The 57,671-nt window shown below is 63.6% G+C and carries 53 protein-coding genes (1 of these 53 only partly in view); 35 read left to right on the top strand and 18 right to left on the bottom strand.

The features are described from left to right. Positions 1 to 229, bottom strand: the beginning of a protein-coding gene (locus tag ORS3428_RS11665) for a LysR family transcriptional regulator (RefSeq protein ID WP_071097667.1). 662 nt of this gene lie to the left of the window's left edge; the window shows 229 of its 891 coding nt (coding positions 1-229); the start codon lies at positions 227 to 229; the stop codon falls past the left edge of the window. 204 nt (positions 230 to 433) lie between these two features. Here ORS3428_RS11665 and ORS3428_RS11660 point away from each other — a divergent pair, with 204 nt between their 5' ends. Continuing rightward, positions 434 to 1,369: a DMT family transporter gene (locus tag ORS3428_RS11660; protein WP_071097665.1), complete on the top strand. Its 936-nt coding sequence runs from the start codon at positions 434 to 436 to the stop codon at positions 1,367 to 1,369. A gap of 26 nt (positions 1,370 to 1,395) precedes the next feature. Then, complete coding sequence (locus ORS3428_RS11655; RefSeq protein WP_071097723.1) at positions 1,396 to 2,118, top strand: haloacid dehalogenase type II; 723 nt, start codon at positions 1,396 to 1,398, stop codon at positions 2,116 to 2,118. 184 nt (positions 2,119 to 2,302) lie between these two features. Here ORS3428_RS11655 and ORS3428_RS11650 read toward each other — a convergent pair whose 3' ends face one another. Next, positions 2,303 to 3,055, bottom strand: a complete 753-nt coding sequence (locus ORS3428_RS11650; RefSeq protein ID WP_071097663.1) for a Crp/Fnr family transcriptional regulator — start codon at positions 3,053 to 3,055, stop codon at positions 2,303 to 2,305. Between the two features lie 232 nt (positions 3,056 to 3,287). Between ORS3428_RS11650 and ORS3428_RS11645 the strand changes: the two genes are divergently transcribed. The 7 genes from ORS3428_RS11645 (at position 3,288) to ORS3428_RS11615 (ending at position 11,623) form a co-directional block, all read left to right on the top strand. Further along, entirely contained in the window at positions 3,288 to 4,640 is a 1,353-nt protein-coding gene (locus tag ORS3428_RS11645; RefSeq protein ID WP_071097661.1) for a substrate-binding protein, read from the top strand. Positions 4,641 to 4,833: 193 nt separating this feature from the next. Continuing rightward, positions 4,834 to 5,709 (top strand): branched-chain amino acid ABC transporter permease, encoded by an 876-nt coding sequence (locus ORS3428_RS11640; RefSeq protein ID WP_071097659.1) that lies wholly within the window; start codon positions 4,834 to 4,836, stop codon positions 5,707 to 5,709. Between the two features lie 12 nt (positions 5,710 to 5,721). Next, positions 5,722 to 7,557 (top strand): branched-chain amino acid ABC transporter ATP-binding protein/permease, encoded by a 1,836-nt coding sequence (locus ORS3428_RS11635; RefSeq protein WP_071097657.1) that lies wholly within the window; start codon positions 5,722 to 5,724, stop codon positions 7,555 to 7,557. Next, positions 7,554 to 8,252 (top strand): ABC transporter ATP-binding protein, encoded by a 699-nt coding sequence (locus tag ORS3428_RS11630; protein WP_071097654.1) that lies wholly within the window; start codon positions 7,554 to 7,556, stop codon positions 8,250 to 8,252. The genes ORS3428_RS11635 and ORS3428_RS11630 overlap by 4 nt, the downstream gene beginning before the upstream one ends. Positions 8,253 to 8,470: 218 nt before the next feature. Continuing rightward, positions 8,471 to 8,908 (top strand): YybH family protein, encoded by a 438-nt coding sequence (locus ORS3428_RS11625; RefSeq protein WP_244507930.1) that lies wholly within the window; start codon positions 8,471 to 8,473, stop codon positions 8,906 to 8,908. A 389-nt stretch (positions 8,909 to 9,297) separates the two neighbouring features. Continuing rightward, positions 9,298 to 10,857, top strand: a complete 1,560-nt coding sequence (locus ORS3428_RS11620) for a polysaccharide biosynthesis/export family protein (RefSeq protein WP_131802882.1) — start codon at positions 9,298 to 9,300, stop codon at positions 10,855 to 10,857. Positions 10,858 to 10,897: 40 nt separating this feature from the next. Next, the gene (locus ORS3428_RS11615; RefSeq protein ID WP_071097650.1) at positions 10,898 to 11,623 is read left to right on the top strand and encodes a hypothetical protein; all 726 of its coding nucleotides are present in this window, start codon (positions 10,898 to 10,900) and stop codon (positions 11,621 to 11,623) included. 75 nt (positions 11,624 to 11,698) lie between these two features. Here ORS3428_RS11615 and ORS3428_RS11610 read toward each other — a convergent pair whose 3' ends face one another. Next, on the bottom strand, positions 11,699 to 15,730 hold the full coding sequence (locus ORS3428_RS11610) for a BTAD domain-containing putative transcriptional regulator (protein ID WP_172833680.1): 4,032 nt from the start codon (positions 15,728 to 15,730) through the stop codon (positions 11,699 to 11,701). Here ORS3428_RS11610 and ORS3428_RS11605 point away from each other — a divergent pair. From ORS3428_RS11605 to ORS3428_RS11575, 7 genes are all read left to right on the top strand, one after another. Next, positions 15,711 to 16,769, top strand: coding sequence for a class I SAM-dependent methyltransferase (locus ORS3428_RS11605; RefSeq protein WP_071097645.1), 1,059 nt, complete (start codon positions 15,711 to 15,713; stop codon positions 16,767 to 16,769). The genes ORS3428_RS11610 and ORS3428_RS11605 overlap by 20 nt on opposite strands. A 47-nt stretch (positions 16,770 to 16,816) precedes the next feature. After that, complete coding sequence (locus tag ORS3428_RS11600; protein ID WP_071097643.1) at positions 16,817 to 17,260, top strand: nuclear transport factor 2 family protein; 444 nt, start codon at positions 16,817 to 16,819, stop codon at positions 17,258 to 17,260. Positions 17,261 to 17,364: 104 nt separating this feature from the next. Continuing rightward, positions 17,365 to 18,252: a class I SAM-dependent methyltransferase gene (locus ORS3428_RS11595; protein ID WP_201788307.1), complete on the top strand. Its 888-nt coding sequence runs from the start codon at positions 17,365 to 17,367 to the stop codon at positions 18,250 to 18,252. A gap of 178 nt (positions 18,253 to 18,430) precedes the next feature. After that, positions 18,431 to 19,267, top strand: coding sequence for an ABC transporter permease (locus ORS3428_RS11590; RefSeq protein WP_244507929.1), 837 nt, complete (start codon positions 18,431 to 18,433; stop codon positions 19,265 to 19,267). Further along, on the top strand, positions 19,264 to 20,106 hold the full coding sequence (locus tag ORS3428_RS11585) for an ABC transporter permease (protein ID WP_083355095.1): 843 nt from the start codon (positions 19,264 to 19,266) through the stop codon (positions 20,104 to 20,106). The genes ORS3428_RS11590 and ORS3428_RS11585 overlap by 4 nt, the downstream gene beginning before the upstream one ends. Next, on the top strand, positions 20,103 to 21,245 hold the full coding sequence (locus tag ORS3428_RS11580; protein ID WP_083355094.1) for an extracellular solute-binding protein: 1,143 nt from the start codon (positions 20,103 to 20,105) through the stop codon (positions 21,243 to 21,245). Before ORS3428_RS11585 ends, ORS3428_RS11580 begins: the two co-directional genes overlap by 4 nt. Beyond that, positions 21,238 to 22,416, top strand: coding sequence for an ABC transporter ATP-binding protein (locus ORS3428_RS11575; protein WP_071097638.1), 1,179 nt, complete (start codon positions 21,238 to 21,240; stop codon positions 22,414 to 22,416). The genes ORS3428_RS11580 and ORS3428_RS11575 overlap by 8 nt, the downstream gene beginning before the upstream one ends. Before the next feature lie 32 nt (positions 22,417 to 22,448). Here the strand turns inward: ORS3428_RS11575 and ORS3428_RS11570 are convergent, their stop codons facing one another. Then, a complete protein-coding gene (locus ORS3428_RS11570) occupies positions 22,449 to 23,426 on the bottom strand; it encodes a GlxA family transcriptional regulator (RefSeq protein WP_071097635.1) in 978 nt (325 codons plus the stop codon). Between the two features lie 208 nt (positions 23,427 to 23,634). Between ORS3428_RS11570 and ORS3428_RS11565 the strand changes: the two genes are divergently transcribed. Then, positions 23,635 to 24,321, top strand: coding sequence for a GntR family transcriptional regulator (locus tag ORS3428_RS11565; protein WP_071097632.1), 687 nt, complete (start codon positions 23,635 to 23,637; stop codon positions 24,319 to 24,321). Positions 24,322 to 24,528: 207 nt separating this feature from the next. Here ORS3428_RS11565 and ORS3428_RS11560 read toward each other — a convergent pair whose 3' ends face one another. Both ORS3428_RS11560 and ORS3428_RS11555 read right to left on the bottom strand, forming a co-directional pair. Next, a complete protein-coding gene (locus tag ORS3428_RS11560; RefSeq protein WP_071097630.1) occupies positions 24,529 to 26,181 on the bottom strand; it encodes an ABC transporter substrate-binding protein in 1,653 nt (550 codons plus the stop codon). A gap of 158 nt (positions 26,182 to 26,339) precedes the next feature. Then, the gene (locus ORS3428_RS11555; protein ID WP_071097712.1) at positions 26,340 to 28,337 is read right to left on the bottom strand and encodes an oxidoreductase; all 1,998 of its coding nucleotides are present in this window, start codon (positions 28,335 to 28,337) and stop codon (positions 26,340 to 26,342) included. A 127-nt stretch (positions 28,338 to 28,464) separates the two neighbouring features. Between ORS3428_RS11555 and ORS3428_RS11550 the strand changes: the two genes are divergently transcribed. The 9 genes from ORS3428_RS11550 to ORS3428_RS11510 all read left to right on the top strand — a co-directional run bounded on the left by ORS3428_RS11550 (position 28,465) and on the right by ORS3428_RS11510 (position 38,439). Next, positions 28,465 to 29,466 carry a GlxA family transcriptional regulator gene (locus ORS3428_RS11550; protein WP_071097628.1) on the top strand — a complete coding sequence of 334 codons (1,002 nt, stop codon included), beginning with the start codon at positions 28,465 to 28,467 and terminating at the stop codon, positions 29,464 to 29,466. A gap of 376 nt (positions 29,467 to 29,842) precedes the next feature. Next, entirely contained in the window at positions 29,843 to 30,754 is a 912-nt protein-coding gene (locus ORS3428_RS11545; protein WP_071097626.1) for a dihydrodipicolinate synthase family protein, read from the top strand. Next, positions 30,747 to 32,264 (top strand): aldehyde dehydrogenase, encoded by a 1,518-nt coding sequence (locus ORS3428_RS11540; protein ID WP_071097623.1) that lies wholly within the window; start codon positions 30,747 to 30,749, stop codon positions 32,262 to 32,264. The genes ORS3428_RS11545 and ORS3428_RS11540 overlap by 8 nt, the downstream gene beginning before the upstream one ends. Continuing rightward, positions 32,261 to 33,592, top strand: a complete 1,332-nt coding sequence (locus ORS3428_RS11535; protein ID WP_071097622.1) for an NAD(P)/FAD-dependent oxidoreductase — start codon at positions 32,261 to 32,263, stop codon at positions 33,590 to 33,592. Before ORS3428_RS11540 ends, ORS3428_RS11535 begins: the two co-directional genes overlap by 4 nt. Before the next feature lie 83 nt (positions 33,593 to 33,675). Further along, entirely contained in the window at positions 33,676 to 34,527 is an 852-nt protein-coding gene (locus tag ORS3428_RS11530) for a glycine betaine ABC transporter substrate-binding protein (protein ID WP_071097620.1), read from the top strand. Between the two features lie 82 nt (positions 34,528 to 34,609). Next, the gene (locus tag ORS3428_RS11525) at positions 34,610 to 35,701 is read left to right on the top strand and encodes a quaternary amine ABC transporter ATP-binding protein (RefSeq protein ID WP_071097618.1); all 1,092 of its coding nucleotides are present in this window, start codon (positions 34,610 to 34,612) and stop codon (positions 35,699 to 35,701) included. Positions 35,702 to 35,716: 15 nt separating this feature from the next. Next, positions 35,717 to 36,565, top strand: coding sequence for an ABC transporter permease (locus tag ORS3428_RS11520; RefSeq protein WP_071097616.1), 849 nt, complete (start codon positions 35,717 to 35,719; stop codon positions 36,563 to 36,565). Continuing rightward, positions 36,562 to 37,422: an ABC transporter permease gene (locus tag ORS3428_RS11515; protein WP_071097613.1), complete on the top strand. Its 861-nt coding sequence runs from the start codon at positions 36,562 to 36,564 to the stop codon at positions 37,420 to 37,422. The genes ORS3428_RS11520 and ORS3428_RS11515 overlap by 4 nt, the downstream gene beginning before the upstream one ends. Positions 37,423 to 37,440: 18 nt before the next feature. Then, the gene (locus tag ORS3428_RS11510) at positions 37,441 to 38,439 is read left to right on the top strand and encodes a 4-hydroxyproline epimerase (RefSeq protein ID WP_071097611.1); all 999 of its coding nucleotides are present in this window, start codon (positions 37,441 to 37,443) and stop codon (positions 38,437 to 38,439) included. Positions 38,440 to 38,530: 91 nt separating this feature from the next. On the opposite strand, the gene ORS3428_RS33280 is transcribed toward ORS3428_RS11510, so the two are convergent. Beyond that, entirely contained in the window at positions 38,531 to 38,671 is a 141-nt protein-coding gene (locus ORS3428_RS33280; RefSeq protein ID WP_157895956.1) for a hypothetical protein, read from the bottom strand. 85 nt (positions 38,672 to 38,756) lie between these two features. On the opposite strand from ORS3428_RS33280, the gene ORS3428_RS11505 reads away from it, so the two are divergent. The 3 genes from ORS3428_RS11505 (at position 38,757) to ORS3428_RS11495 (ending at position 41,476) form a co-directional block, all read left to right on the top strand. After that, positions 38,757 to 39,098, top strand: a complete 342-nt coding sequence (locus ORS3428_RS11505) for a hypothetical protein (RefSeq protein WP_071097609.1) — start codon at positions 38,757 to 38,759, stop codon at positions 39,096 to 39,098. 614 nt (positions 39,099 to 39,712) lie between these two features. Continuing rightward, positions 39,713 to 40,861, top strand: coding sequence for an amidohydrolase (locus ORS3428_RS11500; RefSeq protein WP_071097607.1), 1,149 nt, complete (start codon positions 39,713 to 39,715; stop codon positions 40,859 to 40,861). A 45-nt stretch (positions 40,862 to 40,906) separates the two neighbouring features. Next, positions 40,907 to 41,476: a DNA-3-methyladenine glycosylase gene (locus ORS3428_RS11495; RefSeq protein ID WP_071097604.1), complete on the top strand. Its 570-nt coding sequence runs from the start codon at positions 40,907 to 40,909 to the stop codon at positions 41,474 to 41,476. A 23-nt stretch (positions 41,477 to 41,499) separates the two neighbouring features. Here the strand turns inward: ORS3428_RS11495 and ORS3428_RS11490 are convergent, their stop codons facing one another. Together ORS3428_RS11490 and ORS3428_RS33000 are read right to left on the bottom strand one after the other, a co-directional pair. Next, complete coding sequence (locus ORS3428_RS11490) at positions 41,500 to 42,978, bottom strand: winged helix-turn-helix domain-containing protein (RefSeq protein ID WP_157895955.1); 1,479 nt, start codon at positions 42,976 to 42,978, stop codon at positions 41,500 to 41,502. Then, a complete protein-coding gene (locus ORS3428_RS33000; RefSeq protein ID WP_131802881.1) occupies positions 42,953 to 43,249 on the bottom strand; it encodes a hypothetical protein in 297 nt (98 codons plus the stop codon). The genes ORS3428_RS11490 and ORS3428_RS33000 overlap by 26 nt, the downstream gene beginning before the upstream one ends. A 255-nt stretch (positions 43,250 to 43,504) precedes the next feature. Here ORS3428_RS33000 and ORS3428_RS11480 point away from each other — a divergent pair, with 255 nt between their 5' ends. Beyond that, a complete protein-coding gene (locus ORS3428_RS11480) occupies positions 43,505 to 43,864 on the top strand; it encodes a hypothetical protein (RefSeq protein ID WP_071097598.1) in 360 nt (119 codons plus the stop codon). A 41-nt stretch (positions 43,865 to 43,905) separates the two neighbouring features. Here the strand turns inward: ORS3428_RS11480 and ORS3428_RS11475 are convergent, their stop codons facing one another. From ORS3428_RS11475 to ORS3428_RS11455, 5 genes are all read right to left on the bottom strand, one after another. Next, complete coding sequence (locus tag ORS3428_RS11475) at positions 43,906 to 44,454, bottom strand: cupin (RefSeq protein ID WP_071097596.1); 549 nt, start codon at positions 44,452 to 44,454, stop codon at positions 43,906 to 43,908. Positions 44,455 to 44,501: 47 nt separating this feature from the next. Next, positions 44,502 to 44,711, bottom strand: coding sequence for a hypothetical protein (locus tag ORS3428_RS11470; protein ID WP_071097594.1), 210 nt, complete (start codon positions 44,709 to 44,711; stop codon positions 44,502 to 44,504). 75 nt (positions 44,712 to 44,786) lie between these two features. Then, positions 44,787 to 46,001: an arabinose transporter gene (locus tag ORS3428_RS11465; RefSeq protein ID WP_071097591.1), complete on the bottom strand. Its 1,215-nt coding sequence runs from the start codon at positions 45,999 to 46,001 to the stop codon at positions 44,787 to 44,789. Positions 46,002 to 46,007: 6 nt separating this feature from the next. After that, on the bottom strand, positions 46,008 to 47,024 hold the full coding sequence (locus ORS3428_RS11460) for a zinc-dependent alcohol dehydrogenase family protein (protein WP_071097589.1): 1,017 nt from the start codon (positions 47,022 to 47,024) through the stop codon (positions 46,008 to 46,010). A gap of 25 nt (positions 47,025 to 47,049) precedes the next feature. Then, on the bottom strand, positions 47,050 to 47,445 hold the full coding sequence (locus tag ORS3428_RS11455; RefSeq protein WP_071097587.1) for a (R)-mandelonitrile lyase: 396 nt from the start codon (positions 47,443 to 47,445) through the stop codon (positions 47,050 to 47,052). Between the two features lie 261 nt (positions 47,446 to 47,706). On the opposite strand from ORS3428_RS11455, the gene ORS3428_RS11450 reads away from it, so the two are divergent. Further along, on the top strand, positions 47,707 to 48,600 hold the full coding sequence (locus ORS3428_RS11450) for a LysR family transcriptional regulator (protein ID WP_071097585.1): 894 nt from the start codon (positions 47,707 to 47,709) through the stop codon (positions 48,598 to 48,600). A 97-nt stretch (positions 48,601 to 48,697) separates the two neighbouring features. Here ORS3428_RS11450 and ORS3428_RS11445 read toward each other — a convergent pair whose 3' ends face one another. Continuing rightward, positions 48,698 to 49,624, bottom strand: coding sequence for a LysR substrate-binding domain-containing protein (locus ORS3428_RS11445; protein ID WP_071097583.1), 927 nt, complete (start codon positions 49,622 to 49,624; stop codon positions 48,698 to 48,700). 121 nt (positions 49,625 to 49,745) lie between these two features. Between ORS3428_RS11445 and ORS3428_RS11440 the strand changes: the two genes are divergently transcribed. Together ORS3428_RS11440 and ORS3428_RS11430 are read left to right on the top strand one after the other, a co-directional pair. Beyond that, positions 49,746 to 50,633, top strand: a complete 888-nt coding sequence (locus ORS3428_RS11440; RefSeq protein ID WP_071097581.1) for a pirin family protein — start codon at positions 49,746 to 49,748, stop codon at positions 50,631 to 50,633. A 258-nt stretch (positions 50,634 to 50,891) separates the two neighbouring features. Further along, a complete protein-coding gene (locus ORS3428_RS11430; protein WP_071097576.1) occupies positions 50,892 to 51,524 on the top strand; it encodes a hydrolase in 633 nt (210 codons plus the stop codon). Between the two features lie 674 nt (positions 51,525 to 52,198). Here ORS3428_RS11430 and ORS3428_RS11420 read toward each other — a convergent pair. After that, positions 52,199 to 52,660, bottom strand: a complete 462-nt coding sequence (locus tag ORS3428_RS11420; protein WP_071097710.1) for a phasin — start codon at positions 52,658 to 52,660, stop codon at positions 52,199 to 52,201. A gap of 334 nt (positions 52,661 to 52,994) precedes the next feature. Here ORS3428_RS11420 and ORS3428_RS11415 point away from each other — a divergent pair, with 334 nt between their 5' ends. Continuing rightward, on the top strand, positions 52,995 to 54,533 hold the full coding sequence (locus tag ORS3428_RS11415; protein WP_071097572.1) for a CYTH and CHAD domain-containing protein: 1,539 nt from the start codon (positions 52,995 to 52,997) through the stop codon (positions 54,531 to 54,533). Between the two features lie 107 nt (positions 54,534 to 54,640). Here the strand turns inward: ORS3428_RS11415 and ORS3428_RS11410 are convergent, their stop codons facing one another. Beyond that, the gene (locus ORS3428_RS11410; protein ID WP_244507928.1) at positions 54,641 to 56,503 is read right to left on the bottom strand and encodes a putative bifunctional diguanylate cyclase/phosphodiesterase; all 1,863 of its coding nucleotides are present in this window, start codon (positions 56,501 to 56,503) and stop codon (positions 54,641 to 54,643) included. Between the two features lie 411 nt (positions 56,504 to 56,914). After that, positions 56,915 to 57,088: a hypothetical protein gene (locus tag ORS3428_RS33275; RefSeq protein ID WP_157895954.1), complete on the bottom strand. Its 174-nt coding sequence runs from the start codon at positions 57,086 to 57,088 to the stop codon at positions 56,915 to 56,917. Positions 57,089 to 57,377: 289 nt separating this feature from the next. Here ORS3428_RS33275 and ORS3428_RS33645 point away from each other — a divergent pair, with 289 nt between their 5' ends. Beyond that, positions 57,378 to 57,560, top strand: coding sequence for a hypothetical protein (locus tag ORS3428_RS33645; protein ID WP_201788306.1), 183 nt, complete (start codon positions 57,378 to 57,380; stop codon positions 57,558 to 57,560). The last annotated feature ends 111 nt before the right edge of the window (positions 57,561 to 57,671 follow it).

Raw genomic sequence — 57,671 nt, 5'->3', positions numbered from 1 at the left:
GCGCGTAACTCAGKAGATCGTGCCCGGCCGTGGTGAACATMGGCGCATTGGCTTTCCGGCTGAAGATTTCGCAGTCGAGGCTCGCTTCCAATCTCCTCATCTTGTGGCTGACAGCCGATTGCGACAAGCCGAGTGCCTCGGCCGCCCGCGTGACACCACCATGCTTCTCGATCGCGACCAACGCCCGCAAGGCATCGACATCCAGGCGGCGGCTCATAACTCCAGCCATGACAGTCCTCGTTCGGTGCGAAAGCTACGCGCCAACTTCTGACGCAGAAGCCGCTTTCAGACAAAGCAATATGCCATATTTCATGGCACATTCATGAGCACATCGAAATTTGTCATGTGCAACTGCGTGTGCGTGTCGCCATAAGTCTCGACCAACATTGCCTGTGATCGCTTGCGGAGCACGGGCGCTCGGAAAAGACAGCCCATGGCGCCCCTGCAGAACAAGACGCATCCCCTCGTCTGGCCGATCATGGCGACAGCCCTGGTTCTCAGTTGGAGTTCCGGCTTCGTCGGCATCCGCTACGCCAGCGAGAACGCAGATGTCATGCTGGTCCTGTTCTGGCGAAACTTGATGTCCGGCCTGTTGCTCATGCCGTTTGYGCTCCTGATCGGGCCGCGCATCAGCCCACACGCCTTGCTTCAGCAGATGGTGTTCGGCGTCGCGATGATGTTCCTCTATCTGGGCGGCTTCGCGCTTGCCATCGGCCAGCGTGTGCCGACCGGCCTCGTCGCGCTCATTTCCGATCTTGTCCCTCTCGCCATCGCAGCTTTGTCGCAGCCGATTCTGGGCCACCGATTGAGCGGGAGACAATGGATCGGAACGGCTCTCGGCGTGACGGGTGTGCTTATCGTCTCGCTGGACAGCCTGAGCCTCGGGACGGCCCCGGCCTGGGCATATGTCCTGACTGTCGCTTCCATGATGGTTCTGGCGCTGGCAACGGTGGTGCAGAAGCGGATGGGGACGATCAACATGCCCATCCATCAGAGTCTCTGCATTCAATGCCTGACGGCCGCGATCCCTTTCGCCGCCTGTGCTGGATGGAATGGCGGACTGATGCCGCCTCTCGATAGCCGTTTCGCCTTCGGCATAGCCTGGCTGGTGCTGTTTTCGACCTTCTTCTGCTACAGCACCTATTATGCGAGCCTGCGTCTTTACGCAGCCGCACAGGTCAGCAGCGTGATCTATCTCAGCCCGCAGGTGACGATGCTCTGGGGCTGGTGGATGTTCGGCGAGACGCTCTYGAAGGCGATGTTCCTCGGCCTTGCGGTGACGCTATTCGGGGTCTGGCTCACCTCGTCGCGGAGCAAAGCATCGAAGCACGAGGCAGGTTTAGGCTCAGTCGAGCAGCCTATCGGGTAATCATGGACATCAAGGAGGTGAACCCCATGAAGCTGACAGATTTCAAGGCCCTGACCTTCGACTGCTACGGCACGCTGATCGACTGGGAATCCGGCATGATCGACGGCCTGAAGCCGCTGACCGAGCGGACTGGTCGTCATTTGAGCCGCAACGAGATTCTGGAGGCGCACGCCCGGCACGAATCCAGTCAGCAGAAATGGACCCCGGAAAAACGCTACCGCGACCTTCTGGCGATCGTCTACAAGCGGCTTGCCGAGGAATGGGGTGTCATCGTCACTCCAGAGGAATGCATCGCCTATGGCGAAAGCGTGAAGAACTGGCCTGCCTTTGCCGACTCCGCGAAGTCCTTGCAGTATCTCAAGCAGCACTACAAGCTGATCATCCTCTCCAACGTCGACAACGAGAGCTTCTCGTTCAGCAATAAGAAGCTCGGGGTGGATTTCGATGCGATCTACACGGCGGAAGATATCGGCTCCTACAAGCCTTCCGACCGGAACTTCGACTATATGCTCGAAAAGCTCGGGACGATCGGCGTCGAGAAGCGGCAGATCCTGCACACGGCCGAAAGCATGTTCCATGACCATGTTCCCGCCAACCGCTGCGGTCTGGCATCGTGCTGGATCTATCGTCGCCACGCCGATCAGGGCTTCGGCGCCACCATGCACCCCGGCGACATGCCGAAGGTGGATTTCCGCTTCGACAGCATGGCCGAGCTCGTGAAAGCCCACAGCGAAGAATTGCGTGCCTGATACCTGAACCGAACAGCTTTATCCCGCGCCGGCCGAGGCCTTCATCAACACCGGCGACCGGACCTTCTTCGAGTATCTCGCGCGACCGATGATGGATTCGTTCGCGTGGGCGTTTACGGAGCGGCAGGCACGCGCGGCAGGCCTCGAGATGCCCGTTGCGCGACGCGTTCGATGGCCGGTGCGGTCAGGCTTCCGTGGTCATTGCCGGCGCTCCGGCCCTGGGGATCGGGGCGAGAGYCATCGGCTCGTACTGAGCCAGTCTTCGCAGTCCCGCGAGGTCTGTCAAATCGATGAGGCGCGAGTTGCTGGTGATGAGCTGTTCGGCGCGCAGCTGCTGCATTACGCGATTGAGATGGGGCACGCTCAACCCGAGCGCGTCGGCCATGACTTCCTGCGAAAATGGCAAGTCGAAACTCGCCTCGTCCGCGCGTCCAACCTCCARAAGACGCGAGTGGATTTCGAGCAAAAGATGCGCCAGCCTTTCAATCGGCGTGCGCCGGCCCAGATTGACGATGTGTTCCGAGTAGGTCGCCGCCTCTTCGGCGGCGAGCCAGCTTAAAACCAAACCGAATTGCGGCTGCTCGTAGCAAAGACGAATGTAAGAATCGAACGGGCAGACAGCGTAAGTCAGTTCGCTCACGGCAACGACCGCAGAGCCCGATCGATCGAAAAAGCTGACGGGGATTCCAATGACGTCGCCCGGCAGGATGAGCTTGAGGATTTGCCGCTTGCCGCTTCGAAGCAACCTGTAGCGGATCGCATAACCGTCTTTGACGAAACACAGGTTTCGGAACTCCGAGCCGCGAACAATGAGTTCCTCCCGCTTCCGGAAGGAAAGATCGCGCTCGAAGATGGACGCAAGGCTCGCGATTTCGGCCGCATTCARCTTCATTGCGCGCGTCAGTCGCGTCACGATCGGGTGGCCGGTCAGCGGCATGCCAGGGTCCCAAGCTTCATGATCTGCGGCGAAACTTTCCTAGGATTATTAATCTGGATCAATGAACAAAATCATCAAACGAAAGTTGTATTGACGGGCCCGCCTGGGCCGCCGCGAATGCCCAAAAAAGCAGGCGTGTTCTTCACAGTCTTGCGTGAAAAAAAGCGAGTTCGGGATCTGGGGACAACAGCGAGAGCCGTCAGACGGCTCCAGGTCTAAGGAGGAACAACTGATGCCATTCGACGATGAAAACGCCGCCAATATATCGCGCCGCACCGTACTGCACGCCGGCGCCGCTTTGCTTGGCGGTGCCGTTCTGCCCTATTCCAATTTTGCGGCCTTCGCGGCCGACGACAAGCCCGCAATCGGCACATGGMCGGTCGGATCGCAGGGCGGCACCGTCTATATCGGGGCCGCGGTGCCGCTCACGGGCACCTATGCCGCGCAGGGCGCTGACGAATTGAAAGGCTGGCAGCTCGCGGTCGAGCACATCAACAACGGCCACGAGCTGATGAAGGCGATGGCGCCGAAGGTCGACAAAGGGTTGCTCGGCAAGAAGGTGGAGCTGTTGTCCGCCGACAGCGCGGCCAAGCCGAACCAGGCCGTCGAGGTCGAGCAGAATTTCATCAACCAGAACAAGATCATCCTGATGACCGGTTCGACTTCGTCGGCGGTCGCGGTCGCCCTCAACAAGTTCGCGCAGCGCGAAAAGATCCTCTACGTCGCGGGGATTTCCGGCTCGAACGACACCACCGGCAAGGACTGCGTCCGCTACGGCTTCCGCCAGGACTTCTATGGCCAGACCGCCGCCAACGCGATCGGCCCGATCCTGCTGAAGACCTACGGCAAGGGAAAGAAAGCGGCGTTCATGACGCCGGATTACACCTACGGCCACACCGTCACCAAGTCGGTGAACGATTACCTGACCTCGCAGGGCGGATGGGAGATGGTGACCAACCAGATCTCGCCGCTGGGCACCCAGGATTTCAGCCAGTATCTGACGAACATCGCCAACTCGGGCGCCGAATTCATCGTCAACGTCAACTGGGGCCGCGACGCGGTGCTGTCGATCCAGCAGGCCAAGCAGTTCGGCCTGACCCCGACCATGAAGATGGTGGTGCCCTACCAGATCCCCTTCCTTGCCAAGGAAGTGGGGCCTGAGCTGACGGCGGGCGTTTTCGCCGCCACCGATTTCTGGTGGACCCTGGAGGACAAGTATCCGCTCGCCAAGCAGTTCGTGGATGCGTTCCAGAAAAAGTTCAACTACCGGCCGGAATGGGGCGCCGAAAACTCCTATGTCAGCCTGGCGCACTGGGCGCGCATGGTTTCCGAGGCCGGCAGCTTCTACCCGCCGGACGTCATCAAGCAGTACGAGAAGGGCGAGACCATCCCTTCGCTGGTCGGCGATGTCCGCTATCGGCCGGAAGATCATCAGTGCGTGCGGCCCGTCGTGCTTGTCCAGGGCAAGGACCCCAAGGACATGAAGAGCGACGACGACTACTGGAATGTGGTCGAGGTGGTCGACGGCGCGCCGCTGATGCAGAAGCCCGACGCGTTCGGCTGCAACCTTGGCGGCTACACCTGATACCTTCCAGCGCCCTCCTTCGCCGCCGCGGGCGGAGGAGGCGTTCGCATTCGGACCGGCCCCGGCAGGTCGCGCAGACGGGTTCGCCCTCCGGCATCGAACACCGGGATGCCGATTGTTCGCGACTTGTCCGCCAGGCCCTTGGCGGCGCGAAGCGCGGGGACATATGCTTCATGATTAAGGTGGGCGCAGCGTGATCAACTGGGCAAATTTCATCTCGCAGTGCTTCAACGGGCTCGTGCTCGGCGCGCTCCTGGCGCTGATCTCCTCCGGGCTGACGATCATCTACGGCACGCTCGGCGTCCTCAACCTCGCCCACGGCGCGATGTTCATGCTCGGGGGCTATGCCGGCTGGTTCACCTACACCTATACCGGGTCGTTCCTGGCCGCGGTGGTGGCCGGATCGCTGTTCGTGATGATCGTCGGAGTGGTGGTCGAGCGGCTGATCATCCGCCATTTCTACACGCGCCCGCATGAGGACCAGCTCCTCGTCACGTTCGGGCTCGGCATCGTCTTCGTCGAGACGGTCCGCTTCTTCTTCGGCAGCCTCTCGCGCACGATACCGCCGCCCCCGCCGCTGGTCGGCATCACCCATCTGGGCTTCATGGTCTATCCTACCTACCGCCTGGCCCTGCTYGGCATCGTCGCCGTCGCGCTGCTGGCGCTCTACTTCGTGCTCTATCGCACCCGCATCGGAATGATCGTTCGAGCGGGCATCGAGGATTCCGTGATGGTCGATTCGCTCGGGATCGACGTCTACAGGGTCTTCATGCTCGTCTTCGGCATCGGCGCGATGGCGGCGGGGTTCGCAGGCATCGTCAACGCACCCGTGGTGTCGATCGCGCCCGATGTCGGCGAGGCCATACTTGTCCAGACCTTCGTCGTCGTGGTGATCGGCGGGGTCGGCTCCTTTCCCGGCGCGATCATCGGCGGTCTCATCGCCGGCGAGATCATCAGCATCACCTCGATGTTCAATCCCGGTTACTCCTACGTCATGCTGTTCGTGGCGATGACGCTGGTGCTGGTGCTTCGCCCCCGTGGYCTGCTCGGCACGGCAGGGCGCGAGTAGACGCGGTCGGCCATGCGCATCAAACGTCCCTTCCTCGTCGAGCTTCTGACGGCAGTGGCGCTGATACTGGCGCCGTTCGTGCTGCCCCATCTCGGCTTCTCGCCCAGCACCATCAACCGCATCCTCATCTGGGGCCTGTACGGTATCGGCTTCGATATCCTGTTCGGCTATACGGGATTGCTGTCCTTTGGCCAGTCGGCCTTCTACGGCACCGGCGGCATGTTCGCCGCCTACCTCCTGACCGAAGCCGGCTTTCCCTACGTCATGGCGGCAATTGTCATCGGCGCGGTCGTGGCGGGTGCCGTCGGCTATGTGATCGGCCTCATCGCGCTGCGGCGCACCGGCATCTATTTTGCCATGATCACGGTGGCGATCGCCGAAGTGTTCTTCTTCGTCGAATTCAATCCGCTGTCGGCATTCACGGGCGGYGAGAACGGCCTGCCCGGGGTGCCCACCCCGGTCTTCAATCTCGGCTTCAAGGTGTTCGAGTTCAACACCGACTGGACGATGTATACCTTCCTGGCGTTCTGGTATTTCGTGGGCATTGTCATCGCGCTGCGCATCGTGCACTCGCCCGTCGGCGCGATCCTTTCGGCGATCCGCGACAATCCGCTGCGCGCCGCGGCGCTCGGCCATAACATCCACGGCTACAAGCTCACGGCCTTCGTGGTGGCGGCGATCTATGCCGGGTTCGCCGGCGGCCTGCTGGGCGTCATGCAGGGCTTCATGCCGCCGGACGCCTTCATGTTCGACACATCCGGCCAGGTCGTCATGCAGACGGCGATCGGCGGCACCGGCACTTTGTACGGGCCGCTGGTGGGCGCGACGGTGTGGCTCTACCTCAGCGACTTTTTCCAGAACACATTGCATCTCGGCGCGACCTGGAAGCTGGTGCTCGGCGTCGTCTTCGTGCTCCTGGTGTGCTYCCTGCGGCGCGGCATCGTCGGGGCGATCGTCGACCTCTATGGGCTGGCAGCAGGCCGCAAGAGCATCGAGCCAGCCGAGGCCTCGATCGAGAGCGCGCCCTTCAACGCGGCCGGCATCGAGCCCATGCCGCCGCGCCGGCGCGGCGGCACGCCGGCGTCCGGGCCGATCCTGCAGGCGCGGGGCCTCACCAAGCGCTATGGCGGCATCGTCGCCAACAGCGACATCGACTTTGCTGTCGATCACGGCGAAAGGCGGGGCATTATCGGGCCGAACGGCGCGGGCAAGACCACCTTCTTCAAGATGCTCACCTGCGAGATCAAGCCGACCTCCGGCCAGATCATGTTCGAGGGCCGCGACATCACAGGCATGGGCGTGTCCGACGTGTGCCAGCTCGGGCTGACCAAGAGCTACCAGATCAACCAGTTGTTCGACCGCCTGACGGTCAGGCGGAACCTGACGATCGCCGCCCTGGGCGAGACGCGCGGCAAGTTCAGGCTCGATCTGTTCAAGAGCCTGCACGGCGTTCCCGGTCTCGACGAGCAGGTCGAGCGGACGGCGGCGCTGGTGAACCTCACGGCGCGTCTCGACACGCCGGTTTCGGAACTGGCCTATGGCGAGAAGCGGCGGCTGGAAATCGGTCTGGCGCTGGCGACGTCGCCGAGCCTGCTCCTGCTCGACGAGCCGCTTGCCGGCATGAGCCCGCGCGAGCGCGTCGAGACGGTGGCGCTGCTCAAGTCTATCGCGCGCGGACGCACGATGATCATCATCGACCACGACATGGATTCGCTGTTCGAGCTGGTCGGGAAGGTGACGGTGCTGCAGGAGGGCAAAGTGCTGGTCGAAGGCACGCCCAGCGAGATCAAGACCAATGCGAAGGTGCAGGAGGCCTATCTCGGCGGCGTGAATGGAGAGATGGCATGAGCCTGCTCGAAGTCAGCGGACTGAACAGCTATTACGGCGACAGCCACATCCTGTTCGACGTCGGATTGAGGGTCGAGAAGAATGAGGTCGTGGCGCTGCTCGGGCGCAACGGGGCGGGCAAGTCGACCACGCTGAAGAGCCTGATGGGCGTGGTGACCCCGCGGACCGGTTCGGCCAAGCTCGACGGGGTGGAACTGGTCGGCAAGAAGGCGCACAGCATCGCCCGGCAAGGCATGCAGCTCGTGCATGAGAACCGGCGCATCTTCGGCAGCCTGAACGTCGAGGAAAACATCGTTCTGGCAGGATTGACCGCCGACAACCGGTGGCCGCTGGAGCGCATCTACTCCATGTTCCCGCCGCTGAGGGCGCGGCRCACAAGCCGCGGCACGGACCTGTCAGGCGGCGAGCAGCAGATGCTGGCCATTGCCCGTGCGCTGGTGCGCGATCCGAAGATCATTCTGCTCGATGAACCCTTCGAAGGGCTTGCCCCTGTCATCGTGCGCGACCTGGTGCGCGCCTGCCGCGAACTGACCGAGGCAGGGCAGACGATAGTGCTGGTGGAGCAGAACCTCGCCGCGACGCTCGCGTTGGCCAGCCGCGTCTATATCATCAACAACGGCCATATCGTCCACGAAGGGTCGGCCGCGGAACTCAAGGCAAAGCCGGGAATGCTGCAGCACTATCTCGGCGTTTAAGTGGTGAAAGCCTAACGCTTGGTACCCGACGTAGGGCAGCTCAGGGTGGAGAGCTGCCATCTACCGAGCAGTCTCAAAACGCTGTCGCGAACTTTGTCTCGCGCCGTGCTACACTGCGGCGCAGTTGGGGAAAATGCTTCACCGCTGCGGACAGGACAAAATGTTGACCTGAGAGAGTCGCCAGTCCGGATCAGAAACAAAACGACAGGGAGGATGATGTGTCACTCGACGCCAATGACTTCGATCAAGCAGTTGAAAAATACCACCTGGCGCTGGGTGAATTCATGAAAGGAAACCCCGCGCCTGCGGGGGACCTCTACTCCAAGGGAGACGATGTAACGCTGGGCAATCCCTTTGGCCCTTTCGCGCATGGATGGAAGCAGGTCGTTGAGACGATGGAGAAAGCGGCATCGTATTACAGGGACGGCGACGCTGCCGGCTTCGAGAACATAGCGAAGCGTGTGACGCCTGAGCTGGCATACCTCGTCGAAGTAGAGCGGCTCAGGTCCAAGGTTGGCGGTCGGAGCGATGTCACGCCTTTGGCGTTACGCGTGACGACCGTCTTTCGCCCAGAAGATGGTCTCTGGAAGATTGTGCATCGTCATGCCGATCCGATTACGACGACTCAGCCGGCAGATTCGGTACTCCGCCGATAGACGCGGTTGTGATCTGGGGAAGCGGTTCGATCTGCTGCGGCAGCCGTCCTGGGCTGCCATTCAGCGCGGGGTACCAAGCGTCAGGCTTTCACCACTGGGTCCAGTGCGTAGCCCGGCCGATGATGGATTCGTTCGCGCCGGCGTTCACGAAGCGGTAGCAACCGACGGCAGGCCGCCGGCTGTCGAGCCGTTCCTGCGGACCGGCAGGTCGGGGCCTCTCGGTCGGAAGTAAGGTAAAGGAGGTAGTCCCTAAGCCTTTTTCGGTGGTTGGCCTGCCGGGAGTGTCTTTCTATCCTTCGTCTTTTTGGTGCGGCATCAGCCGCGCGCGGCGTGCAGCACTGATTTGGAATACAGTAGCGGCGAGGGTCGCGCGGCCGGTGGGTTCAGTGATGAATCATATCGAGAGCACCGAGACAACATTCCTCCACCGTGTCTTCATCCTCATTGCACGATGGCTTTTGCGTCCACTTTGTGGACTGCGCGGCGGAGGCGGCCTGCTGTGCCTTGTTTCGTTATCCGCCGTCTTGCTGCTCGGATCTCCGGCAAAGGGCCAGTCGACTGCTGACGACAAGCTTGCCCCGAGAGACACGATCGAACTGCGCGTTTGGCACTGGACCGCGCTGCGCGACGGCGTTGTGGAGGGGCTGCAACTCAACCGAACCTTCAGCATCGACTCGACGGGCGAACTCGAACTTCCGAATATCGGCCGCATTGCCGCGGCAGGTCTGCGACCTGACGAGCTGGCGAAGCTGATTGCCGATCGCCTGCAAGCCAGGAGCGGCCTGRCCGAGCGGCCGGATACGATCGTCCAGCGCATACCGGAGCCGGCCRCCGAAACGACAGGTTCCGTTGAACCCACAGGCACTCAACCGGCGCCCGACCTGTCGGCCATTGCCGCGGCCAACGGCAGTTCGTCATCCGCAGCTTCGGAACGCAGCGATATCGAGAAGGGACCGGGGGCGGCACAACCGAACTGGCCCGAGATCCAAATATCCGGAGAGCCGGCGCAGAGGGTACCCGAGGCAGCCGACCAGGCTGCGCAAGCATCGCCCGGGGAGAATGAGCAGGCCTTGCGCCGCGAATTGGCGGCATTGCGATCGGCGCTAAATGTTATGCAGCGCAACGCAAGCGGGGCAAGCGCGCGGGCACGCGCAGAGGCTGACAGCGCGGCCAAGCAGGGACAAGCGCTGAAAGAGCAACGGCGAGTGGCTGAGGCGCTGGCGCGCGATCTCGAGGCGGCGCGGCGGGATATCGATGGCTTCAAGGCCAAAGCCGTTCAATGGGACGGCGAGAAGGCAGCGCTGCTTGGAGCGCAGCGCTCCATGGCAGCCTCTCAGGCTGACACCAAGCGAGCGCTTGATGCGGAGCGGCGCAAGGTTGAGGCTCTGGAACACGAACTCACCACCTCCCGCCAAACCATCGACGCTCTCAAGACAGGCGCAAATCAGGCTGCAGCCGAGCGGGCGAATGCCATCAAGGACCGGCAGGCCGCCGAGGCCGCGTTGAAGCAGGCGGGCGAAGCCCTCAGGCAGGAACGCGAACGAGCAGATTCCGCCGTGCGTGATCTCGACAATGTGCGCAAGGAGCGCGACGCTTCAAGGCAGTTCTCCRCAGAGTTGAGTGCGGCGGCGTTGGAGCAGCGTGAAAGGGCCACCGGTCTCGCCCGCAGCCTCACTGCCGCGCGTGAGACGGCGGACACCATCAAGGCTCATCGCCAACGACGCAGCGTGAGCATGAAACGCGCGGCGAAAGCACGTATCCCCGCAAGTGCGGTTGCAAGCGCGGCAGAGCGCCCGCGGGTCCAAGCTTTGCGCAAGGCTGGATTGCCGGACAAACTGAGATCCAAGGTCCAAATTCTGCCGCACCCCGATCAGACGGCGACCGAGATCATAGTTCTTCCCGCCGAATTGCTCCCAACGCACCCACCTGAGCTCGACCCAAGCGAATGAAGGGGGTGAGCCAAAGCTCAGCCGCAGCAGGAGTTCGGCAATGAAGAAATTCGCCGCAGCCGCTTTGACGATCGCGATCGCAACCGGGCCTGCCTCGGCTGTTGACGTAGGCGTGGGCGGCCAGGTCGGCGGCGTCGGCGTCAGTGCCGGGGTGAGCGCCGGTTCGCAAGGCGCCTCGGTGGGGGTGGGCGCGAGCGCCGACGGCCTAGGCGGCGCCAATGTCGGAGCATCCACGAGCGGCAGCGGATCGCTCGGCGCAGGCGTCAGTGCCGGCAGCAACCTGGGTGGCGTCAGCGCAGGCGTTTCGACGAGCATCGGCGCGGGCGACGATCCTTCCGCCGACAGCAGATCGGCAAGCGCTCCCGAGAGCCCGGCCGCGGTCACGACAGCTCCTGCTTCGCCAAAGTCCACGAGACAGGCTATCGTCCTGCCACCCGCCCTCAGGCCGACCAAAGCAGCCAATGGTGACTTCCGGCGCGTCACCAAAGGATATCCCTTTGGGTCTTGGGCGCTGTTGATCGCAAAACCCGGCACGCCGGTTGCCGTGGTGCGCGCCTGCCGCGCGGCGATCACCACCGTCGCGAAGCCGCTTGGCGCTGTGCGTGTTGATGTGGCAAGCGCAGGTCCCTTGCGTCAACGCCGAGGCACGCTTACGGCGCCGATCACGGTGCGCATAGCCTACGCAAGACAAGGCGGAATTGAAGTCCGGCAGGCGCACGTCGGCTGTCGCCTCAATGCAGCGGGGACCGTCACCGCAGTGACATAGCACCGCGCTGCATCGTCCATGGCAAAGCTGCGCACGAGCCTGGTTCCGCGCGAAGGCAGGCGGCAATCATCGCCGTTACGCCGATGCGCCAAATTTCCCAGCCGCGTCTATTGCCCGGCTTGCTTCGATGAAGCCGAGGTGCTGTCCTTCTTCAGACAGCCTCTGAAGCTCCGTGCTCAAGTAGGGAGAAACCTCCCCTGCCCCATACGCCGCGAGCGCGCGGCCGCGCGCAGCGAAGAAACTGGCCCAGGGCAAGGGTTCGGCTCTTGTGAAGGCATCGAGGCAGTCCGCGTGGCGGCGGGCGCCGGCCCAGTCCCCGCTGGCAAGGCAGGCGTCGACGGCGTAGCGGCGGAATTGGAGATGGTTGTGGCCGACCGCATTTGAAGCAAGGATCGTCTCGCCTTCCTCCAGGGCAGCGGCCCTCATTTCGGGGTCGGGTGCGGCCACGGCCAGGAGGCCCAGATACCAGGGTCCGAGATAGGCCATCCCGGTGCGGCGGCTGATGCGCAGCGCCTCTTCCAGGTCGGCGACAGCCTGTCCGTTCCTACCGGCCAGCCTGTGCACATCGCCGCGAAATGCCAGAGCCTCGGCCTCGAAACGCGGGGCCTCGATCTGGCGGGCAAGACTTAGGGACGCTTCAGCACTTTCCAGCGCCCTGTCGAGCTGCATCAAGGACGACCAGGCGAGGTAGGCGTTCATATGCGCGATCAGCTCGGCGCGCTGATGGACGATCTTCCTGGAGGCTTCGATTGCCGCCAGCGCCTCGCCGAGCAGACCATTGATGTCGCCGATATAGAGGCTGGTGGCCACGACCATCGAGCGGTTCGCGACAGCGATGCGGCCAAAACCGTTGCGTTCGCAGATTTCCACGCATGAGCGGTACTGCCGATGCGCGCTGACCATCTGGCCGCGCATATATTGGGCGTCGCCGATGCCGCCCAGCGATGCGGCCTCGATCTCCGCCAGCCCCGCCCTCCTGGCGAGTTCGAGGCTGAGACGATGCTGTTCCAGGCAGCCATCGATGTCGCCGCGCGGAAAGAGCAGGTTGCCATGGAGGAAGCGCGCGCGGGCGGCTTCCTCGTCCAGCCCGGAGCGTTCGGCAATGCCTTCCACGGCTTGCACATCCGCCAGGGCGCCGTCGACATCGTCGGCGATGCGCTTGACCGCCGCCACGCCCAGCAGCGCGCGGCAGCGCCCGCCCTCCTCCTCCGCCAGGGCCAGCGCCTCGCCGTAGGCGGCGCCGGCTTCGCCGGTGCGGCCGAGACTCAGCAAAGTGTCGCCGCGACAGCGCAGGAGCGCAGAACGGGTCTCGCCATCGCCGCCGARCCGCAGACCGCGCTCCACCAGCTGCAATGCCCGGTCATAGCGATAGGCGCGATTTTCGCGGCCGGCCGCGTCGAGGAAAGCCTTGGGCGCGGCCTGGTCTTGCGCCAGTTCGAGATGCTCGGCATGCATGATCGGATCGCGCTCGGCGAACCATTGCGCGGCGCGGCGATGCAGCGCTTGGCGCTCCCCTCGCGGCAGGGACAGGTATGCGCCGTCGCGCATGAGCGCATGCGCAAACAGAAGATCGTTGCCGGCGGGTTTCAGAAATCCGCGCCGGATCAGGGCGTTGCAGTCCTGTCCGGGACTTTCCAGCAGATGGCCGAGGGCGTCGGGGGCAAAGAGCTGGCCGAGCACCGAGGCAATGCGCAGCGTACGCCGGTCGTCGGGCGGCAGCATGTCCAGCCGGGCAAGCACGACGCTATGGATGGTATCGGGCAACCGGTCCGGTCCCTGGTCGCCGCTGCGAAGCAGCTGTTCGAGAAAGAGAGGATTGCCGCCCGCGCGCTCGACGCAATGGATGGCAAAGACATCGGTCGGCGCAAGGAACTTGCCTGCAAGGGCCAGGGCCTCCTGCCGGTAGAGCGGCGCCAGATCGAGCGTGAGCCGCGGCCCTTCGCCGACTCGCATTTGCCGGGCCGGGTCAGAAGGTTCCTCCTCGCTGCGGGCCGTGGTGACGACGATGACCTGGCTCGTCGTCGMCGCGCCAGCAAGCGCATCCACCTGCGCCAGCGTCTCGGCGTCCGCCCAATGGACGTCCTCGACGACCAGGACGAGTGGCCTGCGAGCGCTTGCGCGCTCGACCAGCTGCGTGAGCGTGCGTTCCAGTCCCTTGGCGCGCGCCGCATTGTCCATCGCGTCATAGCGCGCCGTGAGGTTCTCGGGCAGAGCTTGCTGCAGCAAGCGGTACAGGTGAACCTCCAGATCGGCATCGACGAGGCCGCTGTCGACCGCGATGCGCGGCTCGACGACGAGTCCCTCGACGAGCGCCCGGATCGCGTTGCGTTTGCCGCCCGCGCCGAAGTCGAGGACGAGGCCGGTGTGGCACGCGAATCCCTGTTCGACGGCCAGCCGCTGAAATTCCTCGACCAGCCGCGTCTTGCCGATTCCCGCCTCGCCGCGGACATGCACGACGAGCCCGCGCCCGGTTTCGAGGCATGTCTTCAGCGCGCCGGCGATCTGGGCCAGTTCGGCCTGGCGGCCGACGAAGGCGGTTCTGGCGGCGCCCTCGGACGAGAGGCCCGCCGGCCGCCAGGCCTCGATCGGCTTTTCCGAGGCGCGCGCGACGACGGTGCGGGACTCAGCACTCTCGACAAGGTGTGCAACCGACCGGTGGACTGCCTCAGACAGCAGCACTTCGTCGGCATCCGCCGATGCGGCGAGCACGCCGGCCAGATGCATGGCGGCGCCCGTGACCGTGCGCGCGCTCGCGCCGCCTTGATCAAGCCTGGTGACCAGCATGCGGCCGCTCGCCAGCCCGATCCTCGCCGCAGGAATAGGGCCTTCCACCGCGCGAACCGCCCTCACCACCTCCAGGCCGGCCCGCAATGCGCGTTCCGCATCGTTGCTATGGGCAACAGGCAGGCCGAAGAAGGCAATAATGGTCCCGCCGAGCTCTCTGTCGACCACGCCTCCATGGTCGATGACGGCGCCGCGCACGATGTCCGCGAAGCGCGCGCAGAGGTCTCGCTCGTGCTCGGGATCCTCCTCGTCGGCGAGACCCGACAGGTCCCCCATCTCGACGAACATGACGACGAGCTGACGCAGCTCCGATGCCGGCTCGGCCGGCTCGCGCGCGGCGGCTGCCGGGACGGGCGGCTCTGGATCTGGAGCTCTCGCCGCTTCCCCCAGGCCGGCGGCGACGGGCCGGTCCTGCTCGCGCCGTCTCTGCTGGATCTGCTGGTAAAGCCGCTCGGTTTCCGGTTCGGGCCGCACGCCGAGCTCGCGCTGCAGGATCTCGCGGCAGACGTGAAACTGCCGAAGCGCCGCGCCGACCCGGCCTTGCCTGACATAGAGCTGCATCAGGGCCCGATGGACATTCTCCTGCAACGGGTCGAGCGGCACAAGGCGCAACGCCAGTTCGAGCGCCCTTGCGGACGAACCGGAGGCCAGATGATGCCCCAACAGCGCCGTCAGCGCCTTGACGGCCATCTCGTTGAGATGCTGCCGCGTGGCGGCGAGCCAGCTTTCGAAAGCCGGCGCCTTCGGATTGAAGGCTTCCATGAACGGCCCTTGGTAAAGAGCCGCTGCCTGCTCGTCCGCTTCGCGCGTCCCCGCCGCTGTCAGTTGCTCGAACCGCAGCGCGTCGAGGTCGATGCAATCGGCGGCGAGGACGATCCCCTCCCCCGAGCCTCCCGCCAGTTCCGCCCCTTTCAATCCAAGGAGCTTGYGCAGCACGAGCAGTTCCTGGCGCAGGCTGGCGCGCGCCTGGACCTCGCCGCGGTCCTCCCACAGCAATGCGGCCAGCTTGTCGCGCGATTGCGGGCGGCCTTCAGCCATGGCGAGGTAAACAAGCAGCGCCTGCGCCTTGCGCGACCCAAGCGCGATCTGCCGGCCTTCCCGTGAGAAGACCTGAAGACCGCCGAATGTGCTGATCCGGATCTTCGCCATCGCGCTTGCGCCCTGCCGCTGCAGGATAGAGATGCCGACGGGCGGGCAAAAGATGGAGGTTTGTTTTTGACGAAGCTTTGACGCCCGCCGCGACATTCTTTGACGGCGCCCCGCTAAACCATCCTCCCGAGACACCGCCACAACGGAGGATGCAATGCAGCTCGACCAGGACAAACTCAACGCCTTTCTCGGCAAGATGCTCGACGACATCGGCGCCGCGATGAATGCATCGCTTGTGCAATTGGGCGACAGGCTCGGCCTCTACAAGGCGCTCGCCGCCGGCGGGCCGATGACCCCGTCGGAGCTTGCCGGCCGGAYGGGCACCGCCGAACGCTATGTCCGCGAATGGCTGGCGGCCCAGGCGGCGTCCGGATACGTCACCTACGATGCCGGGTCCGGCCGGTTCTCGATGGCGCCGGAGCAGGCAACCGTCTTTGCCGATGACGACAGCCCGGTCTTCATGGCCGCGCTCGGCGATATCGTCGCCGCCACGGTGATCGATGGCGCCAAGATCGAGGACGCCTTCCGGACGGGCCGCGGCGTCGGCTGGAACAAGCGCCATCCTTGCCTCTTCTGCGGCACTGCGCGCTTCTTCCGCACCAGCTATCTGCATCATCTGGTGCAGGAATGGCTGCCGGCACTGGACGGCGTCGTCGACAAGCTCGAACACGGGGCGATCGTTGCCGATGTCGGCTGCGGGCATGGCGTTTCGACATTGCTGATGGCGGAAGCYTTCCCCAAGTCGCGCTTCTTCGGCTTCGATGCCCATCCCGGCTCGATCGAGGCGGCGCGCAAGRCTGCCGACTCCGCCGGTGTCACTGAGCGCGCGACATTCGAAGTGCAGAGCGCCAAGGCCTTCGCCGGCACAGGCTATGATCTCGTCTGCTTCTTCGATTGCCTGCACGACATGGGCGATCCGGTGGGCGCCCTGAAGCATGTGCGCAAGACGATCGCGCCCGACGGCACGCTGATGATCATCGARCCGTTCGCCGGCGATCGCCTGGAAGACAACCTCAACCCGGTCGGCCGCATCTACTACGCGGGCTCGACCATGGTCTGCACCCCGACATCGCTCGACCAGGAGGTCGGCCTCGCGCTCGGCGCCCAGGCCGGCGAGGCAAGGCTGCGCGAGGTGGCGAAGGCCGGCGGCTTCAGCCGTTTCCGCCGCGCCACCGAGACGCCTTTCAACATGATCCTCGAAGCGCGGCCGTGAGTTCCRACCAGTTTTACCAGGCGATCCGCAAACCAAGGAGAAGACCGATGACCAGATTGAAGCAAGTGCTTGCCGCGACCGTGCTCGCAGCAACCGCCGGCGTTCCAGCAGTCGCGATCGCGGATGAAGGAGCCCCCGGCGAAGCGCCGGTCAGGCAATATCTGAAGGCCTGGGACGCGCGCGATGTCGAGGCGATGCTGAAGACATTCACAGACGACGCCGTCGTGATCCTGCCAGCCCAGGCGCCGATCAGCGGAACCGAAAACCTGCGCGGGCTGCTGACGGCTTTCGTGAAGAGTTTTTCCGAACCGGGCGCGACCTTCACGCCCGGCCAGTTCACGGCGAACGGCTCCGTCGTGTATTTCCTCTGGAAGGGCGACACGCCATCCGGCCGCTATCCCTTCGGCGCCGACACCTTCGTGGTTCGCGACGGGCACATCGCCTACCTGACGCTCGCTTTCGTCGCCGAACCGAAACCCGCCAAGAACTGATCCCGCCCCGCGCGCCGGCCCTGGAGCCGGCTCGCACCAACGACCATTCCGGTACGAGCCGACGCCAATGCCGRCTCGCACCCCGACAACAAGGAGAAACACCCGTGAGCAGCCCGGCACCGATCCAACAGCCACCGCGTTTCGTCGCAACGCGCTACACGGACTTCTGGAACGACGTGCTGGTTCCGAAATTCATCCGCTGGAAGCACATCGTCGTCGACGGCTTGGCGCAGCACAGCGCGCAGGTGTTCCCGACGCTCGAGGTGGGCCCCGGCGACAGGGTGATCGATGCCGGCTGCGGCTTCGGCGACACGACGCTCGAGCTCGCCAGGATCGTCGGCCCCTCGGGTTTGGTCGTCGGGCTCGACTGCTGCGAGGCCTTTCTCGATCATGCTCGCCGCGATGCGGCGCGCGCCGGCATTCGCAACGCCGTCTTTCTCGAAGCCGACGTCGAAACCTATCCGTTCGAACCGATCCACGATTTCTGCTTCTCGCGTTTCGGCACCCAATTCTTCGAGGACCCGGTTGCCGCCCTTTGCAACGTGCGCGCCGGCCTGCGGCCCGGCGGCACGATGACGATGATCGTCTGGCGCGAGCTGGCCGAAAATCCGTGGCTGTCGATCCCGAGGGACGTCGTCCTGCGCTTCCTGCCGCGGCCGAGCGAAAATGCCCGCACCTGCGGTCCGGGGCCTTTCTCGATGGCCGATCCCGATGTCGTCACTCGCCTCCTCGAGGGCGCCGGCTACGGCCAGATCTCCTTCGAGCGCATCGATGCCGACGTACTTGTCGGCCGCGAGCTCGACGAGGCGGTCGAATTCCAGCTCGCGCTCGGACCGGCCGGCGAGGTCTTCCGGGAGGCGGAGGACGAAGCAACCCGGAAACGGACGCGAATAACCGAAGCGCTCAAGGCCGAACTGGAGCCGTACCTGACGCCCGACGGCGTCATGATGGGCTCCAGCTCGTGGAAAGTGACCGCGAGGCGGGAGCGGTAGGCAGAGCAGCGGCGTCCATCCTGGCAGGATCGCGAACGTATCCCTGGCTCAATCGCCGGCTGTAGACATCGCGGCGCCAATCACCCAATCTGCCCGCGGGAACAATAAGCGCTTCGAAGAAAGCGCACGGGTGTGCATGAAAAATCGATGGACCTTGTATGATCCACGGCTGGCCTGGATGCTGACCGCACCGGTGCTTCTGCTGCTGATCTTCTTCCTGGTGCTGCCGATCGCCGTGATGGCGGCCTATACGTTCTTCACCTTCGTCACCGCCGGCGTCGAAACCAGMGCGCTCACGACCGCGAACTGGCACKAATTCCTCACCGACAGCTACTATCMCGGCTTCCTGTTGAAGACGCTGAGGGTCGGCGCCATCACCGCCCTGCTTTGCGGCGTGCTCGGCTATTTCCCGGCCTATTTCATCTGGGCCACCACCTTCAAACACAAGTGGCTGCTGCTGCTCCTGCTCATCGTGCCGTTCTGGATCAGCTTCACCATCCGCACCTTTTCCTGGATCAACATCCTGGGYGAACAGGGCGTCATCAACGTGGCGCTGCTCAAGTTGGGCATCATCAGCGAGCCGCTGCCTATGCTCTACAACGAGGGCGCGGTGATCCTCGGGCTGCTGCATTTCCTGCTGCCCTACATGATCCTCAACGTCTATGTGAGCCTGGAGAGCATCGACCGCACGCTGATCTCGGCGGCGCGCTCGATGGGCTGCACCAGCGCGCAGGCGTTCCGCGAGGTGACCCTGCCGCTCTCGCTGCCGGGCCTCGCGGCGGGCCTGCTGCTCTGCTTCGTGCTCGCGGCCGGYAGCTATGTGACRCCRCAGCTTCTCGGCTCCGGCCGCGACGCGCTGTTCGGCAACCTGATCTACGACACCATCATGGGCGAACTGAACTGGCCGATGGGCGCCACGCTGTCGATCGTGCTCTTCGTCGTGCTCGGCTTCTTCGCGGCCATCTACACCCGCTACATGGGCATGTCGCAGATCGTGAAAGGACTTGGCGGATGAAGCCCGCAGGGCGGAAGGAGGAAGGCCGATGGGCCTGGCGGCTGACCGGCTTCATCACGCTTTGCGTCTACATCTTCATGTTCGCGCCGATCCTGGCGACCGTCATCCTGTCGTTCAACGCCTCGATGTTCGGCGGCTTCCCGATGACTGGGTTTTCCCTGCAATGGTACGGCAAGCTGATGGCCAATGAGGCGGTGCTGGCCGCCTTCCGCACATCGCTGTGGATCGCATTGGTCACCGCGGCCGCCACCACGGCGATCGGCGTCGTCACGGCCTTTGCGTTGGTGCGCTTCGAATTTCCCGGCAAGCAGGCGCTGAGCACGCTGGTGATCCTGCCGGCGCTGGTGCCGGAAACCATCCTCGGCGTCGGCCTCCTGGTGCTGATCAAGGCCGTCGACCAGCCGCGGACCATGCTTCTCCTGGTGCTCGGCCATATCCTGCTCGCCGTGCCCTATGTGGTGCTGATCACCCAGGCGCGCATGGTGGGCATCCGGCGCGTCTATGAGGAGGCGGCACTGTCGCTCGGGGCCCCTCGCCTGTCGTCCTTCCGCGAGATCACGCTGCCGCTGCTTGTCCCGGCGGTCGTGGCGGGCGCGCTGCTCGCCTTCACCATCTCCTTCGACAACACCTCGGCCAGCCTGTTCTGGCGGCCGGCCGGTGTCGAGACCATGCCCACCCAGATCCTTTCCATGCTCAAGATCTCGATCAGCCCGGAGATCAACGCGCTCGGAACCGTGATGATCGTTGTGACCGTCGGCATCCCGCTGATCGGCGGCGCGATCCTGCAAAGCCTGACAAAATTCAGAAGACGTGGCGAACCAAAGGAGGAAGCACAATGAAAATGTCCACCACCAAGCGGCTGGAAAGGCTGCACGATCGGTATGTCAACGGCGATCTCAGCCGCCGGACGTTCCTGAGCCTGACCGCGGCTGCCGCCGCCTCGGCCGGCCTTTCCATGCCGTGGATGAGCCGGGCGCTTGCCGCGGTCRAACAGGTGCGCTTCGACGGCTGGGGCGGGACGGTGCAGGACGCGATCGACAAATATGCCTTCCAGCCCTACACGGCCAAGACCAAGATCAAGGTGGTCCAGGGTACGTTCGGGGACGAGAACGAGATCATCACCAAGATCAAGACGGCGAAGCCCGGCGACTTCCAGATCGTGCATTCGTCCGGCGTCAACTACTACATCAAATACATCAATGCCGGCATGAACTCGGAGATCAACGAGGCCAACATTCCCAACATGGTGAATGTGCTGCAGCCGATGATCGAACCGTTCCGCAAGCTGACGCCGAAGCTCTCGGCCGTGYCTTACGACTACGGCACCACCGRCATCGCCTACAACACCAAGGTGATCTCGCCGGAGGAAGCGCAGGAAAACGGCGCCGCGCTTTTGCTCGACAAGAAATATGCCGGCAAGATCGGCGGCTATGCCGACATGACCACGCGCGTCTGGTACGCGGCCTTGGCCACCGGGCAGGACCCCAACAACATCAAGGACATGGAAATGATCTGGGCCAAGGTGCGCGAGACGCGCGACCTTGCCAAGAAGTTCTGGAGCTCCGGCGCGGAGCTGATGGACCTGCTTTCCAAGGGCGAGATCGTGGTGACCGATGCCTGGTCGGGCCGCGTCGCCGCCCTGCAGGACCAGGGCCATCCGATCGGCTATCTCGATCCGGCGGGCTCCTATGCCTGGATGGAGGACATGCTGATCCTGAAAGGCTCGCCGATGGCCGAGTGCGAGGAACTGATCAACTTCATGCTCGACCCGGCGACCTCCATCGCCGTGGCCGAGGGCCAGAGCTATCCGCCGTCGCTCGACCCGACCAAGGTCAAGCTCACCGAGAAGATCGAGAAGCTGCCGGCCTTCGACAAGACGGGCTCGATGAAGGCGCTGACCTTCGCCGATCCGGTCTACTGGGCGACCAACGAGGACGCCTGGACGAAGCAGTGGGACAGGATCGCGAAAGGTGCCTGACAGCCACGACACGACACTCAGCCCCCGGCCGGTTTCGGCCGGGACACCCGCCGCGGTTTCCGGCGCGGCCGAGGCGAACAGGCCAGCGGTCGAGTTCCGCAACATCGACATCGCCTACGGCAAGTTCGTCGCGGTGCGCGACTTCTCGCTGTCGATCCACAAGGGCAGCTTCGTCACGCTGCTCGGGCCTTCAGGCTGCGGCAAGACGACGATCCTGCGCTCCATCGCCGGGCTGGTCGACATTTCGAGTGGCCAGATCATGATCGACGGGCGGCGGGTCGACGACGTGCCGATCTACAAGCGCAATATCGGGCTGGTGTTCCAGAGCTACGCGCTGTTCCCGCACAAGAGCGTGTTCGACAATGTCGCCTTCGGCCTGAAATACCGCAACGTGCCGAAGCCGGAGATCGCGCGCAAGGTCCGCCAGGCGCTGGAAATGGTGCGGCTGCCGGGCAGCGAGAAGAAGCTGCCCTCGCAATTGTCGGGCGGGCAGCAGCAGCGCATCGCGCTGGCCCGCGCCATCGTCTTCCAGCCGCAGGTGCTGCTGCTCGACGAGCCGCTCTCGGCGCTCGACGCCAACATGCGCGAGGAAATGCGCGTCGAGATCAAGAAGATCCAGAAGGAAACCGGCATCACCGCCATCTTCGTCACGCACGACCAGGAAGAAGCGCTCTCCATGTCGGACCGCATCGTGGTGATGAATGCCGGCGCGGTCGAGCAGATCGGCGCGCCTGAGGAGGTCTATGAGACGCCGGCCACCGCTTTCGTCGCCGACTTCCTCGGCAAGGCCAATATGCTTGCGGCTACAGTGAGCAAATCCGACGTCACCAGGTCCGGGGGCCCGACGACGGTCGCGCTTGCCGCCGGCCAGACGGTCGATGTGAAGTCGCCCAGGCGGCTTGCGCCCGGCTGCAAGGTCACCGTCGTGGTCCGGCCGCAAAAACTGTCGGTCGGCGCGGCGGCGGGCTCGAACCGGCTCTCCGGCCGCGTCGTCTCGACCTCCTATCTCGGCGGCAGCGCCATCTACGAAATCGACATCGGCGGCAAGACAAGCGTGCGGGCCAACGCGCCGATCAACGGCCGCGTCATCCGCGAGGGCGAGGCCATCGAGATCGGGTTCGACCCCGGCGGCTGCGTTCTCCTGGACGAGAGCGGGCGGCGGATCTCCTAAGACGCCCGCGCCGCTCCCTCCTCACAGAGGCACTATTTCACCGCTTGAGCAACCAGGCGGTTGGGATGCCTGAGATGGGTCGGCGTGATGCCGGTGTGCTCGCGGAACACCCGGCTGAAATGCCCGGCATTGCCGAAGCCGCACCGGTAGGCGATTTCGCCGACTGCCAGGTCGCTGCCTTCCAGCAGCGACTTCGCATAATGCACGCGCAGCGCCAGATAGGCGGCCATCGGGCTGATGCCCAGCTCGGTCGCGAAAAGGCGCTCGAGCTGGCGCCGCGAGCAATTCAGGCGGCTTGCGATCTCGGTGACCGATATCTTCTCCTGGAGGCTGCTTTCCATCAGCAGCAGGGCGCGCTTGACGGCGCGGCTCGAGGCTTCGGGAAACAGGTCGCCGACGGGCTGCACGTCCCTGATGTTGCGGATGCGATCGAGCACAAGGATCTTGGCGGCCTTCTCCGCCGCCTTCTGGCCAATGAACTGTGACACGAAATAGCCGGCGAGGTCTGCCGCGCCGGTGCCGCCGGCGCAGGTCGCGCGGCCGCGGTCGACGGAATACAGGCTGTCGGCATGCGCGTTCACCTCGGGGAACTCGGCCCGAAAATCCTTGATGTGGAACCAGCTGACGGCGGCGCTGTAGCCGTCCAGCAATCCGTAGCGCGCGAGCACGAAGCTTCCCGTGCAAAGCGCGGTTATGGGCACGCCCCTGTCGGCGGCCCGCAACAGGAACGCCTCCTTTTCCGAGCTGAGGCTTCGGTTGGTGTCGAGCAGGCCGCCGACCACGACGATGTTGTCGAAATCCTCCGGATTGCCAACCGGCTTCGTCGGCAGCAATTCGACGCCGCAGCTCGCCCTGATCGGCAGGCCGCGTTCGCCGACGATCTGCCAGTCGAATTCCACCCTGCGGCTGCGGTCGCCCTCATCGCCCGCCAGGCGCAGCGTGTCGATGAAAAGCGACAGCGGCGACAGGGTGAAGTCGCGCACCAGGAGAAACGCAAATTTCTTGGCCATTTGTTTCCCGAGCTATCCCTCGCGCTATCCGAAGCTCGTCCGGTCCAAATTGTCTTGCCTGCCTCTCATACGCGCGAGCTACCGATCCATCAGCCTATATATTGTGTACCAAGAAAATACAATTCATTGACTCGCCCGCAAGCGCATGCGATTCTTCCAGCGGTGCCAAATGTGTGATCGACTGGCAGAATCATTCCGAAGGTGCGCGATGAAAGGCAGCAAGGGCAGTCTTTATGACGATCTGAAGCGTCGCATCCTGACAATGGAGCTCGATCCCGACGAGGATCTGGACGAGGTGGCGCTGAGCGAGCGTTACGGCCTGTCGCGCACCCCTGTCCGAGAAATCTTCCGCCGGCTGGAGGGCGAAGGCTATATCGAAATCCGGGCGAACCGGGGCGCCCGGGTCGTCCCGATGAACCACGCGACGCTGAGACAGTTCTTCCTGGTTGCGCCGATGGTCTACGCCGCCGTCGGCCGGCTGGCGGTGCAAAATTTCAAGCCTTCGCAGATGTCGGACTTGAAGGACACGCAGGAGCGGTTCCGCACGGCCAGCAAGTCGGGCGACGCGCTTGCCATGGTGGTCGAGAACAACCGTTTTCACGAGATCATCGGCGAGATGTCCGCGAATGCCTACCTTCAGCCAAGCCTCGGCAGGCTGCTGATCGACCACGCCCGCATCGGCCATACCTTCTTCCGTCCACGCAACGACGACATGCGCAAGCGGCTCCAGATGGCCGTCGAACACCATGACGGCTTCATCTCGGCCATAGGCGCGCATGACGAGGACGCCGTCGTCGACCTCGTGTTCGAGCACTGGGAACTGTCGCGCGAGAACATGGAGATGTTCATCGCGCCCCAGGGCTTGAAGGCGGATGCCCTGGTCGGCGATTCCTGACGGCGGCTTTGGTCTAGAGCGTTCGCCGTTTCACCGAAACGGCGAACGCTCAATCTCTTTGCTTTGACGCAATTCCTGACGGAAAACCGCTTCACGCTTTTCCTGGAATTGCTCTGGAGACAAACGCCGGCCGCCGGTCCCGGCAGCGGCCTCGAACCTTCCTCGAAGAAGCAGATTCAGCGGCCGCCGCCCCTGGACGCCGATGCGTCAGGCCTGTTCCAGCCAGACCTTCTGCAGATCCATCTGGAAGGTCGGGTGGATGGCGTAGTTCCTCACCTTCTTGCTCATGTGGTTGTAGAGCTTCTGCCAATAGGGCTGGATGATGATCCCCGAGTCCTGAATGATGGTCTCGATGTCCTTCATCACCTCGCGCCGCYTTTCGGGGGCGCTCACCGACAGGGCCTGCTTGAGCTTCTTGTCGAATTCCGGATTGGAGTAGCCTGTCTCGTTCCRGGCCTCGCCCGTACGAAATGCCAGCGCCAGAACCTGGACGCCAAGCGGACGCATGTACCAGACCGTCACGGAGTATGGATACTTCGTCCAGTCGTTCCAGAAGGTCGAGCCGGGCATCACCGTACGCTTGACCTTGATGCCGGCGTCGCGAAGCTGGGCCGCGATCGCATCCCCCGTGCTCTTGTTCCAATCATCGTCGACGGTAATCAATTCGTGCTCGAAATCCGCCTGRCCCGCCTCGGCCATAAGTTTCCTGGCACCTGCCGCGTCGCGCGCTTTCTTGGGCAGAGGGTAGTATTCGGGGTGGATCGGGCTGACAAAATGGTTCTCACCCACCGTGCCACGCCCGGCATAGCCGAGTTGCAGCACAACGTTGTTGTCGACCGCCATCTGGAGAGCGTTGCGAACGCGCTTGTCATCATAGGGCTTCTGCGTGACGTTGGTGCGGGCAACCAGCGTGGTCGCGGTCTGGATCTCCGTCTGGTGAAGTCCAAGCTTGTCTAGAATCTCGACGTAGTCCGCTCCGGTTTCATTGTTGAGGTCGACCTCGCCGGCCTCGAAGGCGCTTACCATCGCGGCTGGATCGGTTCCGTAGTCGATGAACTCGATCCCATCCAGCAGCGCCTCGCCACCCCACCACTTGCCGCTCTCGCGCCGTTTGACGACGGCCTTTTGGCCGACGTCGTAGGAGACRAGCTCGAATGCACCGGTGCCGATCGGCTTTGTCACCGGATTGGCGCCATCGGCGTCAAAATTGCGGTGCACGATCAGGCCCGGATAGTCGGTGATATTGGCGATGATCGCGATGTCCGGGTCGCTCGGCGAGAGCTTGACCGTGTAGTCATCGACCTTGGTGACGGCGCCTTCCCGCACCTTGCCGGTCTTCGGGTCGACCAGGCTGTTGACGCGTGCGGCCATGGAATTGCCCGGCGCGTTCTTGTCACACCAGCGATTGAAGTTGTAGACGACATCGTCGGCGTTAAATGTGTCGCCGTTGTTCCAGGTTACGCCCTTGCGGACATGGAGCAGGTATTCGGTGGCGTCGCCGTTGACCTCCCAGCTCTCCAGAAGCACCGGCTCGAATGTGAATTCGCGGGTATACCTGACCAGCGGCTCGAGCCAGGTGCGGCTGATATTGGCCATCTCCACCCAATCATAGGTCCGCGGATCCTTTTGCTGCTTTACGACCATGGCAACGCGAAGCGTTCCGCCCTTCTTGCCTTCCTCGGCGAATGCCGGCGTCGGCGCGGCCAGACCGACCATGCCGTAGGCGACCGCGGTCGAGGCTCCGAACGCGCTGGCAATCGCGAGGAATTCGCGYCGGTCCATAAGGCCTTTGCGAACGTCCATGGCCATGCGGGTTATCTCTTTCGGTACGCGGGTTCCTCCGCTTTTGAAGAACTTCATTTCGAGTGCTCCCTTTTGATGATTGTTTGTCTCTCTCACGCATTGCCCAACCAACTTTCGGCTCCCGAGGTAGCGGGCCGAGCCCTCGGGTTTCGGAACCACCCGTGTCTCCGCCCGACAGCGAATGGCCAGCAGGAGAATGTCAGCCGTCCGGCTGCCTAAATGGATTGGCCGAGCACCCTCCCCTCGTAGATTGCCGCCACAGCGAGGCGCGGCGCCAAGGCGTCGCCGATCACCTTCGGCTTCAGCGCGGGCACGTGATCCTCGAGATCGTCCAGGACCCAGGTGTCCGAGACGTTGGTGGTTGCAAGGACCAGCGTGTCGGCCTTGATGACGGTTTCGGTCCCATCGAGGTGGCACCTGAGCGTCGCCCGGTCGCCCTGCCATTCCTTGACCACCGAGTCCGTTATCCATTGGCCGCCGGCGCTCTTCAGCTTGGCCCGCGCGACGCCGTCGCTTTCCGTCCGCTGCAGGTGGCGTCCGAGCACCGGCCAGGACGTGACGACCGTGACGCGGTGGCCGCGCGCCGCGATTTCGAGAGCGGTGCCGAGACCCCGCCAGTCACCGGTGTCGTCGATGAGCAGCACATGGTTCCCCAGGCGTGCCGTCCGGGTCATCACGTCCTCGACGGACCAGACATTGGGCAGGTCGACACCCGGAAGGCGATCCTGCCCGGGCAGTCCGCGCTGGAAACCGGTACCTGCCGGCTGCGAGCCCGTCGCGATGACGATTTCGTCGAAATCGCGGCCGGCAATCTCCCCGGCGTCAAGCGGGGTATTGAAGAGCACGCTTACCTCCAGCCTGCTCAACTGTCGTTCGTACCAATCGATCAGTCCCAGGATTTGAGCCCGGCGAGGCTGCAAGCCCGCGAGCCTGAACTGTCCGCCAAGTTGCGGGCCGGCCTCCGCGAGCGTCACGCTGTGACCGCGCTCGGCGGCGACGCGAGCCGCTTCGAGACCGGCAGGGCCGCCTCCCACCACCAGCACGCGCTTCGGCGTCTCGGCCGGCCCGAAGCAATCGCCGCCCCACTCGAATTCGCGGCCGGCCGATGGATTGACGAGGCACGATATCCAGTAGTCCCTCGACCTTCTGCCCCAGCACATCTGGTTGCACGAGATGCAGCCGCGAATGTCGGCGTCGCGGCCGCTCGCCACCTTGTTGACCCAGTGCGGGTCGGCGATCTGACCGCGCACGATGCTGACCATGTCCGCCTGTCGCGACGATATGACCTCATTCGCGTTCTCCGGCGTGCGGATGTGGCTCTCGGCCTGGACGCGGACGTGTTTGCAGACTTCTTTCAGCGCCTGAGCGTTGGGAGCGCCCAGCTTGTCGGCAAACAGGAAGGTCGGCATGACGGACGAGTGGTCGAAATAGCTGCCCGTGCCGCAACTGATGTAGTCGATCAGGGCCCGCGTATCGTGATACGCGGCAATCTCCTGGAGGAGTTCCGTGTTCATCCCCACTTCGACAGAGGTGTCGATGCTCGAGGCGAGACCGATGATGAAGTCTTCACCGACAGCAGCACGGATGCGCGAGGTGATCTCGGTCGAGAAACGCATCCTKTTTTCGAACGAGCCACCCCAGCGGTCGTCGCGGCGGTTCGACCAGGGAAGCCAGAACTGTTCGATGAGCGAATTGTAGGGGCCGAACAACTCCACGCCATCGAAACYGCACTTCCTGGCTCGAACGGCGGCGCGAACGAAGCTCTCAATAATCTCCTCGATCTCTGCTTCGCGCATGCGATGGCTGCCGTCTCCGTCGTGGTAGGACGGCAAGYCCGATGGCGACCAGTTCGCCGAGTAGGAATTGTCGTAATCCCCATGCTGGCCGACATGGTAGAGCTGGTGAACCATCACCGCCCCTTCGGCCTTGCACGCATCGGTGATCGCCCTGAAACCGGGGATCACCGCATCATCGTCGTGACGGAAGTTGCCGCGCGTCAACCGAGCCGTGCGATGGACCGGCATGGGCTCGACCACGATCATGGCCGCGCCTCCCCTGGCCCGCTCCAGGTAATAGCCCAGGTGCCGCGCTCCGGGCAGACCGTCCTCGGCCATGTTGGCGGTGTGAGCGCCGAAACTGATCCGGTTGCGCAGCGTCTTGTGGCGCAGTTGGAGCGGCTCGAGGATTTTCGGGAAGGCCGGCTTCAGTGACATCACAGTTTCTGCGCTGCGAAGGCTCATCTGGTTGGAACGACCGAACATTAGCGGTTCGCGAAATTCCCGAATTGTGATTTCGATACGTTTTTCATAAGATTTGGAAGGACTGCGAGGAGGAGCCTGCATGACACCTGCACTGAAGGCGCCGGACCGCGTGGGCCTGCCCTACCTGAAAATAGGCATCATCCTTTGTCCAAGCTTCACCCTGACCCCTATGGCGAGTTTCGTTGATGCTCTTCGATTGGCGGYCGACAAGCAGGATCAGAGCCGGCAGGTCTATTTCGCGTGGGATTTCATTTCGGCAGGGCCGCTACCGGYGCGTGCAAGCTGCGGCCTCGAGATGGTTCCGACAGGAAATCTGGAAGATCTAAGCGCCTATGACTGCATAGCCGTATGCGGAGGACTGGTGCGGGATATGGAGGGTATCCAGGCGGCGACGTTCGACTACCTGCAGGCTGCGAACAAACGTGGCATCCCCATCATCGGCTTGTGCACGGGCAGCTTCGTGCTGGCTGCGGCCGGCCTTCTCAAGCATCGGGAATGCGCCTTGCATTTCGATACGCTGGGCGAGTTCGTCGCCAGGTTTCAGGATGTCAGCCCGGTCACCAGCCAAAATTATGTCATCGACGGCAACATTGTCACTTGCCCGGGGAGCATCGTGGCCATCGAGGTCGCGGCCTTCCTCATTGCTCACTACAGCAATGCCGGCAGGGCTCAGAAAGCGCTCAACTATCTTCTCTTCAAGCCGGAAGAGCCTCGTATCGCTCTCAGGACGAAGCCGTATGAGGAGGCGCTYGGGGCGGCGTCGCGGCTGACCGTGGAGGCGGTGAAAGTGATGGAGACCCGTCTCGATACGCCATGCTCGATTGACGAGCTTGCGCGTTCTCTAAACACCTCCAAGGCGCGCTTGACCCGAGCCTTCCTGGCAGACCTCCAAACCGCGCCAGCCGCGTTCTGGCGCCGGATACGTCTGCTCGCAGCGCGTGAGCTGCTTGCCAGCCGGCGGCGCAGCGTGACCGAGATTGCCTATGAAACCGGCTTCAGCGACACCGCGCATTTCTGBAGCACTTTCAAGAAGCACTTTTCGATGACGCCCGAGCAATTCAGGCGCATTGGAGCAGCGTGACGCGCGACAATGTTCGCTCGTGGCATTGCTGAAGCTTAAAGGCATGCGCCCTTCCCAGCCCTGATTTGTCGCGCGCCCGGTCGCGAGCGGCTCTCCGCAAGCGCGCGGGGCAGCTTCGCTGTTGTCGCATTTTGGGGCTCGGACGACGCTTCCATTCCCGGCCTTCGGCCCGATGGTGTGTTTCTATAATATAATTTTTGTGTACGCATATTATACAATTCGTTGACTCCGGCGCGCCGGTGTGCAATCTTGCGCGCCATCAAATGCGACCGACCGCTTCCGGGTGCTGCGAATTCTCACGCGAGAATTCGCAAAGGGTTCCCGTTTGCCGAATGACGCATTGGTCGAACGGCCACTCCACCGATGGAGAATTGTCTTGAAGTTTGAGGGCATCTACACGCCGGCGGTGACGCYGCTCGACCCGCACGGTCAGATCGACCACGCCGCTTTTGCCGATGTTCTGGAGTCACTGATCGAAGCCAAGGTGCATGGCATCATCGTCGGCGGATCGACCGGCGAATACTACGCCCAGAGCGCCAAGGAGCGCTTCGATCTCGGCGCCTACGCCAAAAAGGTGATCGGCACGCGCCTYCCTCTCGTCATCGGCACAGGCGCCACCAGGACCGAGGACTCCGTCGAATACGCCAAGGCCGCGAAGGAGATCGGCGCCGACGCGATCCTTGTTTCGTCGCCGCCATATGCGCTTCCGACCGAGCGCGAGAATGCGGTTCATGCGCTGACCGTCGACCGCGCGGCCAACCTGCCGATCATGCTCTACAACTATCCGGCGCGCATGGGCGTGATGATGGGCGAGGAGTATTTCTCGCGTGTCGGCAAGTCCCGGAATGTCGTCGCCATCAAGGAAAGCTCCGGCGACATGGGCAACCTGCATCGGCTCGCCCGCAAATTCCCGCACATCTCGCTTTCATGCGGCTGGGACGACCAGGCGCTCGAATTCTTCGCATGGGGCGCGAGGAGCTGGGTCTGCGCCGGCTCGAACTTCCTGCCGCGCGAGCATGTCGCGCTCTACGAGGCCTGCGTGCTCGAGAAGAACTTCGACAAGGGCCGCGCCATCATGAGCGCGATGCTGCCGCTGATGGATTTCCTCGAATGCGGCAAGTTCGTGCAGTCGATCAAGCATGGATGCGAGCTGATCGGCCTGAAGGCGGGCCCGGTGCGCGCGCCGCTCCGCGCTCTCAATTCGGAAGAAAAGCGAACTCTCCAGACTGTCGTCGCCACCCTGWAGCGCACGGTCGCCCAGATCACGTCGGGAGCAAACCATGCATGAACCACTGACCGTCGCCGAATACAGGGCGCTCGCCGCGGATATTCAATTCCCGACCAATGCCTTCATCGACGGGGCATTCCGTCCGGCCAACTCCGGCAAGACATTCAAGACGACCAATCCGGCGACGGGCGAAGTGCTGGCCGAGATCGCGGCCTGCGACGCCAGCGACGTCGATTTCGCCGTGGCCAAGGCCAGGGAAGCCTTCGACGACGGCCGCTGGCAGCATCTCGCGCCCGGCGAGCGCAAGACGATACTGCTGAAATTCGCAAAGCTTCTGGAGCGCAACCGTCACGAGCTGGCGGTCATGGAGAGCCTCGACAGCGGCAAGCCGGTCCGCGAATGCCAGACGGTCGACGTTCCCGACACCATTCACACCATCCGCTGGCATGCCGAACTCATCGACAAGCTCTACGACAATACCGCGCCCGTGGGCTCGAAAGCGCTGACCATGGTCGTGCGCGAGCCGGTCGGCGTGGTCGGCTGCGTCCTGCCGTGGAACTTTCCGCTGCTGATGCTGGCCTGGAAGATCGGCCCGGCGCTTGCCGCCGGCTGCTCGGTGATCGTGAAGCCGGCCCAGGAGACGACGCTGACCACGCTTCGCGTCGCGGAACTCGCGCACGAGGCCGGGATTCCGGCCGGCGTCTTCAATGTCGTGCCGGGCGGCGGCAAGGATGTCGGCGAGCCGATCGGCCTGCATATGGGCATCGACATGGTGGCCTTCACCGGATCGACGCCGACAGGCCGCCGCTTCCTGCGCTACGCGGCCGACTCCAACCTCAAGCGCGTCGTGCTGGAATGCGGCGGCAAGAACCCGGCGGTGGTTCTCGAAGATGCCGAAGACCTCGACCTCGTCGCCGAACAGGTGGTCAACGGCGCCTTCTGGAACATGGGCGAGAACTGCTCGGCCACGTCGCGGCTCATCGTCCATGCCAGCATCAAGGACGAGCTGCTGCAGCGGATCGGCGCCTATATGCGCGAATGGAAGACCGGCGATCCGCTCGATCCGGAAAACCGCATCGGCGCGCTGGTCAGCAAGAACCATTTCGAGAAGGTGAAATCCTTCCTCGACGACGTGAAGCGCGAAAAGCTCGCCGTCGCGCACGGCGGCAGCACGCATAAGGGCGCCTATATCGAGCCGACCGTCGTCGACGGCGTCACGCCTGCGAGCCGCCTCTTCCAGGAAGAAATCTTCGGACCGATCCTTTCGGTCACCACGTTCAACTCGCTGGCCGAGGCCGTGGCGCTTGCCAACGACACCAACTATGGGCTCACCGCGTCCGTCTATACAGGCAGCCTGCGCAAGGCGATCAAGCTTTCGCGCGAAATCCGCGCGGGCGTGGTCACCGTCAACTGCTTCGGCGAAGGCGATGCGACCACGCCGTTCGGCGGCTACAAGGAATCCGGCTTCGGCGGTCGCGACAAGTCGGTCTTCGCGCATGACAATTACTGCGAGCTGAAGACGGTCTGGATCGATGTCTCCGACCGCTCCGTGGACGAGACCGTCCGGTGAGCGAACTCGTCGTCAAGCGGCTTCCGGCGGAATCCGGAACTTCGGGCTGGGAAGCGATCAGCAGACGCCGCTTCCCTCTCCGGACGCTTGGCGGCGATGTCTCGGCGGAATGGCTGGTCATCGGTGGCGGCTTCGCGGGCCTGTCGGCGGCGCGGCGGCTATCACAGTTACGGCCAGGCGAACGGATCGTCCTGCTCGAAGCGGGAGAGATCGCCAAGGGCACGGCCGGCCGGAATTCCGGCTACATGATCGACACCCCGCACAATCTGTCGTCGGGCGAATATTCCGTCGCCTCTGACGCCGCGACAAAGACGGAGATCGCCGAGAACCGTTTCGCGATCTCCTTCGCCGCCGACGTGGCGGCGGAATACGGCATGTCCGCCCGCACCTTCGATCCGTCCGGCAAGATCAATGCCGCGGCGACGGAGCGCGGCATGACGCTGAACGCCAATTACGGCCKCTCGCTCAAGGCAATCGACGAAAAGCACCGCTTCCTCGATGCGCATGAGATGCGGGAGATCACCGGATCGTCCTACTACCTCGGCGGCCTCTACACGCCAGGCGCCGTGATGATCCAGCCCGCCGACTATATCCGCGGACTGGCAGCAGGGCTCGCATCGAAAGTCGACATATTCGAGCACTCGCCGGTGCTCAAGCTCGAGCGCATGGCCGGGATGTGGAGGGCCGCAACCCGCGGCGGTACCATTACCGCGCCGAAAGTAATCCTCGGCGTCAATGGCCATATCGAAGACTTCGGCCACTTTCGCGGCCGCTTGATGCACATCTTCACCTACGCATCGATGACTGCCCCCTTCACCGCGAAATCCACGGGCCGGGACAAATGGGCGTTGCTGCCGGCCGACCCCATGGGTGCCACTGTCCGGAAGATCTCGGTCGACGGATCTTCGYGCATCGTTATCCGGACCCGCTTCACCTACGACTGGCCCGTTCAGGTGAGCGAGAAGCGTCTGGCCAGGATCGCAGCCGAGCAACGCTCCTCTCTAGATGCCAGGTTCCCGGATCTCAAAGACGTGCCGTTCGAATTTGTCTGGGCCGGACGRCTCTGCCTCAGCCGCAACCACGTGCCGGCCTTCGGCGAGATCGAAGAAGGCCTCTACTCGGCATGCTGCGAGAACGGCCTCGGCACCGTCAAAAGCACGCTCGCCGGCGTCATGGCCGCCGATCTGGCGACCGGCACGCGCTCGGAAATGCTGACCAAATTCTCGGATCAACCTGAACCCGCAAGGCTGCCTCCCGAGCCRCTTGCGTGGCTCGGCGTCAACACGGTGATCCGTTTGCAGGAATTGCGTGCTGGGCGCGAGGGATGAGCTCTCGCCGCGCAATGTGAAGACCGAGCGGACCGCAAAGTCTTCGAAACGAGAATGGAAACGAAAACTAAGGAGTGAGGAACATGAAGACGTTGTGGAAAGCGCTCTGCGCTGCCGCAATGGTCGGTATGACCATGCTGTCCGCTCAGGCGGAGGAAAAGACAATCACTGTCGGCACGATGTCCTGGGAGGATCTTACCCCCATCACGGGCATCACCAAGAAGGTGCTGGAAGACGCTGGCTATACCGTCAAGGTGGTGGACTTCTCCGAATGGGGCATCGCCTACGCTGCATTGAGCAAGGGCGACATTCAGATCCTTGCCTCGCAGACCGACTATGTCGCCCAGGACTATTGGGACAAGAACAAGAAGCGCCTCGAGAAGATCTCTCCGGTCTCGCACGGCCTCTACCAGGCCATCGCGGTGCCGAACTACGTGACCATYGACTCGATGGACCAGCTCAATGACAACGCCGACAAGTTCGGCGGCAAGATCGTCGGCATCGAGCCGGGTTCGGGCCTGATGCGCGACGCTGCCAAGGCGGTCAAAGATTATGGCCTGAAGCTTCAGCTCGTCGAAGGCAGCACGGCCGCGATGACCGCCGCGCTGAAGTCGGCCGTCGACCGCAAGGAATGGATCGCCGTCACCATCTGGGAGCCGTCCTGGATGATGCAGAAATATCCGGTGAAATTCCTCAAGGATCCCAAGGGCGTCTTCCCGCCGCCGCAGAGCTACTACTGGATCGCCAAGAAGGGCTTCTCGGCCGCCAATCCGCATGCTCGCGAGGTGATCGCCTCCGTCTATGTGCCCCTCGCCGACATCACCGCGATCAACGGCGCGGTCAGCGACGGCAAGACGATGGACGAGGCCGTCAAGGCCTGGACCGAGGCTCATGCCGATCTCCTGAAGCGCTGGGAAAACATCAAGAGCGAGTAGTCATACCAACGGCGGGCCGCCGAAACCGGCCGCCCGCCTCCAAACACCATCGTCAGCATCTGGCTGGCCCATGGGGAACGCAATGAACACAGCCGTGAATGCCCCCAACGAAGTGTTGGTCGACTGCCAATCCGTGTGGAAGGTTTTCGGCACCCGCGCACCGGCAGCCGTCAAGGCGATCTCGGAACGCGGGCTTTCCAAGAAGCAGGTGCTCCAGGAGTTCAACTGCGTGGTCGGCGTCGCCGATGCCACCCTCCAGGTCCGCCGCGGCGAAATCTTCTGCATCATGGGCCTGTCGGGAAGCGGCAAGTCGACGCTCATCCGACTGCTTAACMGCCTGATCGAGCCGAGCCTCGGCAAGATCACCGTCAAGGGCAAGGAGATCGCCAAGCTCAATGYCGCCGAGTTGCGCGACATGCGTGCCCGCAATATCGGTATGGTCTTTCAGAGCGTGGCGCTGCTGCCGCACCGCACGGTTCTCGAAAACGCCGGCTTCGGCCTCGAAGTGCGCGGCGTTGCGAAGGAAGAGCGCAACAAGATCGCCCGCGCGGCCCTGGAAAAGGTCGGGCTTGCCGACTGGACCTCGCGCTATCCCTCGGAGCTCTCTGGCGGCATGCAGCAGCGCGTCGGCCTCGCCCGCGCACTGGCGGCAGACCCCGAAATCATCCTGATGGACGAGCCGTTCAGCGCGCTCGACCCGCTCATCCGCCGCCAGTTGCAGGACGAGTTCCGGCAGTTGACGAAGTCGCTCGGGAAATCCGCAGTCTTCATCACCCACGATCTCGAGGAAGCCATCCGCATCGGCGACCGCATCGCCATCATGAAGGATGGCGTCATCGTCCAGATCGGCACGGCCGAGGACATCGTGACCAAACCCGCGGACGACTATGTCTCCGATTTCGTGGCCGGCATTTCCAGGATTCATCTGGTCAAGGCGCATTCCGTGATGACGCCCGTGAGCGAATTCAAAGGCTCTCAGCCGCATTGCGACGTGAACGCGCTTCCCCGCACCTCGCCGGAGGCCGACATCGGCGCGCTCATCGATCTCACCACGCAGTCCGATCGCGACGCCGTCGCGGTGGTCGAGAACGGGACGGTCGTCGGCGTCGTCACYATCCGCGGCCTGCTGCGCGGTGTCGCCGGGAACCCCGCCGGGGGACTCGTAGCGGCATAGCCCGGGAGGAGCGCAATGGACATCTCGACCATCACGGACACGTTCGACAGCTRGACGGATGCCGCCCTCGGCTGGATCAGCGACAATGGCGACTGGCTGTTCGAAACGCTGAGGGCGGGGCTTGAAGGGACCTACAACGGCGTCCTCTGGCTGCTGCAGCTCGCTCCGTTCTATGTGATCGCGATCGTCGCGGCGCTGCTGGCGCGGCGGCTGATCAGCGCCTTCGCCGGCGTTCTCGCCGGGCTTGCCCTGGTCTTTTGCGCCGTCATGGGGCTCTGGGCCGAGACCATGAGCACGCTGGCCCTGGTGATCACCGCCACAATACTGGCGCTGCTGTTCGGCATTCCGATCGGGATCGTGGCGGGTTTCGTCAGGGCCTTCGACCGGTTTCTCGAGCCGATACTCGACCTGATCCAGACACTGCCGCCCTATATCTACCTGCTGCCCGCGATCGCACTGCTCGGCTACGGGCCAGCGACCGCGCTCGTCGCCACCTTCATCGTCGCGATGCCGCCGGCCATCCGGCTCACCGCGCTCGGTATCCGCATGACGCCGCGCGAATTCGTCGAGCTGGGACAGGCGACCGGCCTGACCCCGTGGCAGATGTTCATCAAGATCAGGCTCCCCTTCGCCATCCCGAGCGTGATGGCCGGGATCAACCAGAGCCTGATGATGGCGTTCGGCATGGTGGTCATCGCCGGCATCGTCGGCTCGGGCGGTCTTGGCGAGACGATCTACTCGGCCGTGCGCACGCTCGACATTGCCACCTCGATCAACGCCGCGATCGCTATCGTCATCCTGACCATGGTGCTCGACAGGCTCACGCAGAGCGCGGCCCGCCGCGCCAAGGGAGGCGCAAGATGAACCTCGACCTGCTCCGCTTTTCGCCGGGGGCTTACCTTGCCCCTACGGTCGATTGGTTGAACACCAATTTTCATCCGTTTTTCGATGCGGTCGCCAAACTGATCGAGGCAATCCTGAGCGGCATCGAAGCCGCCCTGCTCTACCCGCCTGCCTATGTGATGGTCGCCGCGGCTGTCGCTCTCGCCTTTCTTCTGGTCGGCGTCCGGGTCGCGGTCGTGACGGCCATCGCCCTCGCCTTCTGCCTGCTCGCCGGCTTTTGGGCCGCATCGATGCAGACGCTGGCGCTGGTGACGGTGGCGGTCATCATCTCCGTCTCGATCGCGTTCCCGCTCGGCATCCTGGCATCGCGCTACAAGAACGTCGAGGCCGCGATCCGGCCTGTGCTCGACATCATGCAGACCGTGCCGCCCTGGGTCTATCTCATCCCCGCCGTGATGATCTTCAGCCTCGGCCGCGTCCCGGCGATCATTGCGACGATCGTCTACGGCATACCGCCGATGCTGCGCCTGACGACGCTGGCCTTCAACCAGGTGCCGAAAGACCTTCTGGAACTCGGCCAGGCCACCGGCGCTTCGCCGCGATCGATCCTGTTCAAGATCGAAATCCCTTCGGCCACGCCCACACTGCTGGTCGGCCTCAACCAGTGCATCCTCTTGTCGCTGGCGATGGTCGTCCTTGCCGGCCTCGTTGGAGCGGGCGGCCTGGGAGCCGAGGTGACGCGAGGACTGACCCGCATGGAAATGGGGCTCGGACTGCGCGCCGGCCTGTCGATCGTCGCGATCGCCATCTTCCTCGACCGGCTCTCGCGAGGCGCGCTGCAGCGCAGCCGGGCGCCCGGCAGCACGAAAGCCAGCTGAACCGCAAAGGCAGACATCATGCGCCGCAGCTTCTTCTGCATCGACTCCCACACATGCGGCAATCCGGTTCGGCTTGTCGCCGGCGGCGGGCCTTTGCTGCCCCACGCCCCGATCGCCGATCGACGCGAACTCTTTGTGCGCGATCATGACTGGATAAGGCGGGCTCTGATGTTCGAGCCGCGCGGACACGACATCATGTCGGGCGCCATCATCTACCCGGCATATCGCGACGACTGCGACTTCGCCGTCATCTTCATCGAGGTCAGCGGATGCCTGCCTATGTGCGGCGCGGGCACAATCGGCCTGGTGACGGCGGCACTGGAAGAAGGGCTGGTCACGCCGCGGGTTCCGGGCAGGCTCTCGATCGAGACCCCGGCCGGGCGAGTGGATGTCCAGTACGACAAGCCCGGCGAGTTCGTGGAGTCCGTCCGCATGTTCAATGTCGCCAGCTATCTGCATGCCCCGGATGTAAGCGTCGRTGTTCCCGGTCTCGGCCGGCTCGTCGTCGACATCGCCTATGGCGGCAATTTCTACGCGGTGGTCGAGCCGCAGGAAAACTGGCAGGGGTTGGACGGCATGGCGGCGAGCGACATCGTCGACCTCAGCCGGCGCCTGCGCGACGCGTTGGAGCCTGTCTGCAATCCAATCCATCCCGAGGACGAGAGAATAAGCGGCGTGCACCACGCCATCTGGTGCGACAAGCCCTTAGGCAGCGATGCCGACGGCCGCGGCGCCGTGTTTTATGGCGACAAGGCGATCGACCGTTCGCCGGGCGGCACGGGAACGTCGGCACGCATGGCGCAACTCCATGGCAAGGGCCGGCTAAAGGTCGGCGACAGTTTCCGCCAGGAAAGCCTGATCGGTACGGTTTTCGAAGGCCGCGTCGAAGCGGTGGTCGAGGTTGGCYCTTTCCCAGGCATCCGGCCAAGCGTCGGCGGATGGGCCCGGATCATTGGGCACAACACTATCTTCGTGGACGACCGCGATCCGCTCGCGCACGGATTCCAGATCAAATAATGGGCGGCGGCACTACAGATGCCGTTCGAACCTGTTCCGGCTGTTCAGCTTCAAGGCGTAGCGCGCCGGCGTTTTTACGATTGCGGTATACTCAGGGCAGCGGAACCGGCGAGTCGGCGAACATTCTGAGATAGGCGATCACGTTGAGCCGGTCGGCTTCATCGGGCACGCCGCGCAAATCCATGTTCGCGCCAGTCAGTGTCGGTTCGGTAAAGAAGATGTTGAAGTCCACTCTATATTAGAAAATGCTAATGATGTAGATTGCTTCGACGCCGCCGCTTGAGGACCATTCGGTGCATGCAGTCGGAACAAGATACATGATTGGCCTGGCAGGCGTGATCGTCACGACTGCGGCACTGGAGGATGGTGCTGCGTATGCGCACCAGGCCGACAGCGCCTGGACCTACCCACCGGCCTGCTGCCATRGCGATCAAGCCAGCGGCGAGTGCCAGAAGATTCCAAGCATGACGGTGACGCCGAGGCCAGATGGATACGTGGTCATCCTGCGGCCAGGCGACCATCGAAAGGTCACTCATCAGAACCGCTATTTCGTRCCGTACGACGTCGTCATTCCATCAGGCGATGACAACTTCCACATTTGCTTGCATCCGACGGAGGAGCACGGAAATTGCTTCTTCGCGCCTGCAAATGCGATGTAGGACGGTCCTACACCCCGCCAATTGAACTTGTGCCCGGCGGTGCGAAAAAGCACGTCCATCTGAATCTGCGATAGGTCTGGTACTTCATGTGAGGAGTGATCGACCGATAGAACGTCACCAAACGCTCGCATATGTGATATCGATCATCCGGCGAGGTCTGGACTCGTTCTCTGGGGATAAACCACTCTGCTTCGTGGGGATCAATGAAGTAAGAGAGACGCGGGAGTCTAACGAAATAACCGTCTTTTGTCATTCTGACGTGCCTGGAATCGATTGGATGACAATCCTTGTTTCCGCAGCACTTATGGCCAAGAACCGGATCTGTCTTGCCCATGTACCAATCGTGAGCATCTGCGTCGCCGGCCAGGACGAGCCACACCAATGCGATACGCCTTCGCCGTTGGTTCATGGAAAAGACCCTCGTGCGTACCTTATCATATTAGCGATCTCTAAATATTGGAAGGTCGCATTAAGCGGCGCATAGGTCCCAGCGCCGGAACTTGGTGCTGACGCCAAGCACGTGCCCATGGACCATTGCAATTTGCGGCCATGGCACGGCACGAGCAAAACCCTATCGTGTTTGTGTGAATTGAAAGCAGCGGAGCCGAGAGCCAATGACCCTGACCAATCGAGACATCGTCGAGCTGACCGCATGGCGCCGCAAGCTGCACCAGCAGCCGGAGATCTCGAACGAGGAGGAGAAGACGGCCAGGGAAGTCGTCGACTTCCTCGCCGGCACAGGACCGGACAAGGTGCTGACCGGGCTGGGCGGCCATGGCGTGGCGGCGGTCTATGACAGCGGGCAAGCCGGACCGACGGTGCTGTTCCGCTCGGAGCTCGACGCGCTGCCGATCGAGGAGCTTTCGGGCGTCGCGCATTCGTCGCAGGTGCCCGGCAAGTCGCATATGTGCGGCCATGACGGGCACACCGCGATCCTCGCCTCGCTCGGCCGCCAGTTCGGGCGCCAGAGGCCCGCGCGCGGCCGCGTCGTGCTGATGTTCCAGCCGGCAGAGGAAACCGGCAATGGCGCAGCCGGCGTCGTCGCCGATCCGCGCTTTTCCGAGATCCAGCCCGACTTCGCCTTCTCGCTGCACAATCTGCCGGGCGTGCCCTTCGGCGAGGTGCGCGTGAAGAGCGGCGTGGTCAACTGCGCCTCGCGCGGCATGCGGATCATCTTGGAGGGCAAGACCGCGCATTCCTCAATGCCCGAAACCGGCACGTCGCCGATGCCGGCGGTGAGCCAGCTGATGCCGCAACTGCCAGCGCTCGGGCGCGGCACTTTCGCCGACGACGATTTCGGCATGGTCACCGTCACCCATTGCTCGATGGGCGAGGCGGTGTTCGGCATCGCGCCCGGCTATGCGGAGGTGTGGGCTACGCTGCGCACCCGCCGCGACGAGCGCATGGCGGAACTCGTCGCCGCGGCGGAAGCGCTGGCTGCGAAGGTCGCGGCAGAGCACGGCCTTTCCGTGCGCTTCGACTATCATGAGATTTTCGTCGCCAGCGTCAACGCGCCGGATGCGGTGGAGCATCTGAACCGCGCCCTGGATGAGGAAGGCGTRCCGCGCGGCGAGGAAGCGCTGCCGATGCGTGCGTCGGAAGATTTCGGCATCTTCGGCCACAACGCCAAATCGGCGATGTTCTTCCTCGGCGCCGGCGAGCGCTACCCTGCCCTTCACAATCCCGACTACGACTTCCCGGACGACCTGATCCCGATCGGCTCGAGGATTTTCATGCGCGCGGCGCGCAATCTTCTGGGTTGAGTAGCTGCGCGTTCACGATTGCCTGTCCGATCAGGGGTCAACGCCATGCCGCCCAGCGCCCAAGCCGGCCCGCATCATGACTTCTTCGCGCGCGACGCCACTGTCGTCGCACGCGCCATGATCGGCGCGCGGCTCGAGCTCGCCGGCGTCGGCGGGATCATCGTCGAGACCGAGGCCTACCGTGCCGACGACCCGGCTTCGCACAGCTATCGCGGCCGCACGCCGCGCAACGCGCCGATGTATGGCGCTCCCGGCAGCGCCTATGTCTATCGCTCCTACGGCCTGCACTGGTGCCTGAATGCGGTCTGCCTGCCGGGCAGCGCAGTGCTGATCCGCGCGATCGAGCCGCTGTTCGGCATCGCGGCGATGCAGGCCAACCGCGGCACCGACGACGACAGGCAGCTCTGCTCAGGCCCGGGGCGCGTCTGCCAGGCGCTCGGCATTGACAGCTCGCATAATTGGCGCGCGCTCACCGCGCCGCCCTTCGCGTTTGCCAGTTCGGAGATCGATCCGGCGGCGATCCTCACCGGGCGCAGGATCGGGATCTCCAAAGGCGTCGAGGCCGAGTGGCGGTTCGGCCTTGGCGGGTCGCTCTATCTCAGCCGGAAGTTCTGAGCGCGTTCGATTCCCCCCGTCTCTCATCCGGCAATCGCGGCGGCGAGTTCCAGGCCCTCGACGAGATGTTCGGTGTCTTCCGGCTTTTCGAATTCGATACTCCTGGGCAAGTGGCTTACCGGCGAGAAGTCAGGGTCCGATTTACGGGTGCGCATGACGCATTCCCGCGCGCCGGCGCTGTCGCCCGAGCGCGCCAGCGCGGCCGAAAGCAGCGACCAGCGCCGCGGCCCATAGGGCAGACGCCGTAGCGTCGTTGCGGCATCGCAATAGTCGTGAGCGGCGTAGAGCGCGATACCCCGATCGCAATGGTACCACTCAGGATGGAGTGGATTTACCGCGATGGCCCTGTCCATCAGTTCCAGCCCGTCTCGCTGCCGTCCGCGCATGGACAGAATGTGGCCCATCTGCATCATCGTGTCGGCATCATAGGGATTGATGTCGAGCGCGCGCCGCATGTGATGCTCGGYCGCCTCATGGTCGCGCGCGGCAAGCCGCGCTTGCGCCATGACGCGATGGCTGCGAGGCTCGTCCGGCGCCAGCGCCAGGGCAAGCGCCGCACGCTCGATGCAGCTTGCGATGACCTGTTCCGGCGCGCTTCCGAAACCGGCGATCAGCAATTCCACAAGGCCAATATAGGCGTGGGCGAGCCCATAGTCGGGATCGCGTGAAATCGCTGCGTAGAGCAGTTTCAAGGCTTCGATGTTGTCTTCGGGGCGATAGCCGCGGAAGCGAACGATGGCACGCGTCACAAGTTCGTAGGCCGCAAGGTCCTGCGTCGGCCTGCCGGCGGTTCGCCGCAGCGCGGCCGCCTCCAGGTTCGAGACCAGCCGGTTCACGACGCGGTGGGCGATCTCATCCTGAACCGCGAACAGATCCGGCCCGGCCGCCGTGTAGCTCTCGCCCCAGATCAGCGATCCGGCTTGCGCATCCATCAACTTGGCGCTGATCTTGAGTCGGTCGCCGCTGCGAATGACCGAACCGCGCACGAAATAGTGCGGCCGCACCGCGATCGGCGGTCCGTTGCCCTGCGCCTGGCGGAATGCGGCAAGCGCCGTTTCCCGGTTCAGGACCGTTACCGCGCGGAAGCGGGCGAGCCTGTCCGCCACATCCTCCGCGAAGGCGCTGCTTACGGGATCCGACGTCCCGCCGGGCGCCAGGCCGTCCTCGAACGGCACGACGGCGACAATCGGCTGCGATGCCGGCCAAGGCTTGCGGCAGGGGGCCGATAGCATGTAGCCGCGCTTCGGCACGGCCTGCAGAATCGCCTGGTCGCTGTCGTCGAGCGCCTTCCTTATGTCCCGCACCGCCTGGGTGAGGGAATCCTCGGTGACCGAGATATTCCCCCAGACCGCGGAAATCAGTTCGGATTTGGTGACGACCCTGCCGTCGTTTCGAGCCAGATAGGAAAGCAGGTTGAATGCCTTCGAGCGCAGCGGCACTGTTGCCCCGTCCCGCAGCAGCAGGCCGCGCTCCAGATCAAGCTGGCAGTCGCCGATTTGCAAGACCCCCTGCGACGCGGATTCCGCCATGGAACAGTGCCCTGCCCTTGCGCAACATCCAGTGACCTATTCGGCTCCTATTCCGCTCCGGGGTCAAGCTATCCGTTGGTTCGGCATGCCGCGGCAGGGCGGGGTCCCGCTTCAGGTCCATGGCGGCGATCTCGAGCATTTCGATCAGCGCGCTGGGCGAAGAATAGTCGGGGCTGACCATTCCAGCGGCGACGATCTCGAAGAGTTCCTGGCGTGCGCGATTGCGGGCTTGGTCGTCGAACATGGCTGCCTCCGTCTATTGGAGCAGCATGCCCGACATTGCCGGCGCCGTACCGACGGACTTCTGAAATTCTGCTGAAATCCGCCTCGTGCCGGGGATGCGCCCGGCGGCAAGCTTCCCTGCGGCGTTCTGCCCGGCCCGTGAACCGCGGGCCCTCGCTGCCGCAGGCCGGGGCCGCCGGTTGCCCGATCGCAACCGGCTCCTTGTCGGAAGAAGCGTTCTGTGTTCTCTCCCGCATATTTTAGGAAAGGCTTGCGGATGAGATTCGCGATGGTCGTCGCGGTGAGCGCGGCGTTGGCTGGATGTGTGACGTCTCCGGTCGAGTACGAAGCGAGGCTCTCGCAGCAGGATCCGAAATGGGCGTCGCCTGAATGCCAGCGAGCCCGCATGGCGGCCGCGGACTACGACGCCCGCGAAAAGGAACACCCCGGCTGGGGCTTCGGCGTCCTGCTCGGCCCCTACAGCATGGGGCTCGTGGCGGCGATCAAGGAGCACGAGCAGAAGCAACGAAAGCTGTTCGCCCGCGAGGTGCACCTTAAGTGTTCAAGCCTGCCGCTGCCGAAGGCGCTTGAGGGCGACCCACAGGCCGAGGCTGTGAAGCAGACGAAATATCCGTAGGCATCACGGCCCGCTTTTGGGACGAGACGGAAGCGATCCCCTCAGCCTTCCTTCCACGCGGCAAGCAGCGGGCCCTCGCTGCCATAGACCGGGTCCTTCTCCGGACGGGCGACCTTGGGGATCGTGCGCAGCGCCTCGGCATGCTGCTCGGCGCGCGTGCACAGATCATAGGTGCCGAACGGCGGATAGGCGCCGACCACCAGCAGGTCGGATGACGAGGACAGGCGGTGGTGCCCGGTGCCGGCCGGCAGGATCGCCACGTCACCGGCCTTGACGGTGAGCACCTTGCCCTTGTCGCCGCCGAAGCGCACCTCGGCGGTGCCGCGCGCGATGCCCAGTACCTCATGGATGCGCGAATGGTAGTGGACGTAATCGTAGATGCCGTTGCGCCAGCTATCGCCCCAGCCGTTGGTGCTGAAGAGATCCTCGAAGACGGAGGCCGGATTGACATCGTCCGGCAGCGCCACGGCCCCGGGGTAGACGATCATCGGCCAGCGCGGATGGTTGGGCACCAGACCGTCATCCTCGAAACGGAAGGTCAGCGGTTCCTGCCGCTCGACGAGTTCCGCAAGCTTCGCTGGTCCTGGCATGACCGTGACCCTTTCCTGTTCCGATGAAGGACKTGTCAACGGGCCGGCTAGGCCTTTGACCGGTCGCRGAGCGTTGCGGCGTATTCCTTCATCAAAAAGCGCGCCTCGCGAACCAGCGATCCCACGTCGAGACCGATCAACTCAATCAGTTCGCGCGCGCTATCCTCGGCGATGCCGGTTTCCTTCACAAGGAATTGGACGCGAAATTCCTTCTGTGACTGCAGGCGCAGTTGACGTTCTCGTTCGCTTTCGGACATCGCAGTTCCCCCAATGGGCTCATGTAGAACTTAAATCAGACAAATAAGTTCCACGCTCTTTTTGGGCGAAATGCATCAGCCTGCGGCGGCGTCCTTCGCCGGCAGGCCTCTCGGCTGGCGGCGCAGCAGGAGCGCGATGGCCAAGGCGGGAAGTGCTGCCGCCGCCACGGCAAGGAAGACGAACTGCAGTCCGGCCGATGCGGCGACCAGACCGAGCGCCGGGCTGCCGAAGCCGAGCGCCACATCGAGGAACACGGTGTAGAGCCCCATGGCGAGGCCGCGGCTGCTTGCCGGCAGATGCCTGACGGCCTCGGCTCCGAGACCGGGATAGACCAGCGAGTATCCGAGACCTGTCAGGCCGGTGCCGACGGTCGCGAGGACCGTCCCGGACGCAAGCCAGATCAGCATGAGTCCTGCCGCCTCGACCGCCACGAAGATCGCGGCGACGCGGGCGCCTCCGAGCCTGTMGGGCAGTTGGCCGAAACAGAGTCTCGCCGCGATCAGCGATGCGGCGTAGGCCGTGAAGGGGAGCCAGACCGGGTGCCAGCCGCGTTCGGCGAACAGCAGCGCCCCAAATGACAGGATCGCGCCATAGCCGAGGCTGCTGAGGGCCGCGGCAAAGCCCGGAAGCCAGACCGCTTGCACCACGCTCATCCATGACTGCTCCGTGGCGGTGCCGGAGGGCCTGATGGCGCACATCGGCAGGACGGCAAGAAGCGTTGCAAGGGGCAGACCCATCGTGGCGAGAGCAATCGCGGCGAAGCCGCCGGCCGCGTAGAGCGCAGAGCCTGCAGGCGCGCCGAGAGCCAGCGCCGCGAACATCGCCATGCCCACCCAGGCAATGACCTTTCCGGAGTGTTCTCCGCCGGCAAGGGCGAGCCCCCAAGCCACGCCGCCGGTGATGATGAAGCTTTCCGCCGCACCCAGCACGGCCCTGCCGACGAACAGCGCCGACGCGGACGCTATCGGCCGGTCGAGCAACGCCAGCGATCCGAGATAGATCAGCCCGGCCAACGCGGCGGCGACGAGGCCGATGACGACCGCCCGCTTGCCGCCGCTCGCATCGGCATAGGCCCCGGCCCCCACGCGCGACAGCAGCGAGGCGACGAACTGGCTGCCCGTCACCAGCCCGACCGCGAAGGGACCGAAGCCCAGCCCGTCATGGATGTGCAGCGGCAGGACCGGCAGCGCCAGGCCAATGAGCAGGAAGGCGGCGAAAACCGCCGCCATGATCGGCGCCAACGCCGCCATCGTCCCGCTGCGCTCGGACGCAGTGTCCGTCGAGACCATCGGCGCCTAGACCTCAAGCATGACCTTGATGGCGCGGCGCTCGTCCATGGCGCGGTAGCCTTCGGCGACCTCGGCCAGCGGCAGCTTGAGGTCGAAGACCTTGCCGGGCTTGATCCTGCCGGCAAGCACGCGATCCATCAGGTCGGGCAGGAAGCGGCGCACCGGCGCCGGGCCGCCGAGCATGCGCTTCTGGCCGAAGAACAGGCGCTGGCCGTCGAAGCTCACGCCATGCGGCACGCCGACATAGCCGATCGTGCCGCCGGGGCGCGAGCAGGCCAGCGCCTGGTCGAAGGATTCGCTCGTGCCGACGCATTCCAGCACCGAGTCCGCGCCGACGCCTTTGGTAAGCTCCTTGATGCGCGCGATGCCCTCCTCGCCGCGCTCGGCCACGATGTCGGTGGCGCCGAACTCGCGGGCGAGTTTCTGGCGGCTCTCGTGCCGGCTCATGGCGATGATGCGCTCCGCACCCATCTCCCTGGCCGCGAGTACGCCCATCAGGCCGACCGCGCCGTCGCCGACGACGACAACCGTCGATCCGTCGCGAACCTCTGCCGCGTCGGCCGCGTACCAGCCGGTGCCCAGCACGTCCGAGACGGCCAGAAGGTCGGGCACCAGCTCGGCCGGCGGAACCTCCGACGTCGCCACCAGGGTGCCGTCGGCCAGCGGCACGCGGGCATAGGGCGCCTGCGCGCCCGACAWGAACTCGCGCTGTACGCAGGAAGACTGGAAGCCGAAGCGGCAATGCGGACAGGTATTGTCGGAGAGGCAGAACGAGCCGACGACGAACTGGCCGGGGCGCACAGTGCGCACTTCGCTGCCGACCTCGACGACGACGCCGCAATATTCATGGCCCATATGCATCGGACCCTCGACCGGCTGCAGCCCGCGATAGGGCCACCGATCCGAGCCGCAGATGCAGCTCGCCGACAGCTTGATGATGGCATCCGTCGGGCGCAGGATTTTCGGCTCGTCGACCTCCTCGCAACGGATGTCGCCGGGCTTGTGGAGAACGGTTCCGAGCATTTTGCTTCCTTTCGTTCGATCGGGATCAGGCGCCGTATTCGGCGTCGGTGACATGTTCCAGCCAGTCCACGACCTTGCCGTCCCTGGCTTCCTGGACGGCGATGTGAACCATCGCGGTCTGAGGCGATGCGCCATGCCAGTGCTTCTCGCCGGGCGCGAACCAGACGACGTCACCGGGCCGGATTTCCTCGACCGGGCCGCCCTCGCGCTGCACGCGGCCGAGGCCGGAGACGACGATCAGCGTCTGGCCGAGCGGATGCGTGTGCCAGGCGGTGCGGGCGCCCGGCTCGAAGGTCACCTGCGCTCCCTGCACCCGCTCGGCGTCGAACGGGTTGAAGAGCGGATCGATGCGGACCGTGCCTGTGAACCAGTCCGCCGGCCCCTTGCCGGAAGGCCTCGTGCCTGCGCGAAGAATGTCCATGGTGATCTCCTGTCAAATGCCTTCGATGTGGAGCGGGAACTCGCCGCACTGCCGAGGACGTTTTAGCGTGGCCGGGGCTGGCCGTGGYGCGGCTGGGCGCGCTGACTTGCGGGAAGATATGGCCGCGGAACCGATCCGACTAGACGAGATAATCCGCATGCACTTATCGGACTGTGATATAAATCCTCTTTGTTTGCACGCGATTCCGGACAGAAAACCGCTGCGCCCTTCTCGTGGAATTGCTCTTGGAGGTTGCCCTTTATGCAGCGCGAGGACATGAAGGATCTGCTCTGGTTCGTGGCGGTCGCCCGGGAGCGCAGCTTCACCAAGGCGGCGGCGGAGCTCGGCACCTCGCAGTCGACGCTCAGCCACACCATCAAGCAACTGGAGGCGCGGCTCGGCGTTCGCCTGCTTACGCGCACGACGCGCAGCGTGGCGCCCACTGAGGCAGGCGAGCGGCTTTACCAGTCGCTTGCGCCGCGTTTCGAGGAGATCGAAGCCGACCTCGCAGGCCTGGTCGCCTTTCGCGACAAGCCCTCGGGCACCGTCCGCATAACCCTGTCGGACCACGCGCTGCAGACGACCGTCTGGCCGAAGCTTGAGCCGGTGCTCAGCGAATATCCCGACCTGCGCGTCGAGCTCTACAGCGACAACGGCATGCGCAACATCGTGGAGGAGCGCTTCGACGCCGGCGTGCGGCTTGGCGAGAGCGTAGACCGGGACATGATCGCAGTGCGGATCGGCCCGGACTGGCGGCTGGTGGCCGTCGCCTCGCCGGATTATTTTTCCCGTCACCCCGCCCCGCGCACGCCCCAGGACCTGGTCGGGCATTGCTGCATCAACCTGCGCCAGACCGCGGCCGGCGGGCTCTATGCCTGGGAGTTCGAGAAGAAGGGCCGCGAGGTCAGGGTCAGGGTGGACGGCCAGCTGACCTTCAACTCGACCCTGCCGATGATCGACGCGGCGCTAAGCGGCTACGGCATCTGCTACGTTCCCGAAAATCTCGTGACCCGACATCTGGCCGAGGGCCGCCTCACGCTCGCGCTCGACGACTGGAGCCTGCCCTTCCCGGGCTATCACCTCTATTACCCCAGCCGGCGGCAGCTCTCGCGGGCGATGGCGGTGGTCATCGACGCGCTCCGGCATCGCAACTGAGCGGCCGCGGTCGGGGAGACGGCTATTGGGCCAGCGGCAGGAACCGCGCATCGCAGGATGAAAGTCGGCAATACGGCGCATTGGCAACTTCTCACCGTTACGGTGTTGTCTTCTCATCTCCGGTTCCGCCGCGTCGCGCATATTCTGCCACCAGGAAGTCGAGAAGCCCGCGGACCGCGGGCAGCAAGCCGCGCCGGCTCGGGAATACGGCATGGACGATGCCTGCGCGCGGTGTCCAGGCTGGCAAAAGATGAACCAGTCGGCCGGACGCGATGTGCTCGTCCGCCACCATGCTTGGAAGTTTGACCACGCCAACGCCTTCGATTGCGGCGTGAAGCAATTGCGACATGTCGTCGGTGATGAGACGCGGCTTGTGCGTGACAGTCACGGACGCTCCATCCGCACCGTTCAATTCCCATACATGCTTCGGAAGCGACGGTCCGAAATCCATGCTCGGCAGATTGCCGAGGTCGACCGGCACCAGGGTTTGGGCCATGCCTTCGATCAACTTGGAACTTGCGACCATGCGCTGCGGACTCTCGCCCAGTCTGCGCATCACGAGATCGGAATGCTCCAGTGGCGGGAAGCGGACACGGAGCGCCACGTCAATACCTTCCGCGATGACGTCAACACGACGGGAGGTCGACTCCAGCTCCACCGTCACGCCGGGGTTGGCCGCCATGAAGCGCGCGATCATCGGCCCAACCTCGAAGCAGATGAGCGCGGAAGGCGCGCTAAGGCGCAGAAGCCCCTTCGGGCTGGAATGCGATCGCTCGATCGCCTCCTGCGCCGCGGCCGCCTCGACCAGCATGGCGACGCAATGGCGATAGTATTCCTGGCCGATGTCCGTGACCGTCAGCTTGCGTGTTGAGCGCTGCAGCAGCCTCACGCCGAGCCGATCTTCCAGATCCATGATATGCCGACTGAGCTTCGATCGCGGCAGGCCAATCGCCCGGCCGGCCGCCGCATAGCCGCCATGGTCCACAACCTGCACGAAATAGTAGAGGTCATTGAGGTCATGCATGGCCTTGTTGTCCTATGTGTAGGACAGACTGGTCAATATACGCATCTATCCCCGCTATCGTCGTCGCACTAAATCTTCAATCAATAAACCATGCAATCGGCCGAAGGAGAGGAGACAAGCGATGCGAAAGATCCTCGGCATTTACAGTGCGCCGCRCCAGCATTGGGTTGGCGATGGCTTTCCCGTCCGCACCATGCTCTCACATCATGGTCAGGGCGCGCATATCAGCCCCTTCATCATGCTGGACTATGCAGGTCCGGCGCGGTTCGAGCCGACGTCTGAGYGGCGCGGCGTCGGCCAGCATCCGCATAAGGGCTTCGAAACCGTGACGATCGTCTATTCCGGCGAGGTCGAGCATCGTGACTCGACCGGTGCAGGCGGCGTGATCGGCCCAGGCGATGTGCAATGGATGACCGCTGCTTCCGGTATCCTTCACGAGGAATACCATTCCCCTGCCTTTGGCAGAAAAGGTGGCGACTTCGAGATGGTGCAGCTCTGGGTCAACTTGCCGGCGAAAGACAAGTCGGCAAAGCCTGGTTACCAGAACCTGCTCGATGCCGACATTCCGCTGGTCGAACTGTCGAACGGCGCCGGCAGGCTGCGAGTCATTGCCGGCAACTTCCAAGGTACAAAAGGGCCGGCGCGCACCTTCACCCCGATCAATATCTGGGACGTGCTCCTTCGCCAGGGTAAGGAGGCCAGTCTCGATATCCCGGAAGGACATACGGTGTCCGTTGTGGTGCTGTCGGGGGCCGTCGAGATCGATGGCCACGATGTGCTGCGCGCGGCTCAGACGGCGATCCTGGGCCGCGATGGCGGCGCGATCACCATCGCGGCAAGCGATGATGCCAAACTGCTGGTTCTCACCGGCGAGCCGATCAACGAGCCCGTTGCCGCTCACGGTCCTTTCGTGATGAACACAATGGAGGAGATCAAACAGGCCATGCTTGATTTTCAGAGTGGCAAGTTCGGCGCGATCCGCGAAGCCGAGCGCGCGGCAGGGTCGTGACCTATGGTCCCAACTAGATGATGCTCGATAATCGGCGCGTAGCGGACCGCTGGATGCCGGCGACGAGATCATCTCGCAAGGTCCGACCGCTATCGGCGTCGGCCGGAGACGGCTTCGACAATATCTGACCGCCGGAAGTCCGTTGCCGCATCGATGTGATCGCGGCCTGGCTGGGACCCGCGTTGGCCAGAGGCCATTCCTTTGCGGAACGAACCTGTAGCGGCGTGGGCTGCTTCAACAGCAAGAGAGGAGTGAACAATGTCCAGTGAACCCATTCGTGATCCCGCGAAAGACCACCTTCTGACACCGCAGAATTCGGCGTTCATCCTGATCGACTACCAGCCGATCCAGGTGAGTTCCATCCGTTCAATGGACCAGAAGGAACTGGTGTTCAACATCGTCCACACCGTCAAGRCAGCGCTCAACTACAAGCTTCCGATCATTCATTCGACGGTGAATGTCGCGACGGGAAAGAACAAGCCGCCGATCCAGCCGATTGCGGATCTCCTCAAGGACTATCCGACCTACGATCGCACCACCATCAACAGCTGGGAGGATGTCGAGTTCAAGAAGGCGGTCGTTGCGACCGGACGCAAGAAGCTCATCATGACAGCACTCTGGACGGAAGCCTGCCTCGCCTTCCCTGCACTCGACGCGCTCCGGGAAGGCTATGAGGTCTACGTCGTCGCCGACGCAGTCGGTGGGACGTCCGTGGCCGCCCACGAGGCCGCCCTGCGCCGTGTCGAGCAGGCAGGTGCCAAGCTCATCAGCAAGACACAGCTTTATTGCGAGTTGCAGCGCGACTGGGCGCGAGGGGAAACCGTCCCCGGCTTTATGGACGTCTTCGAGAACTGGGACGGCTCGAACCCCGAAAGGGATTTCAAGGGGTAACGCTCAACCAGAAACCGGGCCAGCCATACTGTGGCCACCCCAGCCACGTTGTCGAGGCCGGCTTGCGCTCGCGCTCGACGACCGACCTGCCCTTCCCGGGCGGTCACCTCTATTGCCTCAGCCGCGGCAACGCTCCCGGGCGATGGCGGTCGTCATCGACGCGCTCCGGTTCCCCTCGCATGTCGTGCCGTTGCTACGTCCGAGAGGTGYCATCAGGGGACGCCGCCGGAGGCGTCCTGTTCGCCAGAACAGCACGAAACAGTTCTTCCCCGCGCAGCCCGCCCCGATAGCGGACAATAAGATCCGCGGCCACCACTTCGGCCTGCTCGCTTTTGCGGTCGATCCCGCCTCGGGCGCAGATTTGGTCGAAGGTGTCTTGGAGAAGCGACAGCTCGTCAGGTTCAAACAAGCCGCTACTTCCGGCGAGGCGTATTATCGGCATCAACCCCTACCCCCAAAAGTTTGGTGGAACCGCCCAAATGTTTGGTAGGAGATTTGTTCGGGCAGGACCGGGTTAGAGTCAACTGCAAAATTCCCTCTGGTGCCCTCCCTGATCAAGGGCCTATGTGCCGGGAAACCCTGTCAGCCGTGACATCGCCGAGGCTCACGCGCTCTCGGCCGAAGCCGGCCCTTCGCCGGCTACCAATGTCCAAGCCACAATCGGGCTTCGCAAATCAAGCGGCCTGCAGGTCCTTCCAAGCCTTCTCGAAGGCATCCTTGATCGGCTTGGATGCGTCCTCACCGGCTCTCAGCATCGCGGCTTGCAGGGTCTTGGCCTGCTCGACGGTATTTTCGAACTGCCTGTTCACAAAAGCCGCCTGCAGTTCGAGGAACTCGGACGGCGACTTCACGGCAACCAGTGCTTCGAGGTGCGCGAAGCCGGCTTCCGCATTGGCTCGCAGAGCGGCAATCGTCTTCAAGGACACCTCGTTACGGGCGGTCTTGGCCATTTCAAGGCTGGACTCGAAAGCCCTTTGGGTCGTTTCGGTGTCCGATTGCAGCTTGGAAAATGYTTCCTTCGAGTGCTCAACGCCCTGTTCGGCGACAGAGTAAACCTGCTCGGTAGTCTTGGACGGTTCGAAGGTAGGGGATTCAGCGTTTTCGATCGTTTCGGTCTTGCCGGGGATCTTGGCCATTTTTTCCATCCTTTTCCAAAGAGCGGCCTCAGGGCAAAGCCGCCTCCTTCATGTACGAAATCGTCGCAACGGTATTATGAAGCTGAGATGAATTTTGAGGAGCGGGYCACGCGAATAGGGGCGTGTCAACGAGGGCATGACGCTCACGACGTCATACAGGAAAGGCGCACGCTGGCTGGCCCACTTTCGACGTGACGCTCCGTGACGAGCGACCGTGACGCGGCAACCATCGGCCGCGCGGCACGCTGCAGCTTCACAAGTCGCATCCCACGGTCGGTTGTCGCTCCGTGCCGGATGGGTTACGCTTAGAACCAAACCGGTACAAATCCGTCAGATGAGCKAAGTCGAGCTGAAATTCATCCTCGACGAAGCGCCGTCCAGCGAGTTCTGGGCGCRCGTCAAGGCCTCGAAACTGGCCACAGGCAGCCCAACAACGAAAACGCTGAGAAGCATCTATCTGGACACGCCCGAACACGCGCTGAAGAAGGCTGGGATAGCGTTGAGGCTCAGGCGCGACGGGCGGCACTGGGTGCAGACCGTCAAGACCAGGGCGGAACTGCACGGTGGCCTTTCGCAGGTCGGTGAGGTGGAGAACCCGGCACCGGGCGGTCGGGCCTGCCCTGAGGCGATTCCGGATGACTCGGTGCGCGACGAGGTCCTTCAATGCGTCAACGGCGCTCCGATTGAGCCCGTCTGTGAGACGGTGATCAAGCGTTCGGCCAGCGAAGTGTCGCTTGCGGACGGCAYCCGCGCGGAACTGGCCGTCGATGTCGGCCAGATTCGGGCGGGGAGCCGCTCGGCCGACCTGAACGAAGTGGAAATCGAGCTCCTCGAAGGCAGTCYGGCGGGATTGTTCGAGATCGCGCATATGCTGTTTCCTGATGGAGGACTGAGGTTCTCGCGGCTTTCCAAGGCGGCGCGCGGCTATCTTCTTGCGGAAGAGGGACGGATCGACCCGCCCCTGGCACCTCGAAAGGCCGAGGACGTTGCGCTCGATGCGGATGAGATCGCCGAGCACGCGGCGCGCAACATTCTTCGCGAGTGCGTGGATCAGATCGCCACCAATGTCGTGGTGGTCCGAAAGTTGGATGATCCTGAAGGGCCGCATCAGTTGCGGATCGGCCTGCGCCGCTTGCGCAGCGTGTTCTCCGTCTACAACGGGGTGCTCGAGAGTGCGGAATTAGAACGGCTGAACGACGAGGCACGCTGGCTTGGCCGGGAGGTCGGAAGGCTGAGGGATCTCGATGTGGTGGCGAACGACATCGTACAAGGGGAGGCCGGAGCCCAGCCAAATGAACCAGGTCTTGCCGCGCTTTCCAGCGCGCTCTCACAGGAGGCAACGGAAGTGCGCGAGCGCCTTCGCGAGCTGCTGGCCGGGGCGCGCGTGCAAGCGTTGCTCATCGACCTGACGCGGTTCGTGGAGACACGCGGCTGGCTTGTTCCGGAGGATTTCGGCCAGACCACGCGGCTTGCAAAGCCGGTCACCAAGTTGGCCCGGCAAGCGCTCAGGAAGCGGTGGAAGCGGGTGCGCAAGCGCGCACGCGGGATTGCGACGCTCAATACAAAGCAGCGTCACAAATTGCGCAAGGAGCTCAAGAAACTGCGCTATGCGGTCGAGTTCTTCTCTTCGCTCTACCCGGCAAAGCGTGTCGATCCGCTCCTGAAGCGCCTGAAGAAACTTCAAAAGGTCTTTGGTGATTTGAACGACGCCGCCACAGCCAAAGCCCTGCTGCCGGAGACGCATGCCGCCAGCGACCCGGCCGCGCAGCGCGCCATCGGCTGGACGATCGGAGCAAGCCAGGTGCGCGCCGAGCATGGCGGCGCAAAGGCCCTTTGGCGAAAGTTAAAGCAGACTCGCCTGTTCTGGAAGTGAAGAGAGGAAGGCAAAGCCGGGCGACCGGGTGCGCTTTTGGCGCAAGGGTGTCCCCGCAAGCATGGCTTTCGCTTCGGTTCCGATCAGCTGGTTATGGCRGAGATTGTCTAGGCCGCGCTGCCGGTTCGGCGCAGTCCTGCCGGGTCGAAGGCGGCTCTGCCGGCGGCGTTGTCGAGAGGCGCCGGATCGAAGGCCAGCGCCTCATGCATGGGAAGTGCGGCCGAGAAGAGGAATCCTTGCGCGATCATGCAATCGAGCGAGCGCAGGATCAGGCGATCGGCGTCGGTCTCGACGCCCTCCGCCATGACCGCAATTCCCAGCGTTCGCCCGAGATCGATGACGGCCTTGACGACAGCCTGATCTTCAACCGACTTGGCCAGGTTGCGCACGAAATCCTTGTCGATCTTGATTTTTCGGATGCGGCTGTCCTTCAGCGACACCAGCGTCGAGAAGCCGGTGCCGAAATCGTCCAGCACGATCGATATGCCCGCGTCGGCCAGGCGCCCCAACTTTTCGTCGACCCTGTCGCGATCCACGGGCGCCTCTTCCGTGATCTCGATCTCGAGCATCGCCACGGGGACATTCTTCGTCCTCAGGCCGTCCAGGATCATGTCATCGACATTGCCGACCTCGAGCTCGCGCGGCGACAGGTTCATCGCGACCCGCACATCCTGGCGCCCGCTTCTGGCGAGCTCCTCGATCATGGAGCAGCAATTGAGAAATACCGTCTCGGTCAGCAGGGAAAGCAGACCGRTCTCGCGCGCCGCGACGACGATCTCGGGCGGGGGGATGGCGCCATGGATCGGATGGCGCCACCGCAGGAGCGCTTCGAAGCCGACGACCGCATGCGTATCCAGCCGCACGATGGGCTGGAACCATGAGCAAACAGCTCCGGCTTCGATCGCTGTGCGCAGGTCGCGCTCGATGCAGTGCTTGCGTTCGAGCCCGTGGTCGAGCGCGGCATCGAAGAGACAGTATTCGTTCCTGCCGCTGCGCTTGGCCGCGTAAAGCGCGAAGTCCGCCCGCAGTAGCATCTCGGTCAATCGAGGCATCTCCGACACGTAAATGCCGATCGAAGCGCCGACGCGCACAGAATTCAACGCCGGGTCCGGCTTGGAGATGGCGGCGATGAGCAAGGATGCGAACTCTTCGGCCGAATGCGGCGACCTCAAGGCGGGAAAGAGCAGCACGAACTCGTCGCCGCCGATGCGCGCGATCGTTGCGCCTGGCGGCGCATGGTTCTCTATCCTGCGCGCGACCCTGACCAAGAGGTCGTCCCCGATATTGTGGCCATAGGTGTCGTTGACGGATTTGAAGCCGTCGAGATCGATCAGCATGGCCACGAACGGACCGTCGGATGCGCCGAGCTGGGAGATGGCCTGCTCGAGCCCGTACCTGTTCAGCAAATTTGTCAGCGGATCGCGTCTGGAGTTGCGCTCCATCCGGGCGGCGAACTCCCTCGCCTCGTATTTGAGGCGGCTTGTCTCCTTGAAGCGGGCTTGGCCGAGTATCGCGCTTCTGATCATCCCTGCGAGAAAAAGCAGGATCGTGAAGCCGAGGACGAAATTTTCGATATTGCCTTTCGCCAGCACGCATCCGGCGGTGATCAGCAGCGGCAGCGTCATGAAGTTGATCGAGGCCGGCGAATATGACGCTCCGTAGGCGACCGCGCCGGCCGACAGGCCCGCAAGAACGATGAGATAGAGCGGCGCCTGCGGCGTGGTGTATCCGTTCGACATCACGGCCAGAAAAGACCAGGCGACGCCCGACGCCAAAGCCAACATGCCGAAACGGAAAAGCCGGGCGGCGACGGGCCCGCCATCGGGAATATCCGGCTTGGCGAGCGCAAGTCCTATGCGGGCGCTATTTATGATGCTGACCGTGGCAAACCACAGCACCGCCGCAAGGCTGCCGCCCGAGAGCAGCTGCACGGCCAGGATCAGGCCCGAGAGGACCGTGCCGATGGGCATCGAAATGAAGAGCCCCGTCCTCAGATCAGCGAGCTGATCCCGCAGAATCCCCGCTTCCACGGATTCGCTTTGCCCCCGAGGGGCGGAAGCTGGGCGGGGCTGCTTGAGTTGTCTCATGACAACCAAATAGCTAAGCCCTCGGAATGAAAATCACGTTAAGGATTTCAGCAGCTTACGGCGCACTCGCTCGATTGGTGGCCAGCCCGGCGAGCCCATACGAAGGTAGGTTCTGGTGAAGGCGGATTTGGAACCCGCCCGCTCGGTCTGTCAGACTACGGTCGTTCCCAATTTTCTTCTCCCAGAACACCGACGCTGCCTCCCCTTGTCGGCGCGGACGCGCGCGCCGGCTCGCGATGAACTGAGGCGAAGCAGGCACTCCAGCTCATGGTCGTGATCGGCGTGGCGGCTCGATCAATGCTTCGCTTTCAGGAATCGCGCTTCTCGCAGAAGCGAAGCACGGTCGTGGCCGACTTCCTTTATCAGCTCACTGGCTTCCGCCTCCGAAATTCCGGTTTTCTCTTTCAACATAGCGACCAGCTGCCTGTCGGTCTGGCCTTGGGAACGATCTTCGACGTGTTCTCTCATGTCGCAATCCTCCTTGACGCCAAACTCGCAAAGACCCGGAAATGTTTCATTAAAAGTCAGTGTCCGAGCGCAAAAATGCCCGCCGGCAGGACAACGCCGTTCCGTGACGGTGTTGTCYGCTGCCGGTTACCGCCGGGAGCGCCAATGACAAGCGGAACGAATTTCCGCGTTTGCGCTTTCTGGGTGCATGGCTCCCAGACCACCAGTCGAACCGCCCCTRCTCTCTGAAGGTAGCCCCGACCGCCCGATCAACTGCGAGGTTGCCCTTGAGCCCGCATTCGAGGCTTTGGTGAAGGCCTCCCTTCTCAAAGGCTGGTCGGCCCAGGAAGTCGCGGAAACGCTGCTCAAACTCGCAACAGAACATGCCGTGACGGTTGTGGGGCGCCAAAGAGTGGTCGCGCGATTATTTCACTGGCGCGTTGCCAGCCTGGTGGATCTGTACGTCAGCCAATTCCTCGGCAGATTCAGGTGAATGGCCCCGGCCGCTTGTCCGGCGTCAGCCCCTGTCCTCTCACGGTCGGATTCAGCCCGCGTGGTTGGAACTAATGGCGTTCGAGACTGTTCAGCTATCGCTTAAATGCGA

Origin of the sequence: Mesorhizobium sp. ORS 3428 (assembly GCF_001854785.1) — a bacterium.
In the GTDB taxonomy this organism is placed as follows: Bacteria; Pseudomonadota; Alphaproteobacteria; order Rhizobiales; family Rhizobiaceae; genus Mesorhizobium.
Note: the sequence above shows the minus strand (reverse complement) of the source record. Positions and strands in the feature narration are given on the sequence as shown.

Bases quoted from the DNA above. Each gene is read 5' to 3' on its own strand.
- ORS3428_RS11475 (WP_071097596.1), bottom strand. From the start codon at position 44,454: ATGCCAGGACCAGCGAAGCTTGCGGAACTCGTCGAGCGGCAGGAACCG.
- ORS3428_RS33275 (WP_157895954.1), bottom strand. From the start codon at position 57,088: ATGAGAGAACACGTCGAAGATCGTTCCCAAGGCCAGACCGACAGGCAG.
- ORS3428_RS11455 (WP_071097587.1), bottom strand. From the start codon at position 47,445: ATGGACATTCTTCGCGCAGGCACGAGGCCTTCCGGCAAGGGGCCGGCG.
- ORS3428_RS11495 (WP_071097604.1), top strand. From the start codon at position 40,907: ATGCCGCCCAGCGCCCAAGCCGGCCCGCATCATGACTTCTTCGCGCGC.
- ORS3428_RS11655 (WP_071097723.1), top strand. From the start codon at position 1,396: ATGAAGCTGACAGATTTCAAGGCCCTGACCTTCGACTGCTACGGCACG.
- ORS3428_RS11445 (WP_071097583.1), bottom strand. From the start codon at position 49,624: ATGCATGACCTCAATGACCTCTACTATTTCGTGCAGGTTGTGGACCAT.
- ORS3428_RS33000 (WP_131802881.1), bottom strand. From the start codon at position 43,249: ATGTTCGACGACCAAGCCCGCAATCGCGCACGCCAGGAACTCTTCGAG.
- ORS3428_RS11480 (WP_071097598.1), top strand. From the start codon at position 43,505: ATGAGATTCGCGATGGTCGTCGCGGTGAGCGCGGCGTTGGCTGGATGT.
- ORS3428_RS11515 (WP_071097613.1), top strand. From the start codon at position 36,562: ATGAACCTCGACCTGCTCCGCTTTTCGCCGGGGGCTTACCTTGCCCCT.
- ORS3428_RS11540 (WP_071097623.1), top strand. From the start codon at position 30,747: ATGCATGAACCACTGACCGTCGCCGAATACAGGGCGCTCGCCGCGGAT.
- ORS3428_RS11450 (WP_071097585.1), top strand. From the start codon at position 47,707: ATGCAGCGCGAGGACATGAAGGATCTGCTCTGGTTCGTGGCGGTCGCC.
- ORS3428_RS11565 (WP_071097632.1), top strand. From the start codon at position 23,635: ATGAAAGGCAGCAAGGGCAGTCTTTATGACGATCTGAAGCGTCGCATC.
- ORS3428_RS11615 (WP_071097650.1), top strand. From the start codon at position 10,898: ATGAAGAAATTCGCCGCAGCCGCTTTGACGATCGCGATCGCAACCGGG.
- ORS3428_RS11585 (WP_083355095.1), top strand. From the start codon at position 19,264: ATGAAGCCCGCAGGGCGGAAGGAGGAAGGCCGATGGGCCTGGCGGCTG.
- ORS3428_RS11570 (WP_071097635.1), bottom strand. From the start codon at position 23,426: ATGGCCAAGAAATTTGCGTTTCTCCTGGTGCGCGACTTCACCCTGTCG.
- ORS3428_RS11600 (WP_071097643.1), top strand. From the start codon at position 16,817: ATGACCAGATTGAAGCAAGTGCTTGCCGCGACCGTGCTCGCAGCAACC.